This is a genomic window from Tenacibaculum sp. M1.3A (genome assembly GCF_057732375.1).
In genome coordinates this window covers 1-57,671 of sequence record NZ_JBYJEF010000006.1, presented here as the reverse complement: position 1 = coordinate 57,671, position 57,671 = coordinate 1, and the positions used below count along the sequence as shown (strand labels likewise).

Sequence of the window (57,671 nt, the reverse complement as noted above, 5' to 3'; positions counted from 1 at the left end):
ACAAACGAAAGTAAACACCCATGGATGGATGAAGGTTTTACATCGTATATTTCTAATAAAGCAGAAAATGTAATTTCTGGTAGAAATGTAGAAAATCCACATGCAGGTTCTTACAGAGGCTATAATTATGTAGTAAAAAACAATATAGAAGAGCCATTAACTACACATGCTGATAGATATCATACGAATACTGCATACGGAGTAGCGAGTTATTCTAAAGGAAATATTTTCTTATCACAATTAGAATATATTATCGGAGAAGAGAATGTTGCAAAAACATTAAAAAAATATTTTAGCGATTTTTCTTTCAAGCATCCAACGCCAAATGATATTAAAAGAACTGCTGAGAAAGTTTCAGGTATTCATTTAGATTGGTATTTAAACGAGTGGACACAAACAACACATACGATTGATTATGGTATAAAAGCTGTTTCGGGTAAAGATGTTACTTTAGAGAGAATTGGTCAAATGCCAATGCCTATAGATGTTGAGGTTACTTATGTTGATGGAAGTAAAGAAGCGTTTAATATTCCTTTGCGTATGATGCGTGGCGAAAAACCAACTAAGGCAACTAAAATTGCAGATTGGACGTTTGCACATCCAACATATACATTTACAACTTCGAAAGAAGTTAAATCTGTAGAAATTGATCCGTCAAAATTAATGGCAGACATCAATCAAGAAAATAACTCGTTTGGAAAATAAATTTTCAACGTCATTCTGAATTTATATCAGAATCACATAATGTTGATAGACTATTATCTAGTGAAAGATATTTATTTAGAAAGCGAAAACCTTTTAAAAGGTTTTCGCTTTTTTCTTGTTTTTAGATAAAATTTTCTCCAACAATTTTCCGTAATTTTGCATTTCAATTTCAACAGAAGATGTCAGAAGAAAAAAAATCATTGAATTTTTTAGAACAAATTATTGAAGAGGATATTGCAAACGGATTACCAAAAGAGAATTTACGTTTTCGTTTTCCGCCAGAACCTAATGGATATTTACATATCGGTCACACAAAAGCTATCGGAATTAGCTTTGGTTTAGGTGAAAAATACAATGCGCCAGTAAACTTACGTTTTGATGATACAAACCCTGCTAAAGAAGAGCAAGAGTATGTAGATGCCATTAAAGAAGATGTTACTTGGTTAGGGTATAAATGGGCAAATGAATTGTACTCATCTGACTACTTTCAGCAATTATACGACTGGGCTGTTTTATTAATAAAAGATGGTAAAGCGTATATCGATAGTCAATCTTCTGAAGAAATGCGCGCTCAAAAAGGAACCCCAACAAAGGTTGGAACAAATAGTCCTTTTAGAAGTAGATCTGTTGAAGAAAATTTAGATTTATTCAGCCGAATGAAAGCTGGTGAATTTGAAGAAGGAACGCATGTTTTAAGAGCTAAAATAGATATGGAATCGCCTAATATGTTATTACGTGATCCGTTAATGTATCGTATTTTAAAGAAAACACACCACAGAACAGGAAACGATTGGGTTATTTACCCGATGTATGATTGGACGCATGGTGAAAGTGATTATTTAGAGCAAATTTCACATTCTTTATGTTCTTTAGAATTTAAACCTCACAGAGAATTATACAACTGGTTTCGCGACAATGTGTACGAATACAGTAAAGCTGAATTTCCAAATCCGCCAAAACAACGTGAGTTTTCTCGTTTAAACTTAAGCTATACTATTATGAGTAAGCGTAAGTTATTAACATTGGTAGAAAAAGGAATCGTAAACGGATGGGACGACCCAAGAATGCCAACAATTTCTGGATTAAGAAGACGTGGTTATACACCAGCATCAATCCGTAATTTTATAGAAACGGTTGGAGTATCAAAAAGAGAAAACATTATTGATGTTTCGTTGCTAGAGTTTAAAATTCGTGAAGATTTAAACAAAACAGCAAATAGAGTTATGGGTGTTTTAGATCCTGTAAAAGTAATTATTGATAATTATCCTGAAGATAAAGAAGAGATTTTAATTGCAGAAAATAATCCTGAGGATGAAAATTCTGGCACAAGAATTATTCCTTTTGCAAGAGAAATTTATATCGAAAGAGAAGATTTTAGAGAAGAAGCAAATAAGAAATTCTTTAGATTAAAATTAGGAAAAGAAGTCCGTTTAAAAAACGCTTATTTCATTACAGCAACAAGTTGTGAAAAAGACGAAAACGGAGAAATTACGGTAATTCACTGTACGTATGACCCGAAAACAAAATCCGGAAGTGATACAGAAGAAAGCAAGCGAAAAGTAAAAGGAACCTTGCATTGGGTATCTGTAAAACACGCTGTAAAAGCTGAGGTAAGAGTATACGATCGTTTGTTTTTAGATGAAGCTCCAGATAATCATAAAGACAAAGATTTTATGGAATTTGTGAATCCTAATTCATTAGAAAAAATTACTGCTTTTGTAGAACCAAGTTTACAAACAGCTAAAATAGGGCAGCAATTTCAGTTTCAGCGTTTAGGATATTTTAATGTAGATGATGATTCTACTGCCGAAAATTTAGTATTTAATAAAACAGTTGGTTTACGAGATAACTGGGCAAAAAAGAACTAAATAAAAATAATATTTTTAATTAAAACACCTCAAAGTTTCACGAAACTTTGAGGTGTTTTTTTATAACGAAAATCCATTTTTAATTTTCGATAGAATATGTATCTTTACTGATTAAGGGAAGTTAGAATAAAAAAGTTTATCTAGCTGAAAATCAATAATAAAAAGTGTTTTTTGATACTGGGATAATTCAGATTTAAAAAACGCTTGTAAAAATATACTATATTATGAGTTGTAACAGTTGTTCAACCAGTAAAGACGGCGTGCCTAACGGATGTAAAAGCAATGGAAATTGTGCCTCAGGTACCTGCGGAAGTGGAAATAAATTGGCCGTTTTTGATTGGCTATCGAATATGACTTTACCAACAGGTGAAGCTCCATTTAATATTTTTGAAGTTCGATTTAAAAACGGACGAAAGCATTTTTATAAAAACACCGAAAAATTAACCATTTCGATGGGTGATGTTGTGGCGGTTGAAGGAACCTCTGGTCACGATATTGGTATTGTTGCTTTAGCAGGAGAACTTGTAAAAGTTCAAATGAAAAAAAGAAAAGTCGCAATAGATAGCGAAGAGGTAAATAAAATTTACAGAAAAGCTACGCAAAAAGATATAGATATTTGGCATACTGCTAGAGATAGAGAGCAAGAAACACAGAAAAAAGGAAGAGAGATTATTAGCCGCTTAGGGTTAAAAATGAAACTTTCAGATGTTGAATATCAAGGAGACGGTACCAAAGCTACTTTTTATTATACAGCCGATGAACGTGTAGATTTTCGTCAGTTAATTAGAGATTTAGCAGGAACTTTTTCTATTCGTGTAGAAATGAAACAAGTTGGTATGCGTCAAGAAGCAGCACGTTTAGGAGGTGTTGGTTCATGTGGTAGAGAGCTTTGTTGCTCTACTTGGTTAACTGATTTTAGAAAAGTAAATACAGCAGCAGCACGTTATCAACAATTATCACTAAACCCATTAAAGTTAGCAGGGCAATGTGGTAAACTAAAATGTTGTTTAAATTTTGAGCTAGATACTTATTTAGATGCTTTACAAAGTTTTCCGAAACAAGATAAAATATTAAAAACAGAAAAAGGAGATGCCGTTTTTGTAAAGATGGATATCTTTAAAAAAATACTTTGGTATACTTACAAACATGAAAGCTTTAAGTGGTTTCAAATATCATTAGAGCAAGTTCAAGAAATTATTGAGTTAAATAAAAATAATGAACTCGCTTTACCGTTAGATGAATATGAATTAGAAATAGTTACAGAAACTGTTGTTGATTTTGAAAATGTTGTAGGACAAGATAGTTTAACTCGTTTTGATGCTCCAAAAAAATCGCGTAACAATAGAAGAAAAACAAGAAAACCTTTAAATAAAAAAGAGGTTGTAAAATCTACTGATACAGCACCAATAAGAAGTTCTCAAAGAAAACCAGTGGGTAAAACTGACGATAATTCAGCAACTACACCAAGACCTAAAAGAAGTCCTCAAAGAAGGCCAGTGGGTAAAACTGATGATAATTCTGCAGCCACACCAAAACCTAGAAGAAAACCTCAAAGGAAGCCGGTAAATAATGTTGATGGAGCTAAACCTTCTGAAGTTACTCCAAATAAAAAACCTCAAAAAAGGAGGCCAGTAAACAGAGACGCGAATAAGAGTACAGATAAAGAGGGAGTTGATAATAGGAAGCCAAAACCAAGAAATAATCCTAGAAGTAACAAGCCAAAAACAGAAAAAGTACAAGACGATAAAAATATTAAGCCAGAAAATAAGAAGCCAAACGCTCCGAAAAAAAGAAACAATAATCAAAGAAGAAAAAAGCCTAACGAAAACACGGACAATAAAAATGAAAAAGAATAGTTTACTAATACTTTTTTTAACTGTTTTTATAATTGCATCATGTGATTCAGATAGAATATATGATGAGTATATAACGCTGCCCGAAAGTTCTTGGAACAAGAGCAATGCTGTTACTTTTAATTTCTCGGTAAAAGATTCTATAAACAAGAAAAATCTTTTTATAAATCTTAGAAATAATAACGATTACAATTACAGTAATTTATTTTTAATCGCTCAAATTAACTTTCCAGATGGTCAAATAATTATAGATACGTTAGAGTATGATATGGCAGATGTTTCCGGTAAGTTTTTGGGAGAAGGGTTTTCTGCGATTAAAGAAAACAAACTTTTTTATAAAGAAAATATAACATTTCCTAATACAGGAGAATACATATTTAAAGTTAAACAAGCCATGAGAAAAAATGGCAATATTGAAGGAATTGAAGATCTTGAGGGGATATCTCAAGTGGGATTTAGAATTGAAAAAACAGAGTAATGACAAAGAAAAAAACAACTAATTTTAGTACATATATCAAATGGTTTTGGGGCATTATATTAGGAGGATTTCTTTTTATATGTCTATTGTTTTTATTAGCTTCTTGGGGAGTTTTTGGAGCTTTACCTTCTTTTGCAGAATTAGAAAATCCTAAAAGTGATTTAGCAACAGAAGTTATTTCTGCAGATGGAAAAACATTAGGAAAGTATTATGTAAAGGCGAACAGAACGCCTATAAAATATAAGGATTTACCTCCAATTTTAATGAAAGCCTTAGTAGCTACTGAAGATGAACGGTTTTATGAACATTCTGGTATTGATTTTAGAGGTCTGGCAAGAGCAGTATCTAAATTAGGAACCGAAGGAGGAGCAAGTACAATTACTCAGCAATTGGCAAAAAATCTTTTTAATGAAGGAGGGACAAGTAATAAGTTAGTAAGACTTACTCAGAAATTAAAAGAATGGGTGGTTGCGGTAAAATTAGAGCGTCAATATACTAAAGAAGAAATAGCAACCATGTATTTAAATACACAGGGTTTTCTTTTTAATGCAACAGGTATTCGTTCTGCTGCCCGTATTTATTTTGGTAAAGAACCTAGAGAGTTAGATGTGCAAGAGGCTGCTATTTTAGTTGCCATGTTAAAAAACCCGAGGCAATACAATCCGCATAGAGAGCGCTCTAAAGAGAAATCATTAGGCCGTAGAAATGTGGTGTTTTCTCAAATGGCAAAAAATGGAGTTATAACCAAAGAAGAAAAAGATTCACTACAAAAAACACCATTAAGAATAAACTTTACTCCAGAAAGCCATAGCGACGGATTAGCTACTTATTTTAGAGAGAACTTAAAACAACGATTAAAAAAATGGGCTAAGGAAAACCCGAAAGATAACGGCGAGACTTATAATATTTATAAAGACGGATTAAAAGTATATGTTACTATTGATTCACGTATGCAAAAATATGCAGAAGAGGCAAGTAGAGAACATATGTCTAACTTGCAATCTTATTTTTTTGAAGAGCAAAAAGGTAATAAAACAGCACCTTTTTATGATTTAGATAAAAAAGAGATTTTAGATAATATGAAACGTGCTAAGCGAAGATCGGTTCGTTATAAGCGCATGAAAATTGCTGGAAAATCAGAAAAAGAAATTGAAAAATCTTTTAAAACTGATGTTGACATGCGTGTGTTTTCTTGGAAAGGAGATCGTGACACGGTAATGACACCTTATGATTCTATACGTTATTATAAATATTTCTTACGTTCAGGTTTAGTTTCTATCGAGCCGCAAACAGGTCATATTAAAGCTTGGGTAGGTGGTATTAGTAATAAATATTTTAAATACGATGCTGTAGAGCAACAAAAAAGACAAGTAGGTTCTACCTTTAAACCTTTTGTATACGCAACAGCTATTAATCAATTAAAAATGTCGCCATGCGATAAATTGCCTAATGTATTGTATACAATTCCGAAGGAAAAATATGGAATGCCAGAAGACTGGACACCTAAAAACGCGAGTAATGAATATGGTGGTGAATTAACATTAAAAAAAGGTTTGGCAGGATCGGTAAATGTTATCTCTGCGCAATTAATAGACAAAGTATCTCCTGTAAACGTAGCGCGTTTAGCTGAATCAGCAGGAATAACATCAAAAGTTGATGCAAATCCATCAATAGCATTAGGAGCAGTTGAATTATCGTTAATAGAAATGGTAAGTGCGTATTCTACTTTTGCTAATAAAGGTTTACGTGTAAGTCCGATGATGATTACTCGTATAGAAGATAAAAACGGAACAGTTTTAGAAGAGTTTGTGCCAGAAACGAAAGAAGTTTTAAGTGAAGAATCATCGTATGTGATTTTAGATTTAATGAAAGGAGTAACAACAGGTGGGTCAGGTGTTCGTTTACGCTTGCCATATAAATACCCAGATTATATTACTGGACACCCGTATAACTTTACAAATCCTATTGCAGGAAAAACAGGAACAACTCAAAACCAGTCTGATGGTTGGTTTATGGGAATTGTGCCTAATTTAGTTACAGGTGTTTGGACAGGTGGTGAAGATAGAGCAACGCATTTTGCAGGAATAGCAAAAGGACAAGGAGCAGCAATGTCTTTACCAACGTGGGCATTATTTATGAAAAAATGTTATGCTGACGAAAGTTTAAATATAAGTCAGGAAGATTTCGAAAAACCTTCAGAAGCGCTTTCTATCAATATTAATTGTGATGAAGTAAAAGAAGAAGATGTTAAAGAGGGTGAAGAAATAAAGGTAAAAGAAGGCGATACCGATTTTTAACGATTTTTTTTGATGATGAACATCAAAGAAGCTTTTTTAATATAAAACAAACAACTACAATGATAAATAAAAAAGTAAATAACGTACAAGAAGCAGTAGCTGGTGTAAAAGACTCTATGACTTTTATGTTAGGCGGTTTTGGGTTATGTGGTATACCAGAAAATGCTATAGCAGAGTTAGTAAAATTAAATGTAAGAGATGTTACATGTATTTCTAACAATGCAGGTGTAGACGATTTTGGATTGGGTTTATTACTTCAAAATAAACAGATTAAAAAAATGATTTCTTCTTATGTAGGAGAGAATGACGAATTTGAACGTCAGATGTTATCTGGTGAGTTAGATGTCGAATTAACTCCACAAGGAACTTTAGCTGAAAAATGTAGAGCTGCACAAGCAGGTTTTCCAGCGTTTTATACGCCGGCAGGTTACGGAACAGAAGTTGCAGAAGGAAAAGAAACTCGTGAGTTCGATGGTAAAATGTATGTTTTAGAACCCGCTTTTAAAGCAGATTTCGCTTTTGTAAAAGCATGGAAAGGAGATGCTGCAGGGAATTTAATTTTTAAAGGAACCGCGCGTAATTTTAATCCTAATATGTGTGGTGCAGCAACCATAACAGTTGCAGAAGTAGAGGAATTAGTGCCAGCAGGAACGTTAGATCCAAATCAAATACATATTCCAGGGATATTTGTGCAACGTATTTTTCAAGGAGAAAAATATGAGAAGAGAATTGAACAACGTACTGTAACCCCAAAATTGTAAGAAAATGGCATTAACAAAAGAACAAATAGCACAGCGAATTGCAAAAGAATTACAAGATAAATGGTACGTTAATTTAGGTATCGGAATTCCTACTTTAGTAGCAAACTATATTCCTGAAGGGATTGAGGTTGAGTTTCAATCTGAAAACGGATTATTAGGTATGGGACCTTTTCCTGTTGATGGAACTGAAGATGCCGATTTAATAAACGCAGGTAAACAAACGGTTACTGTTCTAGATGGTGGATCTATTTTCGATTCAGCTACAAGTTTTTCTATGATACGTGGTAAACACGTTCAATTAACGGTTTTAGGAGCTATGGAAGTTGCACAGAACGGAGATATCGCTAACTGGAAAATTCCAGGGAAAATGGTAAAAGGAATGGGTGGCGCGATGGATTTAGTTGCATCAGCAGAAAATATTATTGTTGCCATGATGCATACCAATAAACGTGGTGAATCTAAAATATTAAAAGAATGTTCATTGCCTTTAACAGGTGTTGGTTGCGTAACTAAAGTGGTTACTAATTTAGCAGTGTTAGAAGTTAAAGAAGGTGCATTTCATTTATTAGAAAGAGCTCCAGGAGTATCTGTTGAAGAAATTCAAGAAGCTACAGCAGGAACCTTAATTGTAAACGGAGAAGTTCCTGAAATGAATATTTAAGAGATAATTAAAAAGATGAAATTTATAGCTAAAAATAGTTTTATACTCACCTTAATTTTAGTTGTTGCTTTGCACTTTGTTTTAGACAAAGGGCTAGGAATAGATAATTCTTGGATACGATTAGGAATTGTTTTTATAATATTACTTTTTATTATACCAAGAAAAAAGAAAATACAAACTCAGGAAGGAGAAAAAACTCAAATTATTTGGTTTTTTGTAAAAAAGCCTATTATTTTAGATTAAATGTTAGAATTAATAAAGAAAATACATCGTATTATTTATCCTCTTTTAACAATATTTTTCTTGCTGATTTTAGATAAAATATTTCATGTAGAGCCAGATTGGCTTCGAATTGCAGTAGCAATTGCTTTAGGGTATTTTTTATCACCAAGAAAAAAAATAATACAAACGCAAACAGGAGAAAAGAAACAGTTAACCTGGATTTTTCTTAAAAACCCAATATTTTTAGATTAATGAAAATAATTTCATACAACGTAAACGGAATTCGTGCTGCATTAAAAAAAGGATTCATCGATTGGTTACAGGCTGCAAATCCGGATGTGATTTGTATTCAAGAAACCAAAGCGCATAAAGAACAACTAGATGTAACGGAATTTGAAAACGCGGGTTATCCGTATCATTATTGGTTTTCAGCACAAAAAAAAGGCTACTCATCAGTAGCTGTTTTTTGTAAAGAAAAACCGAATCATATTGAATACGGAACGGGAATTGAAACCATGGATTTTGAAGGAAGAAATTTACGTGTAGATTTTGATAACGTTTCGGTAATGAGCTTATACCTTCCGTCAGGAACAAATTCTGAACGGTTGAGTTTTAAGTTTAATTATATGGACGAATTTCAATCATATATCAATAATTTAAAACAAGAAATTCCGAATTTGGTTATTTGTGGTGATTACAACATTTGTCATGAAGCAATTGATATTCACAATCCGAAAATGAAAGGAGTTTCTGGGTTTTTACCAGAAGAAAGAACTTGGATTGGAGATTTTATAAACAACGGGTTTATTGATAGTTTTCGCTATTTAAATCCAGAAAAACAAGAGTATTCTTGGTGGAGTTATCGGGCAAATTCTAGAGCCAATAATAAAGGTTGGCGTTTAGATTATGCGATGGTTTCTGAGCCGTTAGAAGAAAAAATTTCAAGAGCCTATATTTTACCTGAAGCAAAACATTCAGATCACTGTCCGATTGTGGTTGAATTAGATATTTAAAAACGAAATATGAGAAACCTACTAATACTACTTTTTTTTACAACTTCAATGTTCGCGCAACAACCAGTTGACACTATTTTGATGCCCGAAAAAAGTTTGCAAATAATAAGTGATGCTACTTTAATAGCAATTGACACTATCAAAATAAAACAGCTAGAAGATTTATATTCTGATGCTGATTTAAAAATTATAGATAGTTTATTAATTGAAGAAAAGTTTAATTCATCATTGTTTGATAGTATTCAGTATGTAATTAACGATAAAGATATTATTGGTAATTCAACCACCATACTTTCTTCGGATTTATTAAAAAAAAGGTTAACAGATTTAGATTTAAAAACACCATTTCACTTAGCCTATAATCCGTCATTAGAGAAGGTAATTAATAGTTATTTAAAATATCGTAAAAAATATTATCCTGCGTTAATGGCGAAGGCTCAATATTATTTTCCGATGTTCGAGCAGTATTTAGATCAGTTCGATGTTCCATTAGAAATGAAGTATTTAGCTATTGTAGAATCTGCTTTGCGCCCTGCGGCTCGTTCTAGAGTTGGTGCAACAGGTTTGTGGCAGTTTATGTACGGTACGGGAGTGCAGTTTAACTTAAAGGTAAATTCATATGTAGATGAACGTCAAGATCCGGTAAAAGCAACCATTGCAGCTTGTAAATACTTAAGTCAGCTATATAAAATTTTTGGAGATTGGGATTTGGCATTGGCAGCTTACAATTCGGGGCCAGGAAATGTTTCGAAAGCAATAAAACGCTCTGGTGGATATCGTAATTACTGGAATATTCGTCCGTTTTTGCCACGTGAAACAGCAAGTTATGTCCCTGCATTTTATGCAACTATGTATATTTTTGAATATGCTGAAGAGCATGGTATTTATCCAGAACCACCAAATATTTTTCATTTCGAAACGGATACGGTTCGTGTGAAAAAAACGATTAGTTTTGATCAGATATCAGAAAAAACGAAGATAGATTCAGAGCTATTATCTTTTTTAAATCCGGCGTATAAATTGGATATTATTCCATACGTAAAAAATAAAAATTACGCAGTTCGATTACCTAGAAAAAACATGATAGACTTTCTTGATAAGGAGAAAGAGATTTATGCTTTGGCAAAAGAAGATGAAGGTAAAAGAGAAAAACCTTTGCCTAAATATTTTGAAATGGATAAACGGATCCGTTATAAAGTGCGTAGTGGCGATTATTTAGGAAAAATAGCAAATAAGTTTGGCGTAAGAGTTAGCGATATAAAACGATGGAACGGTATGCGTAACCATCGTTTAAAAATAGGACAGCGTTTAAGTATTTATCCGAAGAAAGTAGGTGTTACTAAGAAGGTATCTAAAAAGAAGTATAAGACTCCAACAGGTAAACACGATATTTATGTAGTAGAAAATGGAGATTCTTTATGGACGATTTCTAAAAAATACCCATCAGTTTCTATCGAGCAAATTAAAAAGTGGAACAATATTTGGAGTGCTAAAAGTCTAAAGCCAGGAATGAAGCTTAAAATTTTTAAAGGTTAAAAAACACACTACTAAAACTACAAACTATGAAAAAAACAATAATCTTACTTTTTTCGGTATTCTTAGCAATATCATGTAACACAGGTAATGGAAAAGACAGTTATGTTTTGCCAACATCTAATGGTAACACCAATAAAATAATGGTGGTTGTTAAAGGAATAGATTGGGAGGGAAAAATGGGAGATCAAATACGTAAAGTTTTTGGTGAACATCAGGTAGGTTTACCACAACCAGAAACATTGTTGTCGGTTAGCCAAATAGACCCTGTAGGTTTTGGCAGTTTTATGAGACACGGAAAAGCTGTTTTAATGATTAAAGAAGGAGCAAAAGAAAGTATAACTGTAGAGAAAAATAGGTATGCTGCACCCCAAATTATTGTGCATGCAACTGCGAAAAACAAAGAAGGAATTATAAAGCTTTTAGATACACGAGGAAAAGAGATTATCAAGTTATTTAAGGATGAAGATATTAAGTTTTCACAGCGGATCTTTAAAAAAGAACGTATAGATGAAACGAAGTTTAAAACAATTAAAAATATTGGGTTAACAATAGATATTCCTAAGAGGTATAGATTAGTTGAAGATACAGGTGATTTTATTTGGTTTCGCCAGCATTTATCTAGCGGTATCGCACGAGGAGACGGAACTAATAATGTTTTAATATATACGGTTCCTTTAGAAGATGAAACAACTGTTGCTGATAATATTAATGCAGTAAGAGATACAATTGGTAAAAAACACATACCAGGTAGCAAGGAAGGGATGTATATGATTACCGAACAAGCATACACACCATTTACCTTTAAGACTGTAATAGATGGTAAAAAAGCATATGAAACTCGTGGTAAATGGGAAGTTAAAAACGATTTTATGGCAGGGCCATTTATAAACTATACAATAATTGATAAGAAAAATAATCGCTTAGTAGTTTTTGAAGGTTTCACCTACGCGCCATCAGTAAATAAACGTGATTTTTTGTTTGAGTTAGAAGCAATTGCAAAATCAATGAAAATAAAGTAAATTTTATTTTAACAATAGATAACAAAAAAGCATCAAATATATATTTGATGCTTTTTTGTTATATTTGACTATAAACCAAAACTTTATATTTATGAAATTTAATTTTTTAATATGCGTATTAGCAGCATTAGTGCCAATGATTATTGGATTTGTTTGGTATGGACCACTTTTTGGAAAACCATGGATGAAAGAAATGGGTTTTACAGAAGAAAGTTTAAAAGGTGGTAATATGCTTAAAATTTTCGGATTATCGTATGTATGTAGTTTTTTAATAGCATTTGTACTGCAAACGTTGGTTATTCATCAATGGGGAGCTTTTTCCACTTTAATGGGGGAGCCAGGTTTTGCAGAAGGATCAGGAGGAGCATCTGCCTATTTCCAAGAATTTATGTCAAATTTTGGTGATCGATTTAGAACTTTTGGTCATGGTGCTTTGCATGGAACCATGATAGGGTTATTGTTAGCAGGATCTATAATTACAATTAACGGATTATTTGAAAGAAAAAGTTTTAAATACATTGCAATTAACGTAGGTTATTGGGTAGTAAGTTTAGCTATTATGGGAGGTGTATTATGTAAATGGGGTTAATTTTTATAAAGGTAAAAAACACCAAAAAGCATCAATTTTTAAAATTGATGCTTTTTTTATGTAACAAATAGTAAACAATAGACTCTTATAACCAATCAATTAAAAATCAAACCAAATGATTGCACATTTTTTAAAGTTAGAATGGAAACAATATTTTCGTTCTTCATATTGGCAAAAAGGAATTGCTTTAAAAATTATAATGGGATTTTTTATCCTATATATTTTAGCTGTTTTTTTAAGTATTGGTATTGGAGGTTTTTTTCTATTAAAGAAAATGTATCCAGAACAAGATCCGTTACAAATTGTAAATTCAATGTTAGTTTTTGCTATACTGGGAGATTTAATTTTCCGCTATTTAATGCAAAAATTACCAGTAATGAATATTAAGCCACTACTAATACTTCCTATAAAGAAAGAAAAATTAGTACACTATGTTTTAGGTAAATCAGCATTTTCAGGATTTAACTTCATGTCATTGTTTTTTTATATTCCTTTTAGTGTTGTTTTAATTAGTCAAGATTATAATTTAGTTGGAGTTTTAGGTTGGTTAACTGCGATGTTTTTTATAATTCAAGCAACTAATTTTTTAAACTTTTTAATCAATAAGAATAATAGTGTATTTGCATTTATTGCTACATTACTAGTAGCTTTATTGGCGTTGCAAAAGTTTACTAGTTTTAATGTTTCTGTTTACAGTCAGCAAATATTTGATACAATTGTAGCAAATCCAATTTTAGCATTAATTCCTTTTGTGATTGCAGTAGTGTTGTATTATGTGAATTTTAAATTATTAAGAGCAAGAGTTTATTTAGATGATTTAGTTGCGGTAAAAACAGAAGAAGCAAATACAGCTGATTTATCGTGGACAGAAAAATTAGGAGATATCGCACCATTTATAAAAAATGATATCCGATTAATTTGGCGAAACAAAAGAACAAAAACAGTATTTTTAATGTCGTTCTTATTCCTTTTTTATGGGTTGATTTTCTTTACACAAGAAACCTATCAGAAAATGCCAGCCATGTTAATGTTTGCGGGCTTGTTTGTAACAGGAGGTTTTACATTAAATTACGGTCAGTTTATTCCGGCTTGGGACAGTGCACATTATAAAATGCTAATGAGTCAGAGCTTTAGATATCGTAAATTTTTAGATTCTAAGTGGTTTTTAATGGTTGCGATGACTACAGTTTTATACTGTTTAAGTTTTCCTTATTTATATTTCGGAACAAAGATATTTTTGATGATTACCGTGGGAGCTATTTTTAATATCGGTTTTAACTCACTGTTTTTGTTATATGCAGGATCTTTTAATAGAAAACGAATCGATTTAACAAAGGGTGGTTTTGGAAACACACAAGGAACAAGCGCAACGCAGTTTCTTATTATTATACCATTAATGTTATTACCAATGGCTATATTTTGGGTATTCAACAGTTTTGTTGGTTATAACTCAGGCTATATTTTAGTTGCTTTATTGGGAGTACTTGGGTTAGTTTTTAAAAACTACTTTATGAATTTGATAGAGAAAAAATACATTAAAGACAAATACGCTATGATTAATGCTTTCGGAAAAGAAGCATAAGTAAAACAAAATTTAAAGAAAATATTATGATTACAATAGATACAGTTTCAAAAAAATACGGACAAGCACAAGTTTTAAATGTAGATAAAATAACTATTCCTAGCGGGCAAAGTTTTGGTTTGGTTGGTAATAATGGTGCCGGAAAAACAACGTTATTTAATATTTTATTAGATTTAATAAGACCAACAACAGGAGAAATTACAAACAACGATGTTGTTGTAAATAAAAGTGAAGATTGGAAAACTTTTACAGGATCTTTTATTGATGAATCTTTTTTAATAGGATATTTAACTCCAGAAGAATATTTCGATTTTATTGGAGATTTACGAGGAATGAATAAAGCGGATGTTGTATCATTTTTAGCGCCATTTAAAGAATTTTTTAATGATGAAATTTTAGGCAAGAAAAAATACTTGCGTGATTTAAGTAAAGGAAATCAGAAAAAAGCAGGAATTATAGCTGCTTTAATGGGAAATCCTCAAGTAGTAATTTTAGATGAGCCTTTTGCAAATTTAGATCCAACAACTCAAATAAGGCTTAAAAAGATATTAAAAAGCTTAACAGAAAATAAAGAAGTTACCGTCTTAGTTTCTAGTCACGATTTAAGTCACGTTACTGAAGTATGTGAGCGAATAGTTGTTTTAGATAAAGGAAATGTGGTAAAAGACATAAATACATCACAAGAAACGTTGCAAGAATTAGAAAGCTATTTTTCTGTATAATTAATAAAATAAATCAATAAAAAGAGGTTAATTAAAATGTATACTATTTTAATTAACCTCTAAGATTTATTTTAAATAGCATTAGGAGCACTAAAATTATTTTATTATTGTTATTTTTACGTTTTTACGTACAATAAACTAATGAATATAGTTGTTGTACAGTAAAAGTATAACTATATGAATAAACTGTCCAAACTTTTAGTTTTTACCCTTTTTTTAGCACTAATGTATTCGTGTAGTGTAAAAAAAGATGCTTTTATAAATAGAAATTTTCACGCACTTACCACTAAATATAATATCCTTTTTAACGGGGAGCAAGCTTATTTAAAAGGGCTAGAAGAGATTGAAAGCAAACACGAAGATAATTTTTGGAAACGTTTACAAATAGAACCAATTAGTTTTGATGAAAATAAAATAGCAGTTCCTGTTTTGCAGCCTGGTACTGGTTTTAATGAAAACGAAGAAGAAGAGGTTGAAAACTTAACGTCTTTTGATAAAGCAGAAGAAAAAGCTGTAAAGGCTATTCAAAAGCACACAATGAATATAAACGGTTATGAAAAAAACCGTCAAATTGATGATGCTTACCTACTTTTAGGGAAATCTAGATATTACACGCAGCGTTTTATTCCTGCGATAGAAGCTTTTAATTACATTATAGTAAATTATCCGAATGCTAATTTAATTAACGAGACGAAAATTTGGAGAGCAAAAACAAATATTCGTTTAGATAACGAAAAACTAGCCATAGAGTCTTTAAAATTTTTATTAGAGGTTGAAGAAAATGAAGAAGAACTTCCTGATGTAATAAGAGAACAGGCGCATACTGCAATGGCAATGGCGTATCAAAAAACAGATACGATTCAGAAAGTTATAGAACATTTAACGGCAGCTTCTAAAATATTTAAAAACAAAGAGCAATCTGCTCGTAATATGTTTGTTTTAGGACAAATTTACAGCGAATTAAATCACAGAGACTCAGCACGAGTGGTGTTTAATAAATTAGCTGAAGCAAAAAAGGCACCTTACAAATACCGTATTCGCGCAAATATTGAAATGGCTAAAAACACTGAAAACGATTCAGCATCGATAGTTGTTTTAGCGAGGTTAAAAAAATTAATTAGAAACTCTGATAACCGTAATTTTTTAAATGCACTGTATTATCAAGCAGGTGTTTTAGAAGTAGGAAGAAATAAAACAGCAAATGCTATTGATTATTTTAAAGAATCAATAGCAGCAAAGACTAATAATAATTATCAAAAAACATATGCCTACGAAGGTTTAGGAAATATTGCATTTGATAAAGAAAACTATGTATTAGCAGGTTCATATTACGATAGTGTTTTACAGGTTACTTCAAAAGAATTTGATCAAGAAAAGAGAATTAGAAGAATCCGAAGAAAAAATAAAGGATTAACAACTTTAAGAAAATACGAAGAAGTCGTAAAAAACAATGATAGCATTCTTAAGTTAGTTGCAATGACGACAGATGAAAGAACCGTTTTTTTTGAAAATTATATAGCAAAAATTAAAAAAGAAGACGAGGAGAACAAACAGCAGTTATTAAATGCACAAAACTTTGGGAGTTCATTTGGTGGAGGATCGTTAGTAAACAATTCGAGTAATAAAGGAAAATGGTATTTTTATAACACCCAAGCTTTAGGTTTTGGTGAATCAGAATTTCAGAGAGTATGGGGTACGCGTCCTTTAGAAGATAATTGGCGTTTATCTGATAAATCTACCATTACAACAAATGATGTTATAGAAACATCAACAGAGCCAATTGTAAATAAGCGATATGTATTAGCAACATATTTAAATGAAATCCCTACTGATAAAAAAGTAATAACCACTTTAACTGAAGATCGTAATGATGCTTTATATAAATTAGGATTAATTTATAAAGAGCAATTTAAAAACACTGATCTTGCTATTAAAAATTTTGAACGCGTACAAAAAGAGCAAACAAATAAAGAATTGGAGTTGCCGATTAGCTATCATTTATATCAAGTTTATAAAAGTATTGGTGATCAAGAAAAATCAAACCGATATAAAGCTATTATTTTAAATAAATATCCTGAAACAACATTCGCTCAAATAATATTAAATCCGAATGAAAAATTAAAAGAAGGTAAAAAAGAAGACGTAGTTTTAGACAAGTATAAAGAAATTTATTATATTTTTAAAGAGAATAAATTTGAAGAGGTTGTAAAAGAGATAAACACTTTTTTACCAACAATAAGTAATTCAGGATTAATTCCTAAATTTACACTCTTAAAAGCTTTATCTATAGGTAAGTACGAAGATAAAGATACCTATAAAAAAGCCTTAGAATTTGTAGCAGTTAGTTATGCTACAAAAGAAGAAGGTATAAAGGCAAAAGAAATATTAGATCAATTAAAAAAATAATACAACATTCTAACTCCCCTAAATATGTTTAGTAAAGAAAGTAAAAAAACAAGTGACAATAAAGTTTCAGAAAGAAATATTGTTGGTAAAAACACACAAATAACAGGAGATATTATTTCTGAAGGAGACTTTAGAATTGATGGAACTTTAGACGGAACTATTAAAACCAATGGAAGAGTTATTATTGGTGAATCTGGTTTTGTAAAAGGAAAGATTGAATGCGCAAATGCTGATGTAGAAGGTAAATTTTCTGGTGAATTAATTGTTTCGAATACGTTAACAGTAAAAACATCAGCAAATATTAATGGAGATGTTGTTATTGGCAAACTTTCAGTAGAGCCAGGCGCGTCATTTAATGCAACTTGTGCTATGAAAGGAGCTGTAAAAGAATTAAAAAAAGATGAGCAAAAAACCCAAGGCAAAACCGCTTAATAAATACATTAGGTTTACCACTATTGCTCTTCAAATGGGTTTAACGATTTACTTAGGTAATTTACTAGGTAAGTGGTTAGACTTGCAATTCCCTAACGACGGAGAAGTGTATTCTAAAATATGTACACTTGCGGCAGTCTTTTTGGCAATGTTCTCAGTGATACTTCAAGTTACAAAAATTTCAAAAGAAAATGATTAAAAGAATTTTGTTTTTCCTTGCTGCTATTTTTATAGTATTTGTAGTAAGTTATTTTCCACACGATTATATTTTACAGTCTAAAGAAATATACCTTTCTTATTCATTATTTTCAATTTATCTATTTCATGTTATAGCAGCGGTAATTGTGTATGCAATTGTAGAGCTAGTAGCCTGTAAACTAATAAATCAAGCAGGATATGCATATTTGGCTTCAGTATTTTTAAAAATCGGATTTTTTGTGTTGATTTTTAAGGTTTCGGTTTTTGCAAATGAAGAACTTACAAAGCCAGAGAGGTTTTCATTGGTAATTCCATTGTTTATATTTTTAATTTCAGAAGCTATTGCAGTTTCGAAACTGCTGAATAGTAAATAGTTTCATCGTTTTTTTATGAAAACAATAAGACGAAAACACAATAGAAAAACTAAATAAAAAAACGGTTTGTAGTTTTAATTAAATGTGTACCTTTGCACGGAAATTTAGAGACCATAACCCATATTTATAAAGGTATGATGATAGCCAAAAATTCTATCAAATTTTTTACAGTTTTAGCATTAGTATTTACTTCTTTTGGAGTGTTTGCTAGTGGTGACGATAAGCAAACTTCAGATAGCGATGGTGGAAAAGTAGACACCAAAGAAGAAATTAAAGACTACATTAAACATCACTTAGCAGATTCTCACGATTTCTCTTTGTTTTCGTATACAAACGACGCAGGAGAAAGAGGTCATGTAGGTTTTCCGTTGCCAGTAATCGTTTGGACTAGCAAAGGTTTAAAAACGTTTATGTCTTCTAAATTCCACCACAACGACGACGGTAAATTAGTTGTTGATGCGGGAGGAGTTCAGTTAGTGAAAATTCATAGTAAAATATACGAGTTAAATCAAGGAGCTACTGAGGTTGCTTTTGATGAAGCTCACCACGCAACAAATGCGCACACTGTTTTAGATTTTTCGATTACTAAAAGTATCTTCGGAATCCTATTAGCAGGTTTATTAATGGTTCTTGGTTTTCGTTCTTTAGCGAAAGGGTACAAGAAAGGTGCAATTCCTACAGGAGTTGGTCGTTTTTTAGAGCCTTTAGTTATTTACGTAAGAGACGAGATTGCTAGGCCAAATATTGGTGAAAAGAAATACAAGAGATTCATGCCTTATTTATTAACGGTATTCTTCTTTATTTGGATATCAAATTTATTAGGTTTAACGCCATTAGGTTTTAACATAACAGGGCAAATAGCAGTAACAGTATGTTTAGCGTTATTTACTTTGGTTGTTTACATATCTAGTGCAACAAAAGATTTTTGGGCACATACATTATGGATGCCAGGTGTACCAAAATTATTAAGACCAGTATTAGCGGTTTTAGAATTAGCAGGTTTCTTGTTAATTAAACCATTCTCGTTATTAGTTCGTTTGTTTGCTAACATTACAGCAGGTCACTCGGTAGTAATGGGTATTGCAGCACTTATGTTGTTGTTGAAAGCAGAATTCGGAACAGTAGGAGCAACGGGAATTTCATTCTTGTTAACATTATTCTTAACTGTTATTGAGTTATTAGTAGCTTTTTTACAAGCATTTATTTTTACAATGCTTTCTGCTTTATTTATTGGTATGGCAGTAGAAGAACATGACCACGCAGATGCGAGTCATTAAGAATTTGAATTTTTGTTTAATTTAATATAAATAGTATGTACAATTTAATTGGAGCAGGATTAATCGTAATCGGTGGAGGAATCGGATTAGGTCAAATTGGTGGAAAAGCAATGGAAGGAATTGCTCGTCAACCTGAGGCTGCTGGTAAAATTCAAACAGCGATGATCATTATCGGAGCATTATTAGAAGGATTAGCATTTGGTGCTTTACTTTTAGGGAAATAATTCCGGCTCAAAAAGAAGCAAAAACACTTTCTGTAACGATTGGTTGCAGAAGTGTTTTTATAATTAAACAACAAAAGACAATTTAAGTATTATGGATATTTTTAATGATTTTCCAATTGGGTTATTTGCTATGCAAGCAGTAATCTTACTTGTTTTATTAGTTTTATTAGCAAAATTTGCTTGGAAACCAATCTTAAGCTCTTTAGATGAAAGAGAAGAAGGTATTCAAAGTGCATTAGATCAGGCAGAGAGTGCTCGTAAAGACATTCAGAACTTACAAGCTGATAACGAACGTTTATTAAAAGAAGCGCGTGCAGAGAGAGATGCAATGATGAAAGATGCTCGTGAGATAAAAGAAAGCATTATCGCTGAAGCAAAAGGTGAAGCTCAAGAGCAAACTTCTATTATGATAGAAAATGCGAAGGCAACAATTAAGCAAGAGCAACAAGCTGCAATAGCAGAGTTAAAGAAAAATGTAGCAAACTTATCTATCGATATCGCTCAAGAATTAGTAAGAAAAGAATTAGCATCACCAGAAGAGCAGTTAAAGCTTGTTGAAGGAATGTTAAAAGAGGTTACTTTAAACTAAGCAATCGATGAAAGGAGCAAGACCAGCATTACGTTACGCAAAAGCAATATTGAATCTAGCTAAAGAAACTAACAATGATTCTTTAGTAAACGATAACATGAAGTTTATCGCAGAAACTATTGCAGATAGTAGTGATTTAAAAAGAATGCTTAAAAGTCCTGTAGTTAAAGCTACAGAAAAACATAAAGTTTTACTAGCGCTTTTTGGAGATAATGTAAATACTATCGTTAAAGGTTTATTTAACTTATTAGAAGAAAATAAACGTATGGAGATGTTAGAGGCTATTGCAAAGCAATATGCTCTTATTTACGATTACGATAAAAGAATACAGGTTGCTAAAGTTACTACAGCAGTAGTTTTAACAAAAGAATTAGAAGCTAAAATACAGGCGAAGATTGTAGAAATTACAGGAAATAGCGCAGGTATAGAAAATATAGTAAATCCGAATATTATAGGAGGATTTATTTTACGTGTTGGAGATGTGCAGTATGATGCAAGTATTTCTAATCAATTCAGTGAGTTAAGAAGAGAATTTGACAATAGTCATTATATTCCACAAATTTAATTACATCAAATTATAAAAGATGGCGGCAATTAAACCAGCTGAAGTTTCAGCAATTTTAAAGGAACAATTAACAAATTTCGAAGCGAAAGCAACGTTAAACGAAGTAGGTACAGTATTACAAGTAGGTGATGGTATTGCTCGTGTTTACGGCTTGTCTAATGTAGAATACGGTGAATTAGTAGAATTCGATGGCGGATTAGAAGGTATCGTATTAAACTTAGAAGATGATAATGCAGGTGTTGTATTATTAGGAGCTTCTACAACAGTAAGAGAAGGTTCTACAGTAAAGCGTACAGAACGTATTGCTTCTTTAAGAGCAGGTGAAGGTATTGTTGGTCGTGTTGTTAACACATTAGGTCAGCCTATTGATGGTAAAGGACCAATTGAAGGTACTACTTACGAAATGCCTTTAGAGCGTAGAGCTCCTGGTGTTATTTATCGTGAGCCAGTAACAGAACCAATGCAAACTGGTATTAAATCTATTGATGCAATGATTCCTGTAGGTCGTGGTCAACGTGAGTTGATTATTGGTGACCGTCAAACTGGTAAATCAACAGTTGCAATTGATACCATTTTAAATCAAAAAGAATTTTACGATGCTGGGCAACCAGTATATTGTATATACGTAGCTATCGGTCAGAAAGCTTCAACAGTAGCAGCAATTGCTAACATGTTAGAAGATAAAGGCGCAATGGCTTATACTACAATCGTAGCCGCAAATGCATCAGATCCTGCAGCAATGCAAGTATATGCACCATTTGCCGGAGCTGCAATTGGAGAGTTTTTTAGAGATACAGGTAGACCAGCTTTAATTGTTTTTGATGATTTATCAAAGCAAGCAGTAGCGTACCGTGAGATTTCTTTATTATTAAGAAGACCACCGGGACGTGAGGCATATCCTGGAGATGTATTTTACTTACACTCAAGATTATTAGAGCGTGCTGCAAAATTAATCAATGATGATAAGATTGCTAGTGAAATGAACGATTTACCAGATTCTTTAAAGGGAATTGTAAAAGGTGGAGGTTCTTTAACTGCATTACCAATTATTGAAACACAAGCAGGAGACGTTTCAGCTTATATTCCAACAAACGTAATTTCGATTACTGATGGACAAATTTTCTTAGATGGAGATTTATTTAACTCTGGTGTTCGTCCAGCAATTAACGTAGGTATTTCAGTATCTCGTGTTGGTGGTAACGCTCAGATTAAAGCAATGAAAAAGGTATCTGGTACGTTAAAATTAGATCAAGCTCAATATCGTGAATTAGAAGCATTCGCTAAGTTTGGTTCAGATTTAGATGCAGCTACAATGAATGTGATTTCTAAAGGGCAACGTAATGTTGAAATCTTAAAGCAAGCACAAAACGATCCTTATACTGTTGAAGACCAAATTTCAATCATTTATGCAGGTTCAAAGAACTTGTTAAGAGATGTACCGGTTAACAAAGTAAAAGAATTTGAAAGAGATTATATCGAGTATTTAAATGCAAAGCATAGAGATACTTTAGATACTTTAAAAGCAGGTAAATTAACTGATGAAGTAATTGATACTTTAACAGCAGCTGCAAAAGAAGTTTCAGCAAAATTTTCAGCTTAATAAAAGACTTTAATTTTAAGTATTGAGAAGTTACTTCTCAATACTTAAAATTTAATACTCAACACTATTCGTATGGCGAATTTAAAAGAAATACGTAACAGAATTACTTCTATTAAATCAACAATGCAGATTACCTCTGCCATGAAAATGGTATCGGCTGCAAAGTTAAAGAAAGCTCAAGATGCAATTACAGCAATGCGCCCGTATTCATCTAAGCTTACTGAATTATTACAAAGCTTAAGCGCTACTTTAGATAGTGATGCTAGTGGAGAATATTCAACACAAAGAGAAGTAAAGAATGTATTATTAGTTGCAATTACATCAAACAGAGGTTTGTGTGGTGGTTTTAATTCTTCTATTGTTAAAGAAACAATTAAAACTATCAATAATAAATACAATGGTGTTACTGTTGATTTATTAGCGATTGGTAAAAAAGGGAACGATATTTTATCGAAAGAACACAATGTTATTGAAAATAGAAGCGATATTTTTGATGATTTAACTTTTGATAACGTTGCTGAAATTGCTGAAAAATTAATGAATTTATATGTAACTGGTTCTTATGATAAAATAGAGCTTGTTTACAATCAATTTAAAAACGCAGCAACACAAATAGCACAGGTTGAACAATTCTTACCAATTGAACCAGTAGAAAGTGATGAAAACGTTAGTTTAGATTATGTTTTTGAACCTACTAAAGAAGAAATTGTTTTAGAGTTGATTCCTAAATCATTAAAAACACAATTGTATAAAGCAATTCGTGATTCATTCGCTTCAGAGCACGGTGCTCGTATGACCGCAATGCATAAAGCAACTGATAATGCAACTGAATTACGTGATGAGTTATTGTTAACATATAACAAAGCGCGTCAGGCAGCTATTACTAACGAAATCCTTGAGATTGTTGGTGGAGCAGAAGCTTTAAATAATTAAGAAATATTTTATATATAAAAAGGCGAACCAATTTTGGTTCGCCTTTTTTTATGCGCATTTGTCATTACTAAGTTTACTTTTCATAAACTGTTGCAAACTCATAATAAAGTCAGAGATTACTTCGTCATACTTCTTTAGAATTAGATAAGTTTTGACTCTTATCTTGTCAGGAATGGTAAAACGATTACAAGTGTTTTTCTATTTCTTTTTTGATAGATAAGCTATCAATACTAATATGTTTTTGCAACTCATCAATAGTTCCATGATCTATAAATTTATCAGGAATACCTAAAAGTTTTATAAAGCCTTTGTAATTTTTTTCTGAAGCATATTCTAAAATAGCAGTACCAAATCCGCCAGTTATAGCTCCGTCTTCTACAGTAATTATTTTATCAAATTGATTAAAAATACTATTTAAAAGCTTTTTATCTAAAGGTTTTACAAATCGTATATCGTAATGCGCCACTTCTTTGCTGTTTTCTAGTTGATGTATAGCGTCAGAAACGTTGTTAGCTATGGTTCCGACAGAAAGTATAGCTATTTTATTTCCTTGCTTTAAACAGGTGCTTTTTCCTATTTGAATTTTTTCAAAAGGAAGTTGCCAATTTTCTAGTTTTCCATAGCCTCTCGGATATCGAATTGCAATCGGATTTTCTAAACCCAATTGTGCTGTAAATAAGATATTACGTAGTTCTATCTCGTTGCGAGGCGCAAATATGATTAAACTCGGGATACAACGTAAATAAGCCAAATCGAATACTCCGTGATGTGTTGCACCGTCTTCACCAACCAAACCAGCTCTATCTAAACAAAAGATTACCGGTAAGTTTTGTAAGGCAACATCGTGAATTATTTGATCGTAAGCGCGCTGTAAAAAAGTAGAATAAATATTACAAAACGGAATAATACCTTGCGTTGCCATACCAGCCGCCAAAGTAACGGCATGTTGTTCGGCAATACCAACATCAAAAGTGCGGTCGGGAAATTCATCTAACATTCGTTTTAAAGAACTTCCGCTTAACATGGCAGGTGTAATACCTACTATTTTTTTATTTTGATGCGCTAATTCAACAATTGTTTTTCCGAAAACATCCTGAAATTTAGTAAACTTACTTGCTTCTTTAGGTAAAAGATCACCTGATATTTTATCGAACTTACCTGGTGCATGGTATTTTACTTGATCTAGTTCTGCTTGTCGTAATCCTTTTCCTTTGGTGGTAATTACGTGTAAAAACTTAGGACCCTTAACTTGTTTTAAACGTTCTAACTCTACTATTAATTCTTCGAAATTATGACCATCAATAGGGCCAGAATAATCGAAATTTAAAGCTTCAAAAATATTGTGTTGCTCAATATCTGATCTTGTTGCTTTAATTCTAGTTAAATAATCTTTTAAAGCGCCTACCGAAGGATCTATACCAATAGCATTGTCATTTAAAATGACAAGTAAATTGGCATTCGTATCGCCAGCATGGTTTAAGGCTTCAAAAGCCATTCCGCTAGCAATAGAAGCATCGCCAATAATAGCAATATGATGTTTGTTGCTTCCTTGTAATTTAGAAGCAATTGCCATACCTAAAGCTGCAGAAATTGATGTAGACGAATGCCCAACACCAAAAGTGTCGTATTCGCTTTCGCTTCGTTTTGGGAATCCTGAAATTCCGCCTAGTTGACGATTGGTATGAAAAACGTCTTTTCTACCTGTTAAAATTTTATGTCCGTATGCCTGATGCCCAACATCCCAAACTAATTGATCGTTTGGAGTATCAAACAAATAATGCAAGGCAATAGTAAGTTCTATTACGCCTAAACTTGCGCCTAAATGACCTTCTTTAGTGGCAATTACATCAATAATAAATTCACGCAATTCTTTTGCCAATAACGGCAATTCATTCGAGGATAGTTGCCTTACATCCGAAGGAAAATTAATGTTTTTTAACAGCTTTTTTGGCATAACACAAATGTAATACCTTTTTAAATTCAAAACAGAACTAATACATTGTTAAAAGAGTCAATTTTATCACTTCGAGTAAATTTTATGATTGAAATGAATAAAATTTGTATCGAGAAGTAAATTATGGAGAATTTTAACTGGTTTTTGATACAATTTTTCGTGCCTCAAAATTACTCGAACTAACAAAGCACTAGTTTTTTACATGACAGCTGTAAAATTTAAAAAGATACTAAAACTTTGTTGTAGATTTGCCGTATGAGCAAATTGTATTTGGTACCAACACCTATTGGAAATTTAGAAGATATTACCTTAAGAGCGCTTAGAATCTTAAAAGAAGTTGATTTTATTTTGGCGGAAGATACGCGTACAAGTGGTAAGTTATTAAAGCATTTTGAGATTGCTACGCAAATGTACAGTCACCATATGCATAACGAACATAAATCGGTTGATGGTGTTTTAAATCGGTTGAAAAATGGTGAAACTTGTGCTTTAATTTCAGATGCCGGAACGCCTGCAATTTCAGATCCTGGTTTTTTATTAACCAGAGCTTGTGTACAACAAAATATTGAAGTGGAATGTTTGCCAGGTGCTACAGCTTTTGTACCTGCATTGGTAAACTCGGGTTTGCCGAATGATAAATTTGTTTTTGAAGGATTTTTGCCTGTTAAAAAAGGAAGACAAACACGTTTTATTTTTTTAGCAGAAGAAACACGTACGATGATTTTTTATGAGAGTCCGCATAAATTATTAAAAACCTTAGCTCATTTTTCGGAATACTTTGGAGAAGACAGACAGATATCGGTTTCTAGAGAATTGACAAAAATGTTTGAAGAAACCAAACGAGGAACAGTAGCAGAAGTGTTATCATATTATACAGCGAAGCCTGCAAAAGGCGAGATTGTTATTGTTGTTGATGGTAAAAAGTAAATAGTCTTCATTCTCGATACAAATTTTATTCATTTCAATCCTAAAATTCACTCGAATTGACAAGAATGAATAAAAATGTGAATTCGAGTAATTTTGAGGTACGAAAAATTGTATCGAGAACTTATTAAGTCAGTTTATATTCGGGATAATGATCTTCAAGTAATTTCTCAGCTTTTTTTGGAATAACAACTAAGGTTATTTGCCCAACAATTATGGCTAAAGTGAGAACTGAAGACACGAAAATACTTGTAATTAGGCTTAGGTTTTCAAAATTATCGGGAGTAAAAAATTGAAAACAATAATATGTTATAAATGCAATATTACCATAGCCTTGAGTTTCAATAATATCCTCAAACATCCATTTTTTACCAGATAGATTAAATTTCTTTTTTAATATTCGTTTTCTACGAAACATCATAATAATTTCTGAAATCACGATTAAACTATATATAGCAACAAATATGTAGTAAGTGTTTGGTAGTTTTTGTAGTGTATAAAATAGAAGCCCGAGAGTTATTGTTAAAATAACTTTAGGTAGGCTAAACCATTCTTTTACAAAACCTAAAATGATTTTAAAATATTTCTTACTTAGTTGTTTCTGCTTTTCTTCAAGTACATTCATAAAACCAAATACTCCGAATTTTTTAAAGGAAACATCGCGTGCTTGCTCAAAAGATAAGGTTGGCTTTTCATCCCAGATTTGTTCAATATCATTAGCTAAATGATCTACCAATTCGGTTTGCACATCGTAATGTTCCACATAATGTTGTCGCGTGAATTTGTATAGGTTATCTATATTTTGTTTGGTGAGTTTCATAGTTTAAATAAATACGTTTGGGTATTGTTTTTTAATCTGTTTTCTGTTTTGTTGGTATACATATTCCATGCTCCAATACAGTAATAGTATTAGTACAAAAACACCCAAATGAATATTGTTATAGCCATTATTTAAAAAGCTTTTATCAGTCCTAAAAGAAAGAATACAGTTAAATAAAATAAACATGTTACTCGCTATTTGATAAAATAAAGTCATTCTGTTTAAAGCTAAAAACTTCTCTTCTTTCTTTTTGTAGTTGATAAATATTCGAATACCTAATTGAAGAATTAGTATAAAACCAAAAACTGTTAAAATCATAAAAAAAGTTTTTACATCATTAAAATAAGGCATCATTTTATATAATAATAAGTAACAACAGATTGTAATAATGATTTTTGGAAGTTTAAAAAACGACTTAAAATTTACATAAGTTTGTTTTATAAAACGATTGTGCGTTGTTTTTGTCTTTGTTTCTAATAATCTTTTAAATCCGCAATCGCTAAATTTTTTATGCTCTTCAATAATTGCTTCCTTAAAATTTAGGTTGGGTTCATTGGCTAACCTAAGCTCTAAAATAGATGCAAAGTGATCTACGATTTCTGTTTTTACATCGTAATACTTTATACCACAAACAGTAATGTAGTTATCAATTTCTTGTATTTGTAGGTTGGTTAATTCCATCGCTTATACAGTTATGAATGATTTATACTTCTCTTTTTCTTGCTGATGTTTTATATAAAATAACCGAACAGCATAAGTAGTAACAATCATATAGCCTAAAATACCAACGTTTATAAAATGAATAATAGAGTTGCCGATTATAATTAAAGGCATTACAATGAAATTTAAAAGTTGTGTTTTTATAATAAAATTATAAACTGTTTTCTCTTTTGATTTCCATATTTTAAAGGTGTAGAAAGATGAAACTATTAATAACATTATTGTTACTGCAACAGTGAGGTAGCCCAATACTTCATTTAGCATCATTTTACTTTTTAAAACAATTAAAAAGGCGACTAGTATTGGTAAAAAAGAAAGTAGAAAATAAGTTGTAAAAACTTTCTTAGCTTTCTTAATAACAATTTTTGGTGCAGGATATGCAAATCCGAAAAGCCAACTAGTTGTGTTATTAAGTTGTTTATTCCAATCGTCGGTTACTTGATAAAATACTGTTTCAAAATCAGTATTTTCAATAGCTAACTTTTGTTCTATTTGAGAAATAATATGATCTAAAATTTCAATTCTAAAATCAATGAATTTTACACCTTTTACATCTAAATATTTATGTACTCTCTGTATTTGTTCGTTAGTTAATTCCATAGCATTAGTTTAACAAGTGTTTATATTTTTTAAGGATTTTTTTTCTTTTTTCTAACACAACTATAATTGCAGAAAAATATAAGATAACACCTATAAAAGTGTATGTTAAAAACAAGAATCGGTTCTCTTTTAAATAATCAGAAATAAAGTTAAAGCACTGTAAAAACAGCATAGGCAATAGCATAATATTTGCTAAGTATTTAAAAGAAACTAATTTTTTAATTTTTTTGTTTCTGTGATAGGTAATTATAAAACCTGTTATCATAGGTAAAGCGATAAAGCTTATAAAAACTCCGGCTAAAACTTTATTAGAAAAATTAAACTGAATAAAAAGTAAATATAAAAGCGCAAATAATAAGGCTGTAAAAGGTAGGTCCTTTAAGCGATAAAAAAAACTAAAAACCTGTTTGTATAAATCTCTTTGGTACTCCCAATGAATTGCTTCTTCTTTATTTTTTAGGCTACCAGTATATTTGAAAATAAAATGAGTTTTGGTTGACAAATACTGCGATAAATTTCCATCTTCAGAGGTTGCTTCAAAATCATTAATTAAATGATCCATCAATTCATAAACATCTTCAGGTTCAGTGAATTTCTTTTTTCTTTTGATGTAACCTTCCAAAAAAGTGAATTGCTTTTCGGTGATTTCGTATTTGTTTTCCATCTTACTCCAAACTAAATTTAGGATTCACCAATTGCTGCATTGTTTTTAAAAACTCTTGCATTTCCTCTAATTTATTGGCAGTTTCTTTGGTGCCGCTTTCGGTAAGTTTATAATATTTACGTAAACGATTCCCTACTTTGGCAACTTCTACATCTAACAAACCTTCGGCTTCTAATTTATGTAAGGCCGGGTATAAAGCACCTTCGGTAATCTTTAATTCCCCTTTGGTTAGCTCTTTTACCTTTTGTGTAATTTCATATCCGTACATTTTATCATTTTGTGCTAATAGCTTTAAAATGATGGTTTGTAACGAACCTTTATATAATTTCTGATTTCCCATTTTTATTGTTTTAGTTATTACGAGTAAGTAATCTTTACTAAATGATAAGATTGCTTCATTTTATTCGCAATGACATTCTAAATTAGCCGCAACCAATATACATAATTTTCTTATGTATAATAGTCTTAGGTATTGTTTTTTATGTTATTCCTAACAAAAGGTTCGTTTAGTATTGCTTATTTTTGTGTTTCTAAATACAATACATGTCTACATTTCATAAACTAACAATAGAAAAAATAATTAAAGAAACTGCCGATGCTGTTTCTATCTTATTTACAATTCCTGCCGAACTAAAAGAAGCATATTCTTTTGTTGCAGGTCAATATATTACTGTAAAAACTAAAATAAACGATAAAGAAATACGAAGAGCGTATTCTATCTGTGTTTCACCAAATAGCAATCAGGTTAAAGTAGCGGTTAAAGCGGTAGAGAAAGGAACATTTTCTACCTATGCAACTACAAAGCTGAAAGAAAACACTTCATTAGAAATTTCTGAACCAGAAGGTAAGTTTATATTAGAGCCTGCGGCGGATAAAAATTACATCGCTTTTGCAGCGGGTAGTGGAATAACGCCAGTTTTATCGATGATAAAAGCAGTGTTAGAAAACGAACCGACAGCAACATTTACATTAGTTTTTGGTAATAAAAAAGCAGAAACAACTATCTTTTTTGATGAGTTAAATGCGTTGGCAACACAATATCCTACACAATTTAATTTGCATTATATCTTTAGTCAAGAGGTTCGTAACAACAGTAAATTCGGAAGAATAGATACCAACCATGTAAATTATTTTATGAAGAATATTCATAAAGATATGTCTTTTGATGCTGCGTATTTATGTGGGCCAGAAGTTATGATTGATTTAGTTTCTGAAACATTACAAGAAAATGATTTTAAGAAAGAGAATATTCATTTCGAATTATTTACAGCAAGTACAACAGAAGACGAAATTCCTATTACCTATCCTGACGGGAAATCTGAAATTACAGTTTTGTTAGATGATGAAGAAACTACTTTTTCGATGGAAAAAACAGATACTATTTTATCAGCTTCTTTGCGTAATAAGTTAGATGCTCCGTATTCTTGTCAAGGTGGAGTTTGTAGCAGTTGTATTGCTAAAGTTACAGAAGGAAGAGCAGTAATGTCTAAAAATTCTATTTTAACAGATGATGAATTAGTAGAGGGTTTTATTTTAACCTGTATGGCGCATCCAACTACACCAAAAGTAGTAATTGATTTTGATGATGTTTAGCTGTTAAAAATTATATCTTTAAAAAATGGATTTTTACGATTTTAAAAACGCCTTTTTAGTAGGTATTTTCATGGCTTTTATGATTGGGCCAGTATTTTTTATGCTTTTAAAAACAAGTGTTTTAAAAGGAGCAAGGGCTGCTATTGCTTTTGATATTGGTGTAATTTTAGGTGATATCTCTTTTATGTTAATTGCCTATTTTGGCAGTAGAAATTTATTAGAGAAAATTAAAGACGACCCAAGGCTATTTCTTGTAGGCGGTCTTGTGCTTATTATTTACGGATTGATAACGTATTTAGATAAAAACAACAAAAAAGAATCGGAAGCGCCAGATGTAGTTTTACCTGCCAGTAATAATTATATAAAATTATTATTAAAAGGGTTCTTTTTAAACTTTATAAATATTGGGGTACTTGCTTTTTGGTTAGGTTTAATTGTAGTCGTTGGTCCTACTTACGATATGAATCCTAAGTATTTGTTTTGGTATTTTGGTACCGTAATTTTAGGATATGCAGTTACCGATTTAGGTAAAATACTACTTGCAAAACAACTAAAAAACAAATTAACACCTTTAGTTATATACAGAATAAAACGAGGAATGGGTGTTTTATTAATCGTATTCGGAGCTGCATTAATGCTAAAAGGTTTTATACCTAAAGATAAAATTGATACTTTATTCGAGAACGTAAAGATGGAACACAAGACTAAAAACCAATAATCAGTTTTGCAATTCCGAAGTAAATAAGAATTCCGAAAATATCATTACTTGTTGTAATAAATGGTCCTGTTGCAATTGCAGGATCTATACCTCGTTTATCTAAAAATAACGGAATAAAAGTTCCTATTAAACCTGCTACAATTATCACCACAAAAAGCGATGTAGAAATAGCAGCTGCTACTTTTATGTCTTGTTCAGTTATAAAAATAAAGAAGAACAATAAAACAGCTAACGCTAGTCCGTTTACCATCGCTAAAGAAACTTCTTTTAATAATCTACTGGTAATACTACCTCTTATGTCATCATTAGCAATACCTTGTACAATAATAGCTGATGATTGTACACCAACATTCCCAGCCATTGCTGCAATTAAAGGGGTAAACATAAATAGTATGGCATTATCTGCCATAGCACCTTCAAAAATGCCCATAATACTTGCTGCACCAACACCACCTAATAAACCTAAAAATAACCAAGGTAACCGCGCTCGTGTTAATTGCCAAATAGTATCATCAGCCTCTACACCTTGCGTAATACCAGCTGCTAATTGGTAATCTTTATCAGCTTCATCTTTAATTACGTCTACAATATCATCAATAGTAATTCTACCAACTAAATTACCCAATTCATCTACTACGGGTATTGCTTCTAAATCATACTTACGCATAATATTCGCAACATCTTCGGCGGCGTCAGTTACATTTACAAAATCTACTTTTGGTATATATACTTCAGCAATTGTAGCCTTTGTAGATGCTATTAATAAATCTTTTAAAGATAAACGTCCCTTAAGCTTATTGTTATCGTCAATTACATATATAGAGTGCACTCGTGTAACTTCTTCTGCTTGAAGACGCATTTCTTTTACGCAACGCGGAATCGTCCAGTTTTCGTTAACTTTCACTAATTCTTTTGCCATTAATCCACCTGCAGAATTTTCGTCGTAACGTAATAATTCTACGATTTCTTTGGCATGTTCCTTATCATCAATTTCAAGCATTACTGCTTTTTTTCTGTCATCAGGAAGTTCAGAAATTACATCGGCAGCATCATCGGTATCTAGCTCATCTATTTCTTCTGCAATTTCTTTTGCAGTTAATTGCTCTAGTATTTTTTCACGAACATCATCATCAACATCCATTAATACTTCAGATGTTGTTTCACTTTTTAATAAACGAATAATATAAACAGATTCTTCAAAGGGTAATTCATCTAATATCTCAGCAATATCGGCATGGTGAATTTCCTTGAAGAGTTCTTTAAGAGCTGTATCTTTTTTAGCTTCGATGTATTGTGTTACGTTTTCTAGAAGTTCTTGGGTGATTTCAAATGCCATATTTTGCAATTTTAGTCGATAATTTAAATATTCGGAATGTTTACTCTGAATAGTAAGTTTTGTTTTAAATACTCTTTAGTTATTACTGTCGTCAGCTATCTTTTGCGTCAATTCTATAAAGCGATCTACGGATAATTGTTCAGGACGCATTGTAAAGATAGGATCTTCTTTTAAAGAGTCAGAAATATTGAAAGATTTTAAGCTAGAGCGCAACATTTTTCTTCGTTGATTAAAGGATGTTTTTACAACTCTAAAAAATAATTTTTCATCAACAGGTAACGTATAATTTTCTTTTCTGATAAGTCTTATAACGCCAGAATCTACCTTTGGTGGCGGATTAAAAACTGTTGGCGGAACCGTAAATAAATACTCTACATCATAAAAAGCTTGTGTTAAGACAGACATGATTCCGTACACTTTACTTCCTTCTTTTTCTGCAATTCTTTTGGCTACTTCTTTCTGAAACATTCCTGCAAATTCAGGAACAAATTCTCTGTTTTCGATAGCTTTAAACACAATTTGAGTAGAAATATTATAAGGAAAGTTACCAATAATAGCTACTTGCTTTTCTTTAAAAATATCTACAATATTCTTTTTTAGAAAGTCACCTTCAAGAATTTCGAATTTTTTAGCAGTGGTATCTAATTTAATATGTTCTAACGGAAAAGTATCTTTTAAATAAGCAACCGAATCATAATCAAGTTCCATTACCGTAATTTTTGGTTTTTTGGTTAACAAGTATTTTGTTAAAACACCCATTCCAGGACCAATTTCTAATACATCATCATATCCGTTTTCGGTTAATGCATCCGCTATTTTTTTAGCGATATCTTCATCTGTTAAAAAATGCTGTCCTAAATGTTTTTTTGCTCTTACTGTCATAGTTTTTATGATAAAAGATTTTGATTGTCGATAATAACTAATATTTACGTGAACCTGAAGTTATTTCAGGTGCTTATCACAACATACTGTTTATTATAAAAATGTGATTCTGAAATAAATTCAGAATGACGTGCTGATATTATGATTAAAACAGCTATTTTTTTAGTTACTTGCTTCAGCAGGAAAAAATTCATTTATTACTCGTAACTCAGTACGAAAAGCTAGCATTTTATCAGCAAACATTTTAATACTATCAGAACGTAGCTCATTAGCATCGTGTTTGTAATAGTTGTCTAAATCTTCACGTGTTTTTGCAGTATACTGAACAGAATATGTTACTCCGCCCATTTCTTCTTCAACTAAAACCTGTGTTAATTTTGCGCTTAAAAAACGACCAGTAGCTAATACTTTAGGAATATGATTTTTTATCCAAACAATCCATTGATCATGCACGCTCTCGTCAATACTTATAGTTACGTTGTATATATACATTTTGTTCTTTAATGTAAAGATGTATCAATGAGTTAATGTAGCATTGTTACATTAACTCATTGATAAACTGATTAATTAATTAGGTCGCCTCTTAGTTTTCTAAACTTTTTACGAGCATCAACTAAATAGATGCTAGAAGCGTGGTCAAAAATAATCTTTTGATAGTATTCTTTAGCCTTTTCGGGGTTATTTAATTTTATATTATACAATTCTGCTAATTGGTAACACACGTCATCAATATAAATTCCTTTTTTATCTAAAGTGATTATTTTATTAAAGCTTAAAATGGCTTCATCGTATTTTTGCTGTTTTACAAAAAGTTTAGCTTGTTTAAACAACGCTTCATCTTCAATAGGTTGCCCTTTGTATTTTATAATAATCTCTTTTAAAATAGTAATAGCTTCGTTATCTTTATTTTGAAAGGCAAATAAATCGGCTTTAGCATATTCTTTTAAGCCAGAGGGAATACTGTCTTTTGGTTCGTTATCAGAAATTGTTAAAAACAAATTTGCTGCATCGTTGGCAATTAATTGCGTTGCAGATCCTTTTAAAACTTTTAGTTGCGCTTTTGCCCATTTAAAATCATTTTTAAAATAAGAAGTTTGTGCAACTTTAAAGCGTGCTTCTTGCCCTAAAAAATGATTTTTAAATTTTGTTTGAACCTGAGAAAAATAAATTAATGCTTTGTTAAATTTATTTGTAAACACTAAAACTTCGCCTAGTTTAAGTTTTACCATTGCTTTTGTATACCTAGAACTTGCAAAAGTCATTGCTTTTTCTAAAATTTTAACAGCTTCCTCAGGGTTGTTTTTGGTAAATGTTACGTAATTAGCATAGGCTATTTGTGTGCGAAAGGTGAGTTTGTTAATTCCGTATTCATCAAATACTCCTTTAAAACGACTATCAACATCCGTTTGTTTTGTTTCAATAGCTATTTTTAAATTATTATTAATGGCATTAAACTTATCACTCGGGTAATTGGTTTTTTCAATCATTAAATCGAAACATTCTTTTGCTGTTTGGTAATCTTCATTGTCTAGCGCTATTTTACCTAATTCAGCAATTTTACCTAAATTATCAGCATCTCTGGCTAGTAATGCTTTGTGCTGAATAAGTGCTTTATTGTATTGTTTTTGCTTAACAAATAGCCAGGATAATAAATCGTTCCAAATATTTTTTGGATTGCTGATTGATTTTCGCAGCAATGCTTTTTTAAATAAAATGTTGTTTTCATTTTCGGAATCTTCATTAATATATTTACTTGTAAAACGCTTTACGTTGTTAAGGTAGCTTTCGTTTTTATCAACCAAATCAACATACGATTCAAACATTTTAGAGAAGTTTCCTTTTTCACCATAAATTTGTGCTAATTGAAATCCGTAATTCGCATCAGGATTATTTGCCATCACTTTTGTGTAGGCTTCAATAGCATAATCTAACTTGTTATAATTTTTAAAAAGGCTTGCAATTATATTACCATAAGTACCTCTGTTATCTAAAGATTTAAGAGCCGTTTTATATTGTTTATCAGCTTCGATATCGTTTTGTTGTCGTTCGAAATTATAACCTCTAATAACATTTAGGTAGCTTAAACTTGGTCTTTCGGTTAGTTCTTTTGATAATAAAACTTCAGCGTTCATAAACTGATCTGTTTCTTGGTAACAGGTTACGAGTCTTCTTAGGTAAGTAGTGTTATACGGACTTTTATCGTGTAGTTTCTTGTAAAGCTGAATTGCTTTTTCATATTCATTATTTCTAAAATAATTTTCAGCAACAATATATTCATTTTGTTGTGCGTAACAAAACAAACTAAAAATCAGTAAATTAAATAGAATAACAGCTTTTCTCATCAATCAAAAATACAGAACAATATTGTTAAATTTGTATTAAAACCACTCCTTTTTTTGAAAGTCTTGTAACATTTTGGCACGAACTTTGTCTTACTAATAATAACACCAAACAATTTATACTATGAAAAACTTTAACACACAATATCAGATAGCAAAGAATAATGCAAACGAGTTTATGAACAAAGGACAAATAACAAAGTATTTTGAAGCATTATTAGAAATGAATAAATACAAAAGATTAATGGTAGCTGTGATTGCCAACTAAAGATATAATGTCATTCTGAATTTATTTCAGAATCTCATCTAAGGCAAAAATTAATAGCTTAATTATGTGAACCTGAAACAAGTTCAGGTTGACGAATTCAATTTATGATTGCCAACTAAATATATAAAATTAATTCATTTTGAAGGGTGGATTACTAAAAATGCCAAGTTTCTTGATTGAAGCTTGGCATTTTTTATTTTTATACGAAACGATTTTATTTAATCAATCATATCAAAACCACAATAAGGTACTAGTACATCAGGTATTTTAATTCCGTCTGCAGTTTGATAGTTTTCTAAAATTCCCGCTAAAACTCTAGGTAACGCTAAAGAACTTCCGTTTAATGTATGAACGAACTGACTTTTACCATTTTTGTTCTTAAAGCGCAATTTTAAACGATTTGCTTGGTATGTTTCAAAATTTGAAGCCGAACTAATTTCTAACCAACGCTCTTGCGCTGTTGAATATAATTCGAAATCGAAAGTTAAAGCAGATGTAAAACCAGTATCGCCACCACACAAACGTAAAATACGGTATGGTAATTTTAAATCACGTAAAATATCTTTAATATGTTCTACCATTCCGCTTAAAGCGTGGTACGAATTATCAGGATGCTCTATACGTACAATTTCTACTTTATCAAATTGATGTAAACGATTTAAACCACGAACATGCGCTCCATAACTACCCGCTTCACGACGAAAACAAGGAGTATAACCGGTATATTTAATTGGTAAATCAGCTTCTTTAACCAAATCATTTCTATGAATGTTAGTAATTGGTACTTCACCGGTAGGAATTAAATATAAATCATCCACTGTCGAATGATACATTTGTCCTTCTTTATCTGGTAACTGCCCCGTTGCAATTCCTGAAGCTTCATTTACCAAATGCGGAACTTGTACTTCTTTATAACCTGCAGCTGTATTTTTATCTAAAAAATAATTGATTAACGCACGTTGTAAACGTGCTCCCTTACCTTTATAAACAGGAAAACCAGCACCAGTAATTTTGGTTCCTAGTTCAAAATCGATAATGTCATATTTCTTAGCTAATTCCCAGTGAGGTAATGCATTTTCGCCTAATTCAGGAATAATTCCTTCACTAAATATTTTCTCATTATCCTCTTCACTTTTTCCTGCTTTTACAGAAGCGTGAGGAATATTCGGAATTGTATATAATAATTCTTGTAATGTATCTGCAGCAGTATTTAACGTTTCCGTTAATTGCTTAGACTGTTCTTTTAACTGACCAGTTTTTTCTTTTAACAAGTTTGCTTTCTGAACTTCACCAGATTTAAAAAGACCACCAATCTCTTTGGATATTTTGTTAGATTCAGCCAATATATTATCTAAAGAAGCCTGAGTTTCTCTACGAGTTTCATCAGAAGTTAATACTTCATTAATAATTGCTTCGGCATTGGCAAAATTACGTTTTGCTAATCCGTCTAAAACAGCTTGTTTGTTTTCTCTAATAAACTGAACCTGTAACATCTTTTTAAATTTTTAAGAACCGCAAAGATATAAGAAGCGGTAGACTCTGGCAATGCTAACGACTAATTGTTTTTAAGGTAGGTTAGTGAGGTTTTTTTGTCTTTTTTTAGTTGGATAACTAAATCGTTTACTGAATCGAATTTTTGTTCATCCCTTAAAAAGTAAAGCAAGTCTACAGTAAGATTTTCATTATATACATCGGCATTAAAATCGAAAAAATGTACTTCAATTGTTTGGTGATCTCCATTAACGGTAGGTCGGTTACCGATGTTCATCATTCCGAAAACAGTTATATTTTTAATAACAGATTTTACAATATAAACACCTGTTTTGGGTATCAGTTTATAATCTTCAGAAATATCAATATTAGCGGTAGGAAAACCTATTGTGCCGCCTAATTTTTTTCCGTTAACTACTTTTCCTGTTAGCGAGAAGTTATATCCTAAATAATTGTTGGCAGTTTTTAAATGCCCGTTCGTAAGTGCTTTTCTAATTTTGGTTGAACTTACTGAAACTTCGTCGATGTCTTGTGCAGGGATTTCTTGTACCGTGAAATCATATAAATGAGAATATTCTGTTAATTGCTCTATATTACCTTCTCTGTTTTTGCCAAAATGATGATCGTAGCCAATAATTAGTTTAGAAGTATTTAATTGATTTATTAAAACATCACGAACAAAATCTAACGCGGTAAGTCTCGAAAATTCTCTACTAAAAGGATGAATTATTAAGTAATCTAATCCTAACTGGTCAAGATGCGCAGCACGTTCATCAATTGTATTAATTAATTTTATAGACACATCTTTTTGTAAGACCATCCGCGGATGCGGAAAAAAAGTTAATAAAACTGATTTTTTATTGGTTGATTTAGCCTCGTCAATTAATTCCTTAATAATTTTTTGATGCCCAATATGAACGCCATCAAAAGTACCAATGGTTACTATTGTTTTTTGAGTAGTAGTGAAATCAAAAATAGAATGTATTATTTCCAAGTTAAGTACATGTTTATGCAAAAATACAATTTGTAAAAACATGTTAAATCATGATTATAGAAAAATTAGTAAAATTAAGAAATGTTTAAAGTTTACACTTTAAATCATGTAATTTGATAAAAAGATGGTTAAATATTTCATAAATAAAAAAAAATTGTATTTTCGCTACAGTTAACAAATTATTATACATTATGATGAAAAAACTATTACTTGTTGCATTTGTACTGTTTGGTACGATGGCAATGGTTGCTCAGACTACCATAACCGGTACGATCAATGACGCATCTCTTGGAGAAGGACTACCAGGAGCAAACATTAAAGTTTTAAGGAAATCTGTAGGAACATCTACTGATTTCGATGGAAAATTTACAATGACAGTTACAGATACTCCGCCTTTTACAATAGAGGTTTCTTCATTAGGGTATCAGTCAAAAAATGTTAAAATAACTAAAAACAACCAAGTTGTTGAGGTTAGCTTAACAGAAAACGCTACTTCTTTAGACGAAGTTGTAGTTTCTGCTTCTAGAACGCCAGAGCGTATTATGGAATCTCCAGTTACGGTTGAAAGAATGGATGCTAGAGCTATTAGAAACACTTCTTCTCCTTCTTTTTATGACGGATTAGAAAACTTAAAAGGAGTAGATGTTAATTCTAACAGTTTAACTTTTAAGTCGGTAAATACTCGTGGATTTGCAACTTTTGCAAATGAGCGTTTTATGCAATTAGTAGATGGGATGGATAACTCATCTCCTGCATTAAACTTTGCTTTAGGTAACCTTTTAGGGATGTCTGAATTAGATGTAAAAACAGTAGAGTTGTTACCAGGAGCATCTTCTGCATTATATGGTGCAAATGCTTTTAATGGTATTATGTTTATGACAAGTAAGAGTCCTTTTAATGACCAAGGAATTAGCTACGTTATAAAATCGGGTATGACGAGTCAAAAAGCTGCAGGTGATAATACTTTTTATGACACAAGTATTCGTATGGCACACGTTTTTAGCGATAAATTTGCTGCAAAAGCAACATTATCTTACTTAAAAGGTGAAGAATGGCATGCAACTGATTATAGAGATGAAACAGATTTAACTTCTCTAGATCATACAACAAACCCTAATTACAATGGTTTGAATAAATATGGAGATGAAGTTTCTCAAAATATGGCTTCAGTTGGTCAGTCATTAGTAGATGGAGGTATTATACCAGCATTTTTATTACCATTTGTGCCAACAGATCAGTCGGTAAGTAGAACAGGTTATAATGATACTGATTTAATGACCAACGAAGCAAAAAGTGTTAAGTTTGGTGCTTCATTACATTACAGACCTTGGGGTAACGATCGTTTAGAGATTATATGGAACTCTAAGTATGGTACAGGTAATACTATTTACCAAGGACAAAACAGGTATAACATCCAAAACTTTTTTATGCAACAGCATAAATTAGAGTTTAAAGGAAAAAGTTTCTTTGTACGTGGTTATATGACTGCTGAAGATGCAGGAGACTCTTACGATACTCGTTTTGCTGCAATAAACATTAACAGAGCATGGAAGTCTGATAGAGATTGGTTTGGACAATATGTTGGTACTTATGCTCAAGCAGCAGCAGCAGGAGCACCTAACGCTCATGCAATTGCAAGAGCAGCGGCTGATACAGGAAGATTTGAGCCAGGGACAAGTGCGTATGATGCTGCTTTTGAAAAAGTTAAGCAGGATCCTTCTTTAGTAACAGGTTCTAAGTTTCAGGATCAAACAAAATTATACCATGTAGATGCTAATTTAAATTTACAAGATTATATTGATTGGGCAGAAGTACAAGTAGGAGGTTCTTACAGACAATATGTATTAAACTCAGGTGGAACAATTTTTACTGATTATGATGGTACTATCGATTATGATGAATTTGGATTGTATACACAAATTCAAAAGAAGTTTTTAGAAGATGATCGTTTAAAAGTTACAGCTTCTGCTCGTTATGACAAAGCTCAAAACTTTGACGGAAATGTATCACCTCGTTTATCATTAGCATATGCTGCTGGTGAAGATAAGAATCATAACTTTAGAGCATCTGTACAAACAGGTTTTAGAAACCCTACAACACAAGATCAATATATTGGTTTAGATGCTGGTAGTGGTATTTTATTAGGTACAGCGCCAGATAACATCGATAGATATACTTCAAATCCATTTGATTTAGGTATTAATCCAGGTTTAGCTGGTTATATTAATGGAACTACAGGTTCTATGATTGGTTCTACAGGTACATTAACAGGTAGAATGGCTTATGAGAACTCTTGGACAGTGGCTTCAATTGGAGCATTTTTAGCAACTGGTAACCCAGCTGATTTAGTAAAGTCTGATGTAGATTTTGTAAAGCCAGAACATGTAACTGCTTTTGAAGTAGGATATAGAGGTGTTGTAAAAGGAATTGCGATTGATTTAAATGTTTATTATAATAAGTATAAGGATTTTATTGCTGCTGAAAACGTAGTAGCGCCATTATATGGAAATGTAAATTTATCTGATCAAGCAGATTTAAGACCTTTAGGAGGTGCAGAAGGTACACCAATTAGTTTAATCGCATTACAAAATGGAGATTTTAAAGGTGTTTCTTTAGATAGTAATTCTAAAGAAGATGTAAGTTCTTACGGTGCTACAATTGGTTTAAATACGAAAGTATTAAACGGATTTAACTTAGGTTTAAACTATACATATTCTAAAATTGATATAAACGAATCTTCTGATTTTGAAGCTGGTTTTAATACACCAGAACACAAAGTTAAGTTTCAGTTCGGTAAAACAGATTTAATTGAAAACTTAGGTTTCAATGTAAATGTAAGATGGCAAGATGAATTCTTATGGGAGTCTGCTTTTTATGACGGTATGGTAGATGCTAGAACTGTTGTAGATGCGCAAATTAGCTATAGAGTTCCTTCTATTAAATCAGCATTCAAAATAGGAGCTGCTAATATTGGTGGTAAAGAATACTTTAGTGCACCAGGTGTTGGAGCAACAGGTTCTCAATATTTTGTTTCTTGGACAATCAATAACTAAGAATAATTTTATGTAACACATATAGTGTTATAGATACATAAATTAAAAAGGCTTCATTTTTAAAATGAAGCCTTTTTTTATTCGTTACTATTATCAATCCACTCTTTTATTTTTTGATCGTTGATAATATATTTTTTGTATTTATTATCTCTATACCTATAATAAATAAACACAGGCATTAATATAAAAGCCATATAGATAACTCCTAAACCCATTATAATTTGTGCTTTTGCGTGTTCTGAGTTTAGTAAATAGGCTCCAACAGCCATCCAACACAAAAAGATAACAAATAAAATTCGTATTAAAATTTTCATTATTGATAAATTTAATTGCTGTAAAAATAAAAATCCTAAACGTATTGTTTAGGATTTTCTTATTGAAATTTTAAAAGAACTAAAGATTACATTTTTTGTAACCAGTTTCTTACATCTACTTCTTGTTTTATAATTGCTGATAATTCAGAAATTTTAACACGTTTTTGCTCCATCGTATCTCTATGACGAATCGTAACACTATCGTCATTTAACGTGTCATGATCAACAGTAATACAGAAAGGTGTACCATTAGCATCTTGACGACGATAACGACGCCCTACAGCATCTTTTTCATCATAAGACACATTAAAATCCCACTTTAAATCTTCCATTATTTTACGAGCAACTTCTGGTAAACCATCTTTTTTAACCAATGGTAAAATTGCAGCTTTTACAGGTGCTAAAATAGCAGGTAATTTTAATACAGTTCTTGTGGTACCGTTTTCTAATTCTTCTTCTTGTAAAGAATTAGAGAATACGGCTAAAAACATTCTATCTAATCCGATAGATGTTTCTACTACGTATGGTGTGTAACTTTTGTTCTCTTCGTGGTCGAAATATTGTAGTTTTTTACCAGAATGTTCTTCGTGTGCTTTTAAATCGAAATCTGTACGAGAGTGAATCCCTTCTAATTCTTTAAACCCGAAAGGAAACTTAAATTCGATATCAGCAGCAGCATCGGCATAATGCGCTAATTTTTCATGGTCATGAAAACGATAATTATCAGCACCCATACCTAAAGATAAATGCCACTTCATACGATTTTCTTTCCATTGGTCGTACCATTCTTTTTGAGTTCCTGGTTTTACAAAAAATTGCATTTCCATTTGCTCAAATTCACGCATTCTAAATATAAATTGACGCGCAACAATTTCGTTACGAAAAGCTTTACCGGTTTGTGCAATTCCGAAAGGAATTTTCATTCTACCAGTTTTTTGTACGTTTAAGAAGTTTACAAAAATTCCTTGTGCAGTTTCAGGACGCAAATATAAATCCATTGCACTTTCTGCAGAGGCTCCTAGTTTTGTTCCAAACATTAAGTTAAACTGCTTAACCTCTGTCCAGTTTTTAGAGCCAGTTAAAGGGTCAGCAATTTCTAATTCTTCAATTAATAATTTTACGTCGGCTAAATCTTCATTTTCTAAAGATTTACCTAAGCGACTTAAAATTGTATTTATTTTCTCTTGATAGCCTATAACTCGGCCGTTAGTAGCAATAAATTCTTCTTTATTAAAAGTATCACCAAAACGTTTGGCAGCTTTTTTAACTTCTTTTTCAATTTTAGCTTCAATTTTAAGACAAAAGTCTTCTACTAAAACATCGGCTCTATATCTTTTTTTAGAGTCTTTATTGTCAATTAAAGGATCGTTAAAGGCATCTACATGGCCTGAAGCTTTCCAAGTTGTTGGATGCATTAAGATAGATGCATCAATACCAACAATGTTTTCGTGCATTTGCACCATTGCTTTCCACCAATAATCTCTAATATTTTTCTTTAACTCAACTCCGTTTTGAGCATAGTCATATACCGCACTTAACCCGTCATAAATTTCAGATGATTGAAATACATAACCGTATTCTTTTGCGTGCGATACTACTTTTTTAAATTGATCTTCTTGTTTTGCCATAATGCAAAAATAAAATAAGGATTTTAACTAATACTATTCTAAACGAAAAAAGTGAAGAATTAAATGAATTCTTCACTTTTAATAAGGTTTTTAAGTGTTTTATTTTAAACTTACAGTTGTAGCACCAGAATATACACCATCAACAAATGCACTTACAGTGTATTCGCCTTTGTTAATATCGTCTCTGTTCACCAAAATAAGTGAAACAAGACTTAATCGATCATTGTTGTAATTAATTTCAATTGAATCAGAATATTGAATCTTACCTCCGTTTTTTAAATTCGTAATTCCTTTAGGAGCTACAACATTTTTGTTTTTATCTATAATTTGAATATAAACAGATTTTTCACCAGCATACGCTACTACATTCTTTAATAAATCGAAGTTTATTTTAAAGGCATCTGTTCTGTTTGATCTTGATGTTGAGGTTAACTTTCCGCTGCTACGTTCTTTTAAAGTTTCAACTTTAACAGCACTTGTTTTTATGACTCCACCAATAGCAATTTTAGTTTCAAGTGTTTTTTGTTTTTCTTCTAATTCTTTATTTTTTTCTGTTAAAGAAGTATTTATTGTTTCTTTTTGAAGTAAAATTTCATTGGTAATTATATTTTCTTGAGATAATACTTGGTTGGCAGTACTAAGAGAGTCTACTTTTACAAATAGGTTTCGGTTTTCACGCTCTAAGCTGCTAATTTTTTTTCTGTATTTTCTGATCAAGCTATACTTATCTATCTGTAGGTTTTTAATTGAATCACGTAAATTATTCATCTTAACAATTTCAACTCTTAACCTTGTAGAAAGGCGTTTTTTACGAACAATAACATCCGTATAATCTTTAATCATTTCATCTAATTCTTTTTCTAAATCAGCTTTTTCTTGTTCAAAGACTTCTTCAAGGTTATTGTATTGGTTAGATTTTTGTAAAGAATATATCGTTAAAAATAAAATAAGTACTAAAAGTACCACAATTAAGGTGCTTTTTCTTTTTTTTGGGGTCATAATCAGGGGGATTAAAGTTATGGTTTTTTAATTTTATATTGTTTTATCGAAGCTCTATAAATGTATTATTAGTAAAAACACCGTCTACAAAAACATTTATTTTATAAGAGCCTTTGTTTATCAAATTTCTATTTACATCAATAAATGAAATTATGGATAATTGCTTATTAAGATATTTAGCTTTAAAATTATCGTTGCAAAGTATGTTTTCTTTGTTTTTTAATTTTATTTCTTCTGCAGGAGCAATAACTTTATCATTATTAACAATTTGTATATAAATAGATTTGTCGCCTGAACTAATAATATTATTTTCAAGCAAGCTAAACTCTATTTTAAAAGCATCTGTTTTACTTGAGTAAGAGGTAGATGTATGTTTGCCACTACGTCTCTTTTTCATTGCTGATACTTTTATTGATGAAGTTTCTATAATTTCGGCAATTGCAATTTTTTCTTTTAAGACTTTCTTTTCTAAATCTAGTGATTGATTTTTATTTTTTAACCGAGTGTATAAGCCTTCTTTTAGAATTAAAATATCTTTAACACTATCGTTTTTTGTTAATAATTGATTATTTACTCCATTAAGGGAATCTATATGTTTAAAAAGAATTTTGTTTTGTTTTGCTAAACCAGAAATACGTTTTCTGTATAGTCGAAACATTCCATAATCTGTTGTTTTTAAGCTATTTATGGTGTCTTTGAATTTTATTATTTTATGAAGCTTATCTCTTAGGTCTAAAGAAATATCATCTTTTTGATAAATAGCATTTTCATAATTTTTTATAACGCTATTTAATTCAGATTCTAGCTCTATTTTTTCTAATTTAAAAACATCTTTTAATTCAGAATACTCACTAGCGTTTTGATAAGATAATAAGCCAATAGCAATTACTAATAGAAGTAAAAAAGCAACAAAGCCATTATTCTTTATTTTGGAATTGGGAATCATTTGGGGTTATGATGAACAATTTGTTGTGTTCGGCGCTAATATACTATTTTTTACGCAGTTGTAAATAAACGCTGGAGGAAAATTAAGTGGCTCAAAACTAAGTTGAATATTATCTCCAAAAACATTTTTTAGTTTTTTATAATATGTAAGACTATATTGGTATTGAATAAATAAACCGTTGTTATTTAAAATTTGATAGCTTTCTAGTAAAATGTTATTAGAAAGTTTTTTAGGTATTATGGTTAAGGGTAGGCTAGAAACAATGTAGTTTGCCTCACTATAACCCAATTTTTCAATTTCTTCGCGCATGTTTTCTGCAGAAGCTTTTATAACAATTAATTGTGGGTGCTTAATTTTTTTTAATTCTTTATAAAAGGCATCATTAATTTCAAAACAAATTAAAACAGTGTTAGGTTCAATTTTGTTTAAAATTGAGTTTGTTATTGCTCCGTTACCAGGTCCTAACTCTATAATAACTTTAGCTGTAGAAAAATTAATTTCTTTAAGCATTTTTTTAGCCAAATACTTAGAGCTAGGAGCAACCGAACCAGATGTTTTGTAGTTTTTAACAGCTTCTTTAAAAAAGTTAAATTTTTTACCCAAAATAATGTTTTATAATGTTTTTTGTATATTTCTACTAAAAGTGCTGGTAAAGATGCAATATTTAAAAGATATATTCTACTTATTTTATCCTAATTTATGTGTTAATTGCACTGTGAATTTATTGCAAAGCGAAAAATATTTATGTGCATTTTGTAGTAATGAAATACCAATTATTGAAGATAATGAGCATGTAAATAGCACGCTATTAGCTCCTTTTTACGGTAAAGTGCTAATTAACAAAGTGCGTTGCTTTATTTATTATCAAAAACATGGAATTGCAAAAAAAATCATTCACGAATTAAAATACAAAAACCAACCAGAAATAGGAACTTTTATTGCAAAATGGTTTGGTGTTCGATTAAAAGAGTCAGGTGTTTTTAAAGATGTTGATTATATTGTTCCGGTACCGCTGCATAAAAAAAAGCTAAAAAAGAGAGGATATAATCAACTCACGAAATTTGGAGAAACGTTAAGTGGTATTTTAAATGTTGAATATAAAGAAGAGATTTTAATTAAGTCATCCATCGCAAAAACACAAACATTTAAACATCGTTTTGAGCGCTTTTCAGATTCTAAAACAAAATTTAAATTGATAGATTTTAAAATTTTTGAAAACAAACACATTCTTTTAATAGATGACGTAATAACTACAGGCGCAACTTTAGTTGCTTGTTGTAGCGAATTATTAAAAGTAAAAAATATTACCATTAGTATTGCAACCATGGCATATACTAAAAAAGGTTGATTTTGTTGCTGTTATTTTAGTACTTTTGATGTTGGAATTAAACAATCAATTTGTGAAAAATAAGTTATTATTTTTAGTCGTTTTAGTATCTGTAATCATATTAAGTTGTGCAAGAAAAGGAAGACCCGAAGGTGGCCCAAAAGATGAAGATGCACCAATTATGATGACTGCGAATCCGCCTTATGAAACGATTAATTTTGATAAAAAAAACATTAAAATTCAATTTGATGAATATATCGTTTTAAAAGATTTAACGAAGCAATTAGTGGTTTCTCCGCCCTTAAAATATCCACCAGTAATTACACCGCAAGGAACGCCAAGCAAATCTATTAATATTGAAATTTTAGATACTTTAAGAACAAATACAACCTATACTTTTAATTTTGGAAACGCAGTTCAAGATAACAACGAAAATAACAAGTTAGAAAGTTTTAAATATGTGTTTTCTACAGGGAATTATATAGATTCTTTAAAGATTAAAGGAGCAGTTTCGGGTTCGTTTAAAAAAGAGAAATTAAAAAATATATCTGTTTTATTATATCGATTAGATAGTATTTACAACGATTCGGTTGTTTACAAGGAAAAACCAAATTATGTTACTAGTACGTTAGATTCTACTAATTTTGAATTCACCAATTTGCGTGACGGAAAGTATTTGTTGTTAGCGCTAAAAGAAGCATCAAGCGATTATCTTTTTAATAGCAAAACAGATGAATTAGGTTTTTATACGGATACTATTTCTTTGCCAAAAGATACGTTGATAACCAAACCAATCCGTCTTTTTAAAGAGTTACAACCTTATGAATTTAAAAGAGGAAAAGAAGTTGTAAAAGGCAAAATACAATTTGGTTATGAAGGAGAAAGAGAAGAGATGAAAATCGAGTTGCTGTCTGCAGTTCCAGAAACATTTAAATCGTTTTCAGAGTTCGAAAAAGATAAAGACACGCTTAATTATTGGTTTACACCTGTAGCACAAGATTCTTTAAACTTTATAGTTCGTAATAAGAAATTTATAGATACTGTTACTGTTCGTTTGCGTAAAAATAAAATAGATTCTTTAAGTATATCATCAACTGTAGGTATAAATTTACATTTAAATGATACCCTATTTTTAAATAGTAATAATCCAATTGTTTCATTAGATAAATCTAAATTTTCATTAGTAGATAAAGATACAGTGAATGTAAATTTTGATGTGAAAAAGCAAACGATAAATAAGTTGGCTGTTTTGTTTAAAAAAACGCCTAAAATGAATTATAAGTTTGATGTTTTACCGAAAGGAATTATCGATTTATATGAAACAACAAACGACACATTAAACTATCAATTTAAAACACTTACTGTTGAAGATTATGGAAGCATAATTTTAGAGGTGAAAAAAGAAACAAAGCATCCTGTTATAATTCAACTTTTAAATAATAAAAAGGTTGTTAAAACAAGATATATTTCATCTTCTGAGAAAGTCGAATTCAACTTACTAGATCCAAAAGAATATACAGTTAGAGCAATTATTGATGAAAATAATAATCGTGTTTGGGATACTGGTAGTTTTTTGTCAAAAAAACAACCAGAACAAGTAATTTACTTCGAAACAGTTTTTAAGCTTAGAGCAAATTGGATTCAGAATGAAGAGTTTATTATCAAATAAACTCTTCGTTAATTTTTTAATGCCTTATTTACTCATCATAAGACGTTGCACTAGGGCAAAACAATAATTCAGTCGGATTATCAATATCATATAAATATTGATAACTCCTTGAGTCTTTATTGCAATAAGGTTCTATTAGTTTTAGCATCGTATTAAATCCGTTTAAAGTTAATACGCAGAAAAACGTTTCACTGTCTTTCGTAAGTATTCCTTCGTCAGATTTAAACAAACCGAAAATTAAATTACAATTGCGAGGTTCTATGAAGTCAACTTCAGCTAAATTTAATTTTTGTCTTTTTTCAATAACAGTTTCCTTAATTAAATCTCTAAATTTAATCGCCTCGGTTTTGTCGAAATTGTATAAACGAACAACATGTTCATCAAAACCATTTACATTTTCTATATAATCTAACTCCATCTTCTTTCTTAATTAATGTGCTTGTAGCCAATTTTTTCCTTCACCAATTTCAACATCTAAAGGAACAGCTATTTTAAAGGCATTTTCCATTTCTTCTTTAATAATTGGTTTAATAATTTCTAACTCATCTTTATGCGCGTCAAAAACCAATTCATCATGCACTTGTAATAGCATTTTCGATTTAAAACCTTCTTTTTCAAATCGATTGTAAATGTTAATCATGGCTAATTTAATAATATCGGCAGCACTTCCTTGTATAGGCGCGTTTACTGCGTTACGTTCTGCAGCACCACGAACAATGGCATTTTGAGAATTGATGTTTTTTAAATACCTGCGACGGTTTAAAACGGTTTCTACATAGCCGTTTTCACGAGCAAAATCTACTTGTTCTGCCATGTAATTACGCAATTTTGGATACGTTTCGTAATACGTATCTATCAACGCTTTTGCCTCTTTACGAGATAAATCGGTTTGATTACTTAATCCGAAGGCAGAAACACCATATACAATTCCGAAATTTACTGTTTTTGCATTGCTTCGCTGTTCGCGAGTAACTTCACTTAACGGAACATTAAAAACTTTTGCAGCGGTAGAAGCGTGAATATCTTCGCCATTTTTAAAGGCTTCAATCATGGTTTCTTCTTCACTTAAAGCAGCAATAATTCGCAATTCAATTTGAGAATAATCTGCAGCAACTAATACATAATTTTCATCTCTAGGAATAAAAGCTTTACGAACCTCTTGTCCGCGTTTTGTACGAATAGGAATGTTCTGTAAATTAGGGTTGTTAGAACTCAATCTTCCTGTTGCTGCAACTGCTTGCGCGTATGAAGTATGAATACGACCAGTTTTGGTATTTATCTCATTTGGTAAAGCATCTACATAAGTGCTTTGTAATTTTTTGTATTGACGATATTCTTGAATATCTCTAATAATTTGATGTTCTTTTGCTAAGAAAGACAACACATCTTCGGCAGTAGAATATTGCCCTGTTTTTGTCTTTTTAGGCTTTTCTACCAACTGCATATTTTCAAACAAAACAATACCCAATTGTTTTGGTGAAGCAATATTAAATTCTTCGCCAGCTTGTTCGTAAATGTTTTTTTCTAAACGCTCAATATCGTTCGCTAAATCAACAGAAAGCTCTTTTAAGAAAGGAACATTTAAGTTGATTCCTTCTATTTCCATCGCTGTTAAAACCGAAACTAACGGAGTCTCAATCGTATTAAATAGTTTGGTAACATTTCCGCTTTCTAACTCTTTTGTAAAATGTTCTTTTAACTGCAAAGTAATATCGGCATCTTCAACGGCATATTCGGTTTGCTTGGCAATGTCAACAGTTCGCATAGAAAGTTGATTCTTCCCTTTTTTACCAATCAATTCTGTAATAGGAACAGGCTGATAATTTAAATAGGTTTCTGCTAAAATATCCATTCCGTGTCGCATATCAGGGTTTATAAGATAATGCGCAATCATGGTATCAAATAATTTTCCTTTTACAGGAATATTGTAGTTTGATAAAACTTTGATGTCGTATTTTAAATTATGGCCAATTTTTTCAATTGTTGAGGTTTCAAAAAACGCACGAAACTCTTCTAAAATTGCTTTTGTTTCTTCTTGATCTTCTGGAAAAGAAACATAATATCCTTTGCCAATTTCCCAAGAAAAAGAAATCCCGATTAATTCAACTTCTAAGGCTTTTAAACCTGTAGTTTCTGTATCAAAACAAACAGATTCTTGTTGCATTAACTTGTTAAGTAATAGCTTTCTTGATAAAGGAGAATTTACATGCTGATAAAGATGCTTGGTGTTGTTAATGTTTTTATAACCAGAAGCAATTTCAACCTCGGTAATAGTTCCGGCACCTGGAGCAGCAAATAAATCGAATTGCCCAGCGGTACTCTTATCAGCTACTTTTTTAGGTTTCGCAGTTGTTTTTTCTTCTTTTTTTACTTCGGATGTATTTTCGGTAACTCCAAAAGCTTTTAAGAAATTATCCGTTAAACGACGGAACTCTAAATTGGTGAAAATTTCTTTAGTTGCTTCGATATTTGGTTGGCACATTTCAAAATCTTCCTGATGAAACTCAACAGGAACATCTAACATAATCGTTGCTAATTCTTTTGATAAGATTCCAAGTTCGGCATTCGCCTCTACTTTTTCTTTCATTTTACCTTTTAAATCTGCTGTGTTTGCAAGCAGATTTTCCATTGAGCCATATTTTGCTAAAAACTTCTTAGCTGTTTTTTCACCAACACCAGGCAATCCGGGAATATTATCAACAGAATCTCCCATCATTCCTAAGAAATCAATCACTTGTTCGGGTCTTTCTACGCCAAATTTCTCCTGTACTTCGGGTATTCCCCAAGTTTCATATCCACCACCAAAACGAGGTCGATACATAAAAATATTTTCAGAAACTAATTGTGCAAAATCTTTATCAGGCGTTACCATATAGGTTTTATAACCTTCTTTTTCGGCTTTTTTAGCTAAAGTTCCAATAATATCATCGGCTTCATATCCTGTTTTTATAATAGAAGGAATATTCATTGCTTTTAAAATTTCTTCGATATACGGAACCGCAATTTTTATTGCCTCAGGTGTTTCTTGTCTGTTGGCTTTATACTCAGGAAAAGCATCCACTCTGGCAACCGATCCACCGCGATCAAAACATACTGCTAAATGATCTGGGCGCTCACGTTTTATAACATCTAATAACGAATTTGTAAAACCCAAAATTGCAGAAACGTCCATTCCTTTCGAGTTAATTCGTGGGTTTTTTATAAAAGCGTAATATCCTCTAAATATTAATGCAAAAGCATCTAGTAAAAAAAGTCGTTTTTGGTCTGCCATTTGTTTCTATAATTGAAGAATGTAAAACTACGAAACTTTAACAAGATGTTAAAAATTGATTTTCAATAATCAACCTATCTTTGTTCGACTTTAAAAAAAATAAATATGTCTCGTTGGTTGCTATCAATTATAATTATTTCATTATTAATTATTGCTTTTGAAGCCTATGCTTTTCAGGCAATTAAAGCGGTAACTAAAAACAAGTTTATTCGTTATGGATGGCTACTTTTAGGTTCGTTAGCATATATTAATTTTTTTTATGTAGTATTTTCTTCGGATAGAAGCTCTGGGCAAACTCCGCAATTTCAATGGGCAGTAGGAGCGCTGCTGGTTGTGTTACTGCCTAAGTTGTTTATTTTAATCTTTATGATTGGTGAAGATTTAGTACGATTGATAGGAAAAGGAATTTCTTTTTTATCATCTGCAGAAACAAAACCTTTAGCAGGTAGAAGGGCTTTTGTAGCTAAATTGGCATTGGGTATTGCTGCAATTCCGTTTGCAAGTATATTGTATGGTATTTTTAGAGGGAAGTATAATTATAAAGTGATAAAATACCAATTATCATTTAAAGATCTGCCAGAAGCTTTTGACGGATTTACAATTACACATATAACAGATATACATTCGGGTAGTTTTACAAATAAAGAAGAAATATCTTACGGAGTGGATTTAATAAACGAGCAAAAATCGGATATGATTTTATTTACAGGAGATCTTGTAAACAATTTTGCTTACGAAATGGATGAATGGATTGACGTTTTTAAGAAAATAGATGCTCCGGTTGGTAAGTATGCTGTTTTAGGAAATCATGATTACGGAGATTATTCTAAATGGAAAAGTGATGAAGATAAAGCTGCAAATTTTAATGCGATAAAGGAGTTGCATCCAAAAATTGGGTTCGATTTATTATTGAATGAAAATAAATATATAGAAAAAGACGGACAAAAAATAGCCTTGGTTGGTGTAGAAAATTGGGGAAAAGGTTTCAATCAAGCTGGTGATCTTAAAAAAGCATCCGAAGGAATAAGTAAAGACGATTTTAAAATATTGATGAGCCACGACCCGAGCCATTGGGAATATAAGGTGAAGAAAGACGATTTTAATTATCAGTTAACATTAAGTGGTCATACCCATGGTTTGCAATTCGGAATTGAAATACCAGGATGGATTAAGTGGAGTCCCTCACAATACGTTTACAAACAATGGGCTGGTTTATACAAGGAGTTTGATCGTTATATTAACGTAAACAGAGGCTTTGGTTATCACGCTTTTCCTGGTAGAGTGGGTATTTGGCCAGAAATTACTGTAATTGAACTTAAAAAAAGTTGATTTTCAGGGTTTTTAACAAATGTTAATATCTAATTAGAAAAAAAACAGTAATTTTGTTTACTATTACATATAAAAATTATATAGAATGACGAAGTTTGGTGAAATTATAAGTATAAATAAGCCAGTTTTAATAGATTTTTACACTGATTGGAGTGAGCTAGAGCCTAGTTTAGATACGCTTCGTGATGTTGCTGCAGCTTTAGGAGATAAAGCAAAAGTAATAAAGATTGATATCAGACAGAACGAAATTTTAGCAGAAGCTTTACGCGTTAAAGGAAATCCTACGTTTATGATTTATAAACAAGGAGAGATGATGTGGCGCCAAACGGGCGAGCAAGATGCCAATACTTTAATTGGTTTAGTGCAACAGTACGTTTAAGTTGTTGTTTTAAACTTAATATTTTCTTAAAACAATTATTTTCTTAACTATCGTGAGAACGATACGGTATTTATTGCTGTAATCTTATTAGAAAATACATATAAGATATTTATAAAAAAAAGCAGCGCGACTAAATTTAGTCGCGCTGCTTTTTTATAAAGTATACCTTGAAAATTAAGGTTTAATAGTGTCTAATTCTTGCGGAAATTGTTCTTGTTCCTCTTCATCAGACATTAAGTGTTTAAATAAACGCGCATGATTTAAATATCCTTCAAAAGCTTTTTTACCATAGTCTATATCTGTATCATACCTCGTAACTTGTTGTATGATATTTTGATACATATATAAATTAGTTTCTAAATTATCAAGAATTAAATCAACATCACTATCTTTAAAAGTGCTGTAATACTTTAATTTTTGTTGAAAAATAGTTATTAATGTTTCCGCAGTTTCACGTGCTTTGTCTTTATCTCCTATGCGGTAATATAACTCAGGGTATCCTAAAGAAATACTATAATGTCCAAAATCGTTTATTGGCATTTTATATAATGATAAATCTAATACATCTTTTGCGTTAACAGAATCACCTTCTTTTAAGAACTCTTCAGATAAACGCATTAAGTTGTTACGAATAGATATTGCGTTACGTTTACTTTGTTCGTCTAAATAAATTTCACCGTTATTTATGGTTTTCCAATCCCATTTTTTAACGTTTTCATACATTTTTTTAGGATCGATACGTCCCATGTCAAATATTGATCTTCCTTTGTTAGATGTTTTAATCGGTACTAATTTGTACGACATTCCATCTAACTGTAAATAATCTTTTAACCAGATATATTCTTCATCAGCATTAGCACCGCCGGTAAAATAAATTGGGCGTTTCCAATCGAAATTATTTAAAATATCAAGCATTAAGATTCTGTTTTTGGTTAAACCTTGTTCATCAACAGTAATATCTATATAGTCTAAAATTTTATCAGCATCTTTCTGTGCTACCAATCCTGTTTTTAAAACATTTTTTTTGTTTACAGGAATTCTAATACTGTTGGTTGGATAAAATTTATCTTTAGAATCTTCAGCAACTTCTATGTATGTAGCATCATTATCGCTTGCAATCCATCGCATAAAATCTTTAATAGGAAGAATTGAATCTTTTAATTGAGGTAGTGGGTAATAATAAGCAACGTCTAAAGTTCCGTATTTATATTGATCGTGTGTTAATTGCGACGGAATAGGATCTGCCTCATAGGTTTTCTTTTTCATCTGGTCGATATACCAAGCTGTTTGAAAAAGACTGGTGTTTACAATCTTAATATCTCTACGAACTCCTTCCACTTGCTGCATGTACCAAAGCGGAAAAGTATCATTGTCTCCAATAGTAAAAATTATAGCATTCGGGTCGCAACTTTCTAAATACGTTTGTGCATTTAACTGAGAAACATAACGATCACCTCTATCATGATCATCCCAGTTCTGAACTCCCATTAAAAAAGGAACGGCTAGTAGTGAAACGACAGAAACGGCAATGGCAACGGTTCTTTTGTTTGCGTAATTTTTCAGGTAATCATACAACGCGAATACTCCGAAACCTATCCAAATAGCAAATACGTAAAATGAACCTACTACGGCGTAATCACGTTCTCGAGGCTCAAAAGGTTTTGGGTTGGTATAAAATATAATAGCAAAACCAGTAAAAGCAAAGAATAGCGCAAGGGTGTATAAATTCTTTTTATCTTTTTTAGATTGATAAAACAACCCGATTAATCCTAAAATTAAGGGTAAAAAGAAGTATTTGTTACGTCCTTTGTTGTTTTTAATGTCGTCTGGTAGGTTTTGTTGCGATCCTAAGCGTATTTCATCAATAAAATCGATTCCACTTAACCAATTACCATTTTCAATATCTAAATGTCCTTGTGCATCGTTTTGTCTTCCTACAAAGTTCCACATAAAGTAACGCCCGTACATGTATCCGAATTGATAATCAATCATGAATTTCATGTTTTCTACAAACGTAGGTCGTCTTTTACTTCTCGCAGGAATTCCGGCAATTCTTTTGTATTCTTTTTCGGACGCAGGGTTTACCATACGAGGTATAAAACCTTTGTGTTTGCTAGAGTAGTTTGGCAATACGTTCTTGTATTTATTTACAATAACATATTTTCCGTCTTTCTTTTCATATTTAGGTTTGTCATCTTTATACGGTTGATCTGCATCTTGCGTTCTGTCGTAAGAAACAGAATAATATTTGTCATAAAAAACATTCGCATCACCATATTGTTCACGGTTGTAATAAGCTAATAGTTCACGTGCGCTTGACGGGTTATTTTCATTAATAACCGTATCGGCATTTGCACGAATTGGTAGCATTAGCCAAGACGAAAAACCAATCATAATAAATAGTACAGAAAGCACAAGAGTGTTTGCCATTACTAAGTTTTTTGTACGCGTATATTTTAATCCGAAGAAAAACAAGGCAATTAGAACAATACCAGCAACAATGGTACCTGTATTATATGGTAATCCTATTTGGTTGATAAAAAACAATTCAGAAACACTAAAGAATTTAAGTGTAAACGGAAATAGAAATTTAAAAACAAAAGCTAAAACAAGTATTGAAATAAGTGTTGCGATTGCAGTTGTTTTTATGTTGATGTTTTTATAAGTTTTAAAGAAGTATAATAAAACAATAGATGGAATTACTAGAAGTGATAAAATATGCACCCCGAATGAAAGTCCTACCACAAAACTAATTACTACTAACCATTTGTTTCCTCTAGGTGTATTTATTTCACTTTCCCATCTTAATCCTAACCAAAATAACAAGGCCATTAAAAAAGAAGACATCGCATACACTTCACCTTCTACGGCGCTAAACCAAAAGCTATCAGAAAATGTATAAGCTAAAGCACCTACTAATCCGCTTCCTAAAACGGCAATAGCTTCACTTTTACTGAACTTACCATTTTTAATAGCCATTTTTTTAGCTAAGTTGGTAATTGTCCAAAACATAAATAAAATTGTAAATGCACTGGCTAAGCCAGACATGAAGTTTACCATTTTTGCCCACTGACTTGGGTCGTTACTAAACATAGCAAAGAATGCGCCTAGCATTTGAAATAACGGTGCTCCTGGTGGATGCCCAACCTCTAGTTTTACTGCGGTAGAAATATATTCTCCACAGTCCCAAGAACTAACTGTAGGCTCTAAGGTTAGTGTATATGTAATTAGTGCCACGGCAAATGAAAACCATCCTAAAAGGACATTCCATTTTTTGTAGTTAAATTCGTTCATAGTTTTCTGTATAATAAAGTACGAAAGTATTAATAACTGTTGGTTTTTTACTAAAAACAAAAATATAATTTTGAGACAGTTAACGAATAAAAAGTTGATATAAAATTGTGTTAAATGAAAAAAAGCAGAAAAAATTTGCCGAAATAAAACTTTGTATTATATTTGCACCCGCAATAAGTTATTGGCCTATGGTGTAATTGGTAACACACCGGTTTTTGGTACCGACATTCAAGGTTCGAGTCCTTGTAGGCCAAC

54 protein-coding genes and 1 tRNA gene (1 of these 55 running past the window's edge) are annotated in these 57,671 nt (G+C 31.4%); 35 read left to right on the top strand and 20 right to left on the bottom strand.

The genetic code is table 11. From position 1 onward, the window contains the following. The 25 genes from AC28QF_RS10230 to atpG all read left to right on the top strand — a co-directional run. Positions 1-705, top strand: the end of a protein-coding gene (locus tag AC28QF_RS10230) for a M1 family metallopeptidase (protein WP_488201805.1). 1,143 nt of this gene lie to the left of the window's left edge; only the last 705 of its 1,848 coding nucleotides appear in the window; its start codon lies off the left edge, out of view; it ends in the stop codon at positions 703-705. Between the two features lie 179 nt (positions 706-884). Continuing rightward, on the top strand, positions 885-2,573 hold the full coding sequence (locus AC28QF_RS10225; RefSeq protein ID WP_488201806.1) for a glutamine--tRNA ligase/YqeY domain fusion protein: 1,689 nt from the start codon (positions 885-887) through the stop codon (positions 2,571-2,573). A gap of 224 nt (positions 2,574-2,797) precedes the next feature. Beyond that, complete coding sequence (locus tag AC28QF_RS10220) at positions 2,798-4,429, top strand: PSP1 domain-containing protein (RefSeq protein WP_488201807.1); 1,632 nt, start codon at positions 2,798-2,800, stop codon at positions 4,427-4,429. Next, complete coding sequence (locus tag AC28QF_RS10215; RefSeq protein ID WP_488201808.1) at positions 4,416-4,904, top strand: gliding motility lipoprotein GldH; 489 nt, start codon at positions 4,416-4,418, stop codon at positions 4,902-4,904. The genes AC28QF_RS10220 and AC28QF_RS10215 overlap by 14 nt, the downstream gene beginning before the upstream one ends. Next, entirely contained in the window at positions 4,904-7,201 is a 2,298-nt protein-coding gene (locus AC28QF_RS10210) for a transglycosylase domain-containing protein (protein ID WP_488201809.1), read from the top strand. The genes AC28QF_RS10215 and AC28QF_RS10210 overlap by 1 nt, the downstream gene beginning before the upstream one ends. Positions 7,202-7,260: 59 nt before the next feature. Next, entirely contained in the window at positions 7,261-7,962 is a 702-nt protein-coding gene (locus tag AC28QF_RS10205) for a CoA transferase subunit A (RefSeq protein ID WP_488201810.1), read from the top strand. 4 nt (positions 7,963-7,966) lie between these two features. After that, complete coding sequence (locus AC28QF_RS10200; RefSeq protein WP_488201811.1) at positions 7,967-8,623, top strand: CoA transferase subunit B; 657 nt, start codon at positions 7,967-7,969, stop codon at positions 8,621-8,623. A gap of 15 nt (positions 8,624-8,638) precedes the next feature. Continuing rightward, positions 8,639-8,866, top strand: coding sequence for a hypothetical protein (locus AC28QF_RS10195; RefSeq protein WP_488201812.1), 228 nt, complete (start codon positions 8,639-8,641; stop codon positions 8,864-8,866). Further along, positions 8,867-9,097, top strand: coding sequence for a hypothetical protein (locus AC28QF_RS10190; RefSeq protein WP_488201813.1), 231 nt, complete (start codon positions 8,867-8,869; stop codon positions 9,095-9,097). Continuing rightward, the gene (locus AC28QF_RS10185; RefSeq protein WP_488201814.1) at positions 9,097-9,858 is read left to right on the top strand and encodes an exodeoxyribonuclease III; all 762 of its coding nucleotides are present in this window, start codon (positions 9,097-9,099) and stop codon (positions 9,856-9,858) included. The genes AC28QF_RS10190 and AC28QF_RS10185 overlap by 1 nt, the downstream gene beginning before the upstream one ends. A gap of 9 nt (positions 9,859-9,867) precedes the next feature. Beyond that, complete coding sequence (locus AC28QF_RS10180) at positions 9,868-11,394, top strand: lytic transglycosylase domain-containing protein (RefSeq protein ID WP_488201815.1); 1,527 nt, start codon at positions 9,868-9,870, stop codon at positions 11,392-11,394. A 26-nt stretch (positions 11,395-11,420) separates the two neighbouring features. After that, positions 11,421-12,413, top strand: coding sequence for a DUF4837 family protein (locus tag AC28QF_RS10175; protein WP_488201816.1), 993 nt, complete (start codon positions 11,421-11,423; stop codon positions 12,411-12,413). Positions 12,414-12,504: 91 nt separating this feature from the next. Next, entirely contained in the window at positions 12,505-13,002 is a 498-nt protein-coding gene (locus tag AC28QF_RS10170; protein ID WP_488201817.1) for a DUF1761 domain-containing protein, read from the top strand. A 115-nt stretch (positions 13,003-13,117) separates the two neighbouring features. Further along, positions 13,118-14,584, top strand: coding sequence for a DUF5687 family protein (locus AC28QF_RS10165; protein ID WP_488201818.1), 1,467 nt, complete (start codon positions 13,118-13,120; stop codon positions 14,582-14,584). Positions 14,585-14,610: 26 nt separating this feature from the next. Further along, the gene (locus AC28QF_RS10160) at positions 14,611-15,306 is read left to right on the top strand and encodes an ABC transporter ATP-binding protein (RefSeq protein WP_488201819.1); all 696 of its coding nucleotides are present in this window, start codon (positions 14,611-14,613) and stop codon (positions 15,304-15,306) included. Positions 15,307-15,483: 177 nt separating this feature from the next. Beyond that, positions 15,484-17,712 carry a type IX secretion system periplasmic lipoprotein PorW/SprE gene (porW, locus tag AC28QF_RS10155; RefSeq protein WP_488201820.1) on the top strand — a complete coding sequence of 743 codons (2,229 nt, stop codon included), beginning with the start codon at positions 15,484-15,486 and terminating at the stop codon, positions 17,710-17,712. Between the two features lie 24 nt (positions 17,713-17,736). Continuing rightward, positions 17,737-18,144, top strand: a complete 408-nt coding sequence (locus AC28QF_RS10150) for a bactofilin family protein (RefSeq protein ID WP_488201821.1) — start codon at positions 17,737-17,739, stop codon at positions 18,142-18,144. After that, entirely contained in the window at positions 18,113-18,343 is a 231-nt protein-coding gene (locus tag AC28QF_RS10145) for an AtpZ/AtpI family protein (protein ID WP_488201822.1), read from the top strand. The genes AC28QF_RS10150 and AC28QF_RS10145 overlap by 32 nt, the downstream gene beginning before the upstream one ends. Next, positions 18,336-18,716 carry a DUF6168 family protein gene (locus tag AC28QF_RS10140; RefSeq protein WP_488201823.1) on the top strand — a complete coding sequence of 127 codons (381 nt, stop codon included), beginning with the start codon at positions 18,336-18,338 and terminating at the stop codon, positions 18,714-18,716. Before AC28QF_RS10145 ends, AC28QF_RS10140 begins: the two co-directional genes overlap by 8 nt. A 134-nt stretch (positions 18,717-18,850) precedes the next feature. Next, positions 18,851-19,993: a F0F1 ATP synthase subunit A gene (gene atpB / locus AC28QF_RS10135; RefSeq protein WP_488201824.1), complete on the top strand. Its 1,143-nt coding sequence runs from the start codon at positions 18,851-18,853 to the stop codon at positions 19,991-19,993. Between the two features lie 35 nt (positions 19,994-20,028). Beyond that, entirely contained in the window at positions 20,029-20,217 is a 189-nt protein-coding gene (atpE, locus tag AC28QF_RS10130; protein WP_053973883.1) for an ATP synthase F0 subunit C, read from the top strand. Positions 20,218-20,308: 91 nt separating this feature from the next. After that, complete coding sequence (locus tag AC28QF_RS10125; protein WP_488201825.1) at positions 20,309-20,806, top strand: F0F1 ATP synthase subunit B; 498 nt, start codon at positions 20,309-20,311, stop codon at positions 20,804-20,806. A gap of 7 nt (positions 20,807-20,813) precedes the next feature. Beyond that, positions 20,814-21,371 (top strand): ATP synthase F1 subunit delta, encoded by a 558-nt coding sequence (gene atpH, locus AC28QF_RS10120; RefSeq protein ID WP_488201826.1) that lies wholly within the window; start codon positions 20,814-20,816, stop codon positions 21,369-21,371. 19 nt (positions 21,372-21,390) lie between these two features. After that, positions 21,391-22,971 carry a F0F1 ATP synthase subunit alpha gene (gene atpA, locus AC28QF_RS10115; protein WP_483704204.1) on the top strand — a complete coding sequence of 527 codons (1,581 nt, stop codon included), beginning with the start codon at positions 21,391-21,393 and terminating at the stop codon, positions 22,969-22,971. 72 nt (positions 22,972-23,043) lie between these two features. Beyond that, positions 23,044-23,904 carry an ATP synthase F1 subunit gamma gene (gene atpG / locus AC28QF_RS10110; RefSeq protein ID WP_488201827.1) on the top strand — a complete coding sequence of 287 codons (861 nt, stop codon included), beginning with the start codon at positions 23,044-23,046 and terminating at the stop codon, positions 23,902-23,904. A 184-nt stretch (positions 23,905-24,088) separates the two neighbouring features. Here atpG and dxs read toward each other — a convergent pair whose 3' ends face one another. Beyond that, positions 24,089-25,858, bottom strand: coding sequence for a 1-deoxy-D-xylulose-5-phosphate synthase (gene dxs, locus AC28QF_RS10105; RefSeq protein ID WP_488201828.1), 1,770 nt, complete (start codon positions 25,856-25,858; stop codon positions 24,089-24,091). Between the two features lie 255 nt (positions 25,859-26,113). On the opposite strand from dxs, the gene rsmI reads away from it, so the two are divergent. Continuing rightward, positions 26,114-26,785: a 16S rRNA (cytidine(1402)-2'-O)-methyltransferase gene (gene rsmI / locus AC28QF_RS10100; RefSeq protein WP_488201829.1), complete on the top strand. Its 672-nt coding sequence runs from the start codon at positions 26,114-26,116 to the stop codon at positions 26,783-26,785. Positions 26,786-26,909: 124 nt separating this feature from the next. Here the strand turns inward: rsmI and AC28QF_RS10095 are convergent, their stop codons facing one another. The 5 genes from AC28QF_RS10095 to AC28QF_RS10075 are packed head-to-tail and all read right to left on the bottom strand — an operon-like array spanning position 26,910 to position 29,926. After that, positions 26,910-27,602 (bottom strand): hypothetical protein, encoded by a 693-nt coding sequence (locus tag AC28QF_RS10095; protein ID WP_488201830.1) that lies wholly within the window; start codon positions 27,600-27,602, stop codon positions 26,910-26,912. Positions 27,603-27,605: 3 nt separating this feature from the next. Continuing rightward, entirely contained in the window at positions 27,606-28,283 is a 678-nt protein-coding gene (locus AC28QF_RS10090) for a hypothetical protein (RefSeq protein WP_488201831.1), read from the bottom strand. Positions 28,284-28,286: 3 nt separating this feature from the next. After that, on the bottom strand, positions 28,287-28,922 hold the full coding sequence (locus AC28QF_RS10085; protein ID WP_488201832.1) for a hypothetical protein: 636 nt from the start codon (positions 28,920-28,922) through the stop codon (positions 28,287-28,289). 4 nt (positions 28,923-28,926) lie between these two features. Then, positions 28,927-29,586: a hypothetical protein gene (locus AC28QF_RS10080; protein ID WP_488201833.1), complete on the bottom strand. Its 660-nt coding sequence runs from the start codon at positions 29,584-29,586 to the stop codon at positions 28,927-28,929. A 1-nt stretch (position 29,587) separates the two neighbouring features. Then, a complete protein-coding gene (locus AC28QF_RS10075; RefSeq protein WP_260585497.1) occupies positions 29,588-29,926 on the bottom strand; it encodes a PadR family transcriptional regulator in 339 nt (112 codons plus the stop codon). Between the two features lie 203 nt (positions 29,927-30,129). On the opposite strand from AC28QF_RS10075, the gene AC28QF_RS10070 reads away from it, so the two are divergent. Together AC28QF_RS10070 and AC28QF_RS10065 are read left to right on the top strand one after the other, a co-directional pair. After that, on the top strand, positions 30,130-31,179 hold the full coding sequence (locus AC28QF_RS10070) for a 2Fe-2S iron-sulfur cluster-binding protein (RefSeq protein WP_488201834.1): 1,050 nt from the start codon (positions 30,130-30,132) through the stop codon (positions 31,177-31,179). Positions 31,180-31,204: 25 nt separating this feature from the next. Continuing rightward, entirely contained in the window at positions 31,205-31,897 is a 693-nt protein-coding gene (locus tag AC28QF_RS10065) for a LysE family translocator (RefSeq protein WP_488201835.1), read from the top strand. On the opposite strand, the gene mgtE is transcribed toward AC28QF_RS10065, so the two are convergent. The 4 genes from mgtE to AC28QF_RS10045 all read right to left on the bottom strand — a co-directional run bounded on the left by mgtE (position 31,884) and on the right by AC28QF_RS10045 (position 36,457). Further along, on the bottom strand, positions 31,884-33,233 hold the full coding sequence (gene mgtE / locus AC28QF_RS10060; RefSeq protein ID WP_488201836.1) for a magnesium transporter: 1,350 nt from the start codon (positions 33,231-33,233) through the stop codon (positions 31,884-31,886). The two genes, AC28QF_RS10065 and mgtE, sit on opposite strands and share 14 nt — an antisense overlap. A 75-nt stretch (positions 33,234-33,308) precedes the next feature. Then, positions 33,309-34,115: a 16S rRNA (adenine(1518)-N(6)/adenine(1519)-N(6))-dimethyltransferase RsmA gene (gene rsmA, locus AC28QF_RS10055; RefSeq protein ID WP_488201837.1), complete on the bottom strand. Its 807-nt coding sequence runs from the start codon at positions 34,113-34,115 to the stop codon at positions 33,309-33,311. A gap of 162 nt (positions 34,116-34,277) precedes the next feature. Continuing rightward, a complete protein-coding gene (locus AC28QF_RS10050) occupies positions 34,278-34,607 on the bottom strand; it encodes a DUF4286 family protein (RefSeq protein WP_488201838.1) in 330 nt (109 codons plus the stop codon). 71 nt (positions 34,608-34,678) lie between these two features. Beyond that, positions 34,679-36,457 (bottom strand): tetratricopeptide repeat protein, encoded by a 1,779-nt coding sequence (locus tag AC28QF_RS10045; RefSeq protein ID WP_488201839.1) that lies wholly within the window; start codon positions 36,455-36,457, stop codon positions 34,679-34,681. 121 nt (positions 36,458-36,578) lie between these two features. Here AC28QF_RS10045 and AC28QF_RS10040 point away from each other — a divergent pair, with 121 nt between their 5' ends. Continuing rightward, the gene (locus AC28QF_RS10040) at positions 36,579-36,722 is read left to right on the top strand and encodes a hypothetical protein (protein WP_488201840.1); all 144 of its coding nucleotides are present in this window, start codon (positions 36,579-36,581) and stop codon (positions 36,720-36,722) included. Positions 36,723-36,940: 218 nt separating this feature from the next. Here the strand turns inward: AC28QF_RS10040 and serS are convergent, their stop codons facing one another. Beyond that, positions 36,941-38,215 carry a serine--tRNA ligase gene (serS, locus tag AC28QF_RS10035; RefSeq protein WP_488201841.1) on the bottom strand — a complete coding sequence of 425 codons (1,275 nt, stop codon included), beginning with the start codon at positions 38,213-38,215 and terminating at the stop codon, positions 36,941-36,943. A gap of 62 nt (positions 38,216-38,277) precedes the next feature. After that, positions 38,278-39,207, bottom strand: coding sequence for a bifunctional riboflavin kinase/FAD synthetase (locus AC28QF_RS10030; protein WP_488201842.1), 930 nt, complete (start codon positions 39,205-39,207; stop codon positions 38,278-38,280). 191 nt (positions 39,208-39,398) lie between these two features. Here AC28QF_RS10030 and AC28QF_RS10025 point away from each other — a divergent pair, with 191 nt between their 5' ends. Further along, the gene (locus AC28QF_RS10025) at positions 39,399-42,260 is read left to right on the top strand and encodes a TonB-dependent receptor (protein WP_488201843.1); all 2,862 of its coding nucleotides are present in this window, start codon (positions 39,399-39,401) and stop codon (positions 42,258-42,260) included. Positions 42,261-42,337: 77 nt separating this feature from the next. On the opposite strand, the gene AC28QF_RS10020 is transcribed toward AC28QF_RS10025, so the two are convergent. The 5 genes from AC28QF_RS10020 to AC28QF_RS10000 form a co-directional block, all read right to left on the bottom strand. Further along, entirely contained in the window at positions 42,338-42,574 is a 237-nt protein-coding gene (locus tag AC28QF_RS10020) for a hypothetical protein (protein WP_488201844.1), read from the bottom strand. Between the two features lie 86 nt (positions 42,575-42,660). Next, positions 42,661-44,202 (bottom strand): glycine--tRNA ligase, encoded by a 1,542-nt coding sequence (locus AC28QF_RS10015; RefSeq protein ID WP_488201845.1) that lies wholly within the window; start codon positions 44,200-44,202, stop codon positions 42,661-42,663. A 99-nt stretch (positions 44,203-44,301) separates the two neighbouring features. After that, a complete protein-coding gene (locus AC28QF_RS10010) occupies positions 44,302-45,201 on the bottom strand; it encodes a hypothetical protein (protein ID WP_488201846.1) in 900 nt (299 codons plus the stop codon). Between the two features lie 43 nt (positions 45,202-45,244). Continuing rightward, on the bottom strand, positions 45,245-46,147 hold the full coding sequence (locus tag AC28QF_RS10005) for a hypothetical protein (RefSeq protein WP_488201847.1): 903 nt from the start codon (positions 46,145-46,147) through the stop codon (positions 45,245-45,247). Positions 46,148-46,153: 6 nt separating this feature from the next. Further along, positions 46,154-46,750, bottom strand: a complete 597-nt coding sequence (locus AC28QF_RS10000; protein WP_488201848.1) for a class I SAM-dependent methyltransferase — start codon at positions 46,748-46,750, stop codon at positions 46,154-46,156. A gap of 52 nt (positions 46,751-46,802) precedes the next feature. Between AC28QF_RS10000 and AC28QF_RS09995 the strand changes: the two genes are divergently transcribed. Together AC28QF_RS09995 and AC28QF_RS09990 are read left to right on the top strand one after the other, a co-directional pair. Beyond that, positions 46,803-47,495, top strand: a complete 693-nt coding sequence (locus AC28QF_RS09995; RefSeq protein ID WP_488202422.1) for a ComF family protein — start codon at positions 46,803-46,805, stop codon at positions 47,493-47,495. Between the two features lie 52 nt (positions 47,496-47,547). Further along, on the top strand, positions 47,548-49,143 hold the full coding sequence (locus AC28QF_RS09990; protein ID WP_488201850.1) for an Ig-like domain-containing domain: 1,596 nt from the start codon (positions 47,548-47,550) through the stop codon (positions 49,141-49,143). A 28-nt stretch (positions 49,144-49,171) separates the two neighbouring features. Here AC28QF_RS09990 and AC28QF_RS09985 read toward each other — a convergent pair whose 3' ends face one another. Both AC28QF_RS09985 and polA read right to left on the bottom strand, forming a co-directional pair. Beyond that, a complete protein-coding gene (locus AC28QF_RS09985; protein ID WP_488201851.1) occupies positions 49,172-49,561 on the bottom strand; it encodes a hypothetical protein in 390 nt (129 codons plus the stop codon). Positions 49,562-49,573: 12 nt separating this feature from the next. After that, positions 49,574-52,414, bottom strand: a complete 2,841-nt coding sequence (gene polA, locus AC28QF_RS09980) for a DNA polymerase I (protein ID WP_488201852.1) — start codon at positions 52,412-52,414, stop codon at positions 49,574-49,576. A 105-nt stretch (positions 52,415-52,519) separates the two neighbouring features. Here polA and AC28QF_RS09975 point away from each other — a divergent pair, with 105 nt between their 5' ends. Then, a complete protein-coding gene (locus AC28QF_RS09975; protein WP_488201853.1) occupies positions 52,520-53,743 on the top strand; it encodes a metallophosphoesterase in 1,224 nt (407 codons plus the stop codon). Between the two features lie 85 nt (positions 53,744-53,828). Continuing rightward, positions 53,829-54,122, top strand: a complete 294-nt coding sequence (locus AC28QF_RS09970) for a thioredoxin family protein (RefSeq protein ID WP_488201854.1) — start codon at positions 53,829-53,831, stop codon at positions 54,120-54,122. Positions 54,123-54,296: 174 nt separating this feature from the next. Here the strand turns inward: AC28QF_RS09970 and AC28QF_RS09965 are convergent, their stop codons facing one another. After that, positions 54,297-57,416: a glycosyltransferase family 117 protein gene (locus tag AC28QF_RS09965; RefSeq protein WP_488201855.1), complete on the bottom strand. Its 3,120-nt coding sequence runs from the start codon at positions 57,414-57,416 to the stop codon at positions 54,297-54,299. 182 nt (positions 57,417-57,598) lie between these two features. On the opposite strand from AC28QF_RS09965, the gene AC28QF_RS09960 reads away from it, so the two are divergent. After that, positions 57,599-57,670 (top strand) — tRNA-Gln (locus AC28QF_RS09960). The last annotated feature ends 1 nt before the right edge of the window (position 57,671 follow it).

What these genes read in the sequence shown, in the direction of transcription:
- AC28QF_RS10010 (WP_488201846.1), bottom strand. Translation starts at nt 45,201, where the DNA reads ATGACCCCAAAAAAAAGAAAAAGCACCTTAATTGTGGTACTTTTAGTA.
- AC28QF_RS10020 (WP_488201844.1), bottom strand. Translation starts at nt 42,574, where the DNA reads ATGAAAATTTTAATACGAATTTTATTTGTTATCTTTTTGTGTTGGATG.
- AC28QF_RS10045 (WP_488201839.1), bottom strand. Translation starts at nt 36,457, where the DNA reads ATGAGAAAAGCTGTTATTCTATTTAATTTACTGATTTTTAGTTTGTTT.
- AC28QF_RS09975 (WP_488201853.1), top strand. Translation starts at nt 52,520, where the DNA reads ATGTCTCGTTGGTTGCTATCAATTATAATTATTTCATTATTAATTATT.
- AC28QF_RS10040 (WP_488201840.1), top strand. Translation starts at nt 36,579, where the DNA reads ATGAAAAACTTTAACACACAATATCAGATAGCAAAGAATAATGCAAAC.
- AC28QF_RS10200 (WP_488201811.1), top strand. Translation starts at nt 7,967, where the DNA reads ATGGCATTAACAAAAGAACAAATAGCACAGCGAATTGCAAAAGAATTA.
- AC28QF_RS10225 (WP_488201806.1), top strand. Translation starts at nt 885, where the DNA reads ATGTCAGAAGAAAAAAAATCATTGAATTTTTTAGAACAAATTATTGAA.
- AC28QF_RS10125 (WP_488201825.1), top strand. Translation starts at nt 20,309, where the DNA reads ATGGATATTTTTAATGATTTTCCAATTGGGTTATTTGCTATGCAAGCA.
- AC28QF_RS09970 (WP_488201854.1), top strand. Translation starts at nt 53,829, where the DNA reads ATGACGAAGTTTGGTGAAATTATAAGTATAAATAAGCCAGTTTTAATA.
- AC28QF_RS10050 (WP_488201838.1), bottom strand. Translation starts at nt 34,607, where the DNA reads ATGTATATATACAACGTAACTATAAGTATTGACGAGAGCGTGCATGAT.
- AC28QF_RS10220 (WP_488201807.1), top strand. Translation starts at nt 2,798, where the DNA reads ATGAGTTGTAACAGTTGTTCAACCAGTAAAGACGGCGTGCCTAACGGA.
- AC28QF_RS10205 (WP_488201810.1), top strand. Translation starts at nt 7,261, where the DNA reads ATGATAAATAAAAAAGTAAATAACGTACAAGAAGCAGTAGCTGGTGTA.
- polA (WP_488201852.1), bottom strand. Translation starts at nt 52,414, where the DNA reads ATGGCAGACCAAAAACGACTTTTTTTACTAGATGCTTTTGCATTAATA.
- AC28QF_RS10185 (WP_488201814.1), top strand. Translation starts at nt 9,097, where the DNA reads ATGAAAATAATTTCATACAACGTAAACGGAATTCGTGCTGCATTAAAA.
- AC28QF_RS09965 (WP_488201855.1), bottom strand. Translation starts at nt 57,416, where the DNA reads ATGAACGAATTTAACTACAAAAAATGGAATGTCCTTTTAGGATGGTTT.
- atpE (WP_053973883.1), top strand. Translation starts at nt 20,029, where the DNA reads ATGTACAATTTAATTGGAGCAGGATTAATCGTAATCGGTGGAGGAATC.
- AC28QF_RS10080 (WP_488201833.1), bottom strand. Translation starts at nt 29,586, where the DNA reads ATGGAAAACAAATACGAAATCACCGAAAAGCAATTCACTTTTTTGGAA.
- AC28QF_RS10165 (WP_488201818.1), top strand. Translation starts at nt 13,118, where the DNA reads ATGATTGCACATTTTTTAAAGTTAGAATGGAAACAATATTTTCGTTCT.
- AC28QF_RS10160 (WP_488201819.1), top strand. Translation starts at nt 14,611, where the DNA reads ATGATTACAATAGATACAGTTTCAAAAAAATACGGACAAGCACAAGTT.
- AC28QF_RS10005 (WP_488201847.1), bottom strand. Translation starts at nt 46,147, where the DNA reads ATGATTCCCAATTCCAAAATAAAGAATAATGGCTTTGTTGCTTTTTTA.
- AC28QF_RS10015 (WP_488201845.1), bottom strand. Translation starts at nt 44,202, where the DNA reads ATGGCAAAACAAGAAGATCAATTTAAAAAAGTAGTATCGCACGCAAAA.
- AC28QF_RS10085 (WP_488201832.1), bottom strand. Translation starts at nt 28,922, where the DNA reads ATGGAATTAACTAACGAACAAATACAGAGAGTACATAAATATTTAGAT.
- AC28QF_RS10090 (WP_488201831.1), bottom strand. Translation starts at nt 28,283, where the DNA reads ATGGAATTAACCAACCTACAAATACAAGAAATTGATAACTACATTACT.
- AC28QF_RS10210 (WP_488201809.1), top strand. Translation starts at nt 4,904, where the DNA reads ATGACAAAGAAAAAAACAACTAATTTTAGTACATATATCAAATGGTTT.
- AC28QF_RS10175 (WP_488201816.1), top strand. Translation starts at nt 11,421, where the DNA reads ATGAAAAAAACAATAATCTTACTTTTTTCGGTATTCTTAGCAATATCA.
- atpG (WP_488201827.1), top strand. Translation starts at nt 23,044, where the DNA reads ATGGCGAATTTAAAAGAAATACGTAACAGAATTACTTCTATTAAATCA.
- dxs (WP_488201828.1), bottom strand. Translation starts at nt 25,858, where the DNA reads ATGCCAAAAAAGCTGTTAAAAAACATTAATTTTCCTTCGGATGTAAGG.
- AC28QF_RS10190 (WP_488201813.1), top strand. Translation starts at nt 8,867, where the DNA reads ATGTTAGAATTAATAAAGAAAATACATCGTATTATTTATCCTCTTTTA.
- AC28QF_RS10170 (WP_488201817.1), top strand. Translation starts at nt 12,505, where the DNA reads ATGAAATTTAATTTTTTAATATGCGTATTAGCAGCATTAGTGCCAATG.
- serS (WP_488201841.1), bottom strand. Translation starts at nt 38,215, where the DNA reads ATGTTACAGGTTCAGTTTATTAGAGAAAACAAACAAGCTGTTTTAGAC.
- AC28QF_RS10145 (WP_488201822.1), top strand. Translation starts at nt 18,113, where the DNA reads ATGAGCAAAAAACCCAAGGCAAAACCGCTTAATAAATACATTAGGTTT.
- atpA (WP_483704204.1), top strand. Translation starts at nt 21,391, where the DNA reads ATGGCGGCAATTAAACCAGCTGAAGTTTCAGCAATTTTAAAGGAACAA.
- atpH (WP_488201826.1), top strand. Translation starts at nt 20,814, where the DNA reads ATGAAAGGAGCAAGACCAGCATTACGTTACGCAAAAGCAATATTGAAT.
- AC28QF_RS10095 (WP_488201830.1), bottom strand. Translation starts at nt 27,602, where the DNA reads ATGAAACTCACCAAACAAAATATAGATAACCTATACAAATTCACGCGA.
- AC28QF_RS10025 (WP_488201843.1), top strand. Translation starts at nt 39,399, where the DNA reads ATGATGAAAAAACTATTACTTGTTGCATTTGTACTGTTTGGTACGATG.
- AC28QF_RS10215 (WP_488201808.1), top strand. Translation starts at nt 4,416, where the DNA reads ATGAAAAAGAATAGTTTACTAATACTTTTTTTAACTGTTTTTATAATT.
- porW (WP_488201820.1), top strand. Translation starts at nt 15,484, where the DNA reads ATGAATAAACTGTCCAAACTTTTAGTTTTTACCCTTTTTTTAGCACTA.
- rsmI (WP_488201829.1), top strand. Translation starts at nt 26,114, where the DNA reads ATGAGCAAATTGTATTTGGTACCAACACCTATTGGAAATTTAGAAGAT.
- AC28QF_RS10140 (WP_488201823.1), top strand. Translation starts at nt 18,336, where the DNA reads ATGATTAAAAGAATTTTGTTTTTCCTTGCTGCTATTTTTATAGTATTT.
- AC28QF_RS10065 (WP_488201835.1), top strand. Translation starts at nt 31,205, where the DNA reads ATGGATTTTTACGATTTTAAAAACGCCTTTTTAGTAGGTATTTTCATG.
- rsmA (WP_488201837.1), bottom strand. Translation starts at nt 34,115, where the DNA reads ATGACAGTAAGAGCAAAAAAACATTTAGGACAGCATTTTTTAACAGAT.
- AC28QF_RS10195 (WP_488201812.1), top strand. Translation starts at nt 8,639, where the DNA reads ATGAAATTTATAGCTAAAAATAGTTTTATACTCACCTTAATTTTAGTT.
- AC28QF_RS10180 (WP_488201815.1), top strand. Translation starts at nt 9,868, where the DNA reads ATGAGAAACCTACTAATACTACTTTTTTTTACAACTTCAATGTTCGCG.
- AC28QF_RS10075 (WP_260585497.1), bottom strand. Translation starts at nt 29,926, where the DNA reads ATGGGAAATCAGAAATTATATAAAGGTTCGTTACAAACCATCATTTTA.
- AC28QF_RS09995 (WP_488202422.1), top strand. Translation starts at nt 46,803, where the DNA reads ATGCAATATTTAAAAGATATATTCTACTTATTTTATCCTAATTTATGT.
- AC28QF_RS10150 (WP_488201821.1), top strand. Translation starts at nt 17,737, where the DNA reads ATGTTTAGTAAAGAAAGTAAAAAAACAAGTGACAATAAAGTTTCAGAA.
- AC28QF_RS09985 (WP_488201851.1), bottom strand. Translation starts at nt 49,561, where the DNA reads ATGGAGTTAGATTATATAGAAAATGTAAATGGTTTTGATGAACATGTT.
- atpB (WP_488201824.1), top strand. Translation starts at nt 18,851, where the DNA reads ATGATGATAGCCAAAAATTCTATCAAATTTTTTACAGTTTTAGCATTA.
- AC28QF_RS10070 (WP_488201834.1), top strand. Translation starts at nt 30,130, where the DNA reads ATGTCTACATTTCATAAACTAACAATAGAAAAAATAATTAAAGAAACT.
- mgtE (WP_488201836.1), bottom strand. Translation starts at nt 33,233, where the DNA reads ATGGCATTTGAAATCACCCAAGAACTTCTAGAAAACGTAACACAATAC.